We start from the raw sequence: 56,900 nt of genomic DNA, 5'->3' as shown, positions 1-56,900 counted from the left end.
TCTGGACTGTTATGGCAACAGAGCACTACTTCTCCTCCACACCGTCCGGGCCCGAGGTCCGCAAACCGCTGCGCGTCAGCCTCAACGGGGCCGAACGGACCCTGCAGACAGCGGGCGGGATCTTCAGCCCCGATGGGATCGACAAGGGCACGATGGTGCTGCTGGAGGAAGTTCCCGCGCCGCCGGAAACCGGCAACCTGCTGGACATCGGCTGCGGCTGGGGACCCATCGCCCTGACCCTGGCGCTGAAATCCCCGGCGGCCCGGGTCTACGCCGTCGACGTCAACGAACGCTGCATCGCGCTGACCCGGGATAACGCAGCGGCCTTGGGCTGTGGAAACGTCACGGCCTCCCTGCCGGAGGAGGTGGACCCGGAAGTACGCTTCGACACCATCTGGTCCAACCCGCCGATCCGGATCGGCAAAGAGGAGCTGCACGCCCTGTTGCTGCTCTGGCTGCCGCGCCTGGCGCCGGGAGGAACTGCCTGGCTGGTGGTGCAGAAAAACCTGGGCGCGGATTCCCTGCAGCGCTGGCTGGCGGAGACCCTGCCGTCCGGATTCACCGTCTCCCGCCACAGCACCGCGAAGTCCTTCCGGACCCTGAAGGTGGAACGCAGCGCCTAGAGCAGGGTTCCGCGTGCCACCAGTACGGCCGGTCCGCTGAGCTCCACATGTTCGCGGCCGTCGGGCCCGGTCAGGAAACGGACGCCGACGACGCCGCCCGGCACCGTCACGGCCCAGTCATCGGGTGCTTCGGCTCCGGCCCAGAACCGGGTGGCTACGGCGGCCGCACAGGCGCCGGTACCGCAGGAGAGGGTTTCGCCGACGCCGCGCTCGTGGACGCGCATGGTGAGCAGCCCTACCCCGTCTTCTACGAGCGGCTCGGCCGGGACCACGAACTCCACGTTGGTTCCGTGCTCCGGCTCCGGCTGCACTGACGGTGCTGCGGTCAGGTTGGTGGCTGCCAGTTCATCCAGTTCCGCGAGGGCCACGACGGTGTGCGGGTTGCCCATGCTGACGGACAGGCCCGGGCGGGGCACTTCCAGTCCGTCTGCGTTGACCACCGTGTCCATGGATTTGGCAGCCGCATGGTCGGGGTAAATGAACTCCCAGGGCCCCATGTCCACCGCATAGCCGCCGGCCATCCGGGTTACGGTCTTGATCCCCGCGCGGGTACCAATCACCAAAGATGCGCCTTCGGCCAGTTCCACCAGCCGCTCTTCCAGCAGGAAGTGCACGAAGACGCGCACCCCGTTCCCGCACATTTCGGAGATGCTGCCGTCCGAGTTCCGGTAGTCCATGAACCACTCGGCTTCCGGAGCCGTCTGCAGCAGGGCACGGCCTTCAGGCAGATGCTCGGACCGGACGGCCCGGATGAAACCGTCGCCGCCCACACCGCGGTGCCGGTCGCAGACAGCGGCTACCTCGTCGGCGGCAAGGTCATGCGCAGCGTCGGGATCGGCTACCAGCACAAAGTCGTTGCCGGTGCCGTGCCCCTTCGCGAAGGGCAGTCCCGCAAGGGAAGAGGGAAGGCCGGAGGCGGACAGGGATGCGGCGGAGGAGGCAGAAGTATTGGTCACTTACCAAGGATACTGGGCGGGTGCCCTTCCCGGACGGCCGCGGCCGCCCGGGCCACCAGCCGGGGGTCGTTATGCTCCAGCCAGGTGATCCGGGGATCCGCACGGAACCAGGTCAGCTGCCGGCGGGCGAACTGGCGGGTAGCCACCACTGTTGCCGCCGAGGCTTCCGCCACGGACGATTTCCCGTCCAGGACGGCCAGGAACTGTGCGTATCCCAGGGCGCGCGAGGCGGTCCGGCCGGTCCGCAGTCCGGCCGGCTCAAGCCGCCGGACTTCTTCGAGCAGCCCCTGTTCCACCATCTTGTCCACCCGGCGGGCCAGGCGCTCATGCAGCACCGGACGTTCCACGCTGAGGCCGATCTGCACGGCCGGCGAGACGTACTGGCGCACCGGCATGAAGGAACTGAAGGGGCGTCCGGTCAGCTCGACCACCTCCAGTGCGCGTACCACCCGGCGCGCATCGGAGATCCGTTCGGCCGAGACGGGGTCCACTTCCCGCAGCCTGTCCTGCAGCACGGACAGGCCCCGGGTTTCCAGTTCGGCTTCGATCCCGGCGCGGACCGCCGGGTCGGTGCCCGGAAATTCCAGGACGTCCAGTGCGGCCCGGACGTACAGGCCGGAACCTCCGACCAGGATGGGGTACCTGCCCCGAGCCCGGATTTCGGAAATCAGCTCCCGTGCCTGCGCCTGGAAGGCCGAGACGCTTGCCTCTTCGGTCACGTCCATGATGTCCAGCAGGTGGTGCGGCACGCCGCGGCGTTCGGCTACGGAAATCTTCGCGGTGCCGATGTCCATCCCCCGGTAGAACTGCATGGAATCTGCATTGATCACTTCCCCGCCGAGTTCCAGGGCCAGGGCAACGCCTAGGTCGGATTTTCCGGACCCGGTGGGCCCGACGACGGCGATCACCGGCCGTTCGTCGGCGGACGGCACGGAAGCGGACGGCACGGAAGCGGACGGCACGGAAGCGGACGGCACGGAAGCGGACGACACGGAAGCGGACGGTATGGAAGCACTCAAGGGGGTTACCGCCGGGGACTTGGGGAGACTTTGGGAAGGGTTCACGGGCACTCAGGAACGCGGCGGCAGCGCGGGCATGCCCAGGGACACACCGGTGCGCGTGCCTGCAGGTCCGGCCGGTACGCCGCAGGACTCGGCCTGCGAGCGGTCCCAGGCATCACCTGCGCGCGAACGCCGCAGCGAGTAGTCCGCAGGTCCGGCGGGGTCGGAGATCAGGTGGAACGCAGCGGCCCCGGTGACGGGCACGGTTACGAGGTCGCCCGGGCGGGGTGCCGGCGCGCCGTCGGGCACCGAGAAGTGCACCAGGCGCTGGTCCCGGGAACGTCCGGAGAGACGTCCGGTCTCGCCGGATTTGCGGCCCGAAGCGGCGGTGACCATGACCTCGACGGTGGTGCCCACCTGTTTGGCGTTTTCCTCGGCGGCAATCCGGTCCTGCAGCGCGGTGAGGCGTTCATAGCGCTCCTGCACCACGGCCTTGGGAAGCTGGTCGGCCAGTTCCGCCGCCGGGGTGCCCGGACGCTTCGAATACTGGAAGGTGAAGGCGGTGGCGAAGCGGGACCGCTCGACGACGTCGAGGGTGGCGGCGAAGTCCTCTTCCGTCTCCCCCGGGAAGCCGACAATGATGTCCGTGGAAATGGCCGCGTGCGGCATCCGCTCGCGGACCTTGTCCAGGATGCCCAGGAACTTCTTTGACCGGTAGGAGCGGCGCATGTCCTTGAGGACCTTGTCCGAGCCCGACTGCAGCGGCATGTGCAGCTGCGGCATCACGTTGGGCGTCTCGGCCATGGCCTCGATGACGTCGTCGGTGAAAGCCGCAGGGTGCGGGCTGGTGAACCGAACCCGTTCCAGGCCCTCGATGTCGCCGCAGGCACGCAGCAGCTTGGCGAAGGCCCCGCGGTCGCCGAACTCCACCCCGTAGGAGTTTACGTTTTGTCCGAGCAGCGTTACCTCGATGGCGCCGTCGTCCACCAGGGCCCGGATTTCCGCCAGGATCTCCCCCGGCCGCCGGTCGCGTTCCTTGCCGCGCAGCGACGGGACGATGCAGAAAGTGCAGGTGTTGTTGCAGCCCACGGAGATCGAGACCCATCCCGAATACACGGAATCGCGTTTGGTGGGCAGCGTGGAGGGAAAGACGTCCAGCGACTCCAGGATCTCCAGCTCGGCCTTGGCATTGTGCCGGGCCCGTTCCAGCAGTGCCGGCAGGGAACCGATGTTGTGTGTGCCGAAGACGGCGTCCACCCAGGGGGCCTTGCGCAGGATCGTATCCCGGTCCTTCTGGGCCAGGCAGCCGCCCACGGCAATCTGCATCCCGGGCCGCTTTTCCTTGACCGGCGCCAGCTGCCCGAGGTTGCCGTACAGCTTGTTGTCCGCGTTCTCCCGCACGGCACAGGTATTGAACACAACGATGTCCGCCAGTTCGCCGTCGGACGGCACATAACCCGCGCCTTCCAGCAATCCCGAAATCCGCTCGGAATCATGCACATTCATCTGGCAGCCGAAGGTACGCACCTCGTACGTGCGGGGCTGGGCCGCAGGGGCCTCGGGGGCGGGAGAAGAAACAGTCAAACTCACCCTCCTAGGGTACGTCCATCGGCGGTACCGTCCGGTATGCCCCGCGGCAGACTTTTTCCTAATACCAGTTGTTGGCGTAATGGAAATTGAGTGCGCTGCAGGGGCTGCCGTAGCGGGACGCAATGTAGTCCAGGCCCCAGTTGATCTGCGTGGAATAGCTGACTTTCCAGTCGGCTCCGGCCACTTGCATCTTTTCCGCCGGGAGGGACTGCGCAATTCCGTAGGCCCCGCTGCTGGGATTGAGGGCACTGGTCAGCCATTCCGATTCCTTGGTCCAGAGCGTGTCGAGGCAGGTCAACTGGCCCGCATCCCAGCCGCGGGCGGGCAGGGCCGCGGCAGCGTAGGCCTTGGCTCCGGCTGGATCGTCCAGCGGTACGGCGGCTCGGGCCGCTTCTTCCGCAGCCGATTGCGCGGCTGCCTCCACTGCAGTGCTCCGTGCGGCCTCGTCGGCTGCGGCCTTCGCTGCGGGCTCCCGGTGGTCCGGGTCCTCACCCTCTGTTCCCGTCCCTGCTCCGGCCGCCAGGGGTTTCTCCGCCGCCTGCCGATCGGGCACTTTGCCAGTGGCTGGGTGCTCGTCCGGTCCTGCTGCACTGTCCCTGCCGTCGTCGGCGTCATCTGCGTTGCCTGCGTCCTCGGCGGCGGCAAGGAGCGGCTCGGCCAGGTTCACCAGCTGGATACCGGCCGTGGCCCGGAGGTTTGCTCCGGCAGTGCCAAGGGCAGCGCCGGAGACACTCGCCACGGCCAGGGAACCCAGCGCGGTTGCGGCACCTAGGCGGAGCCGCCGACGGCGTCGCACGGCTCGTCGGATGCGGGTCTGGTCGCGTCGGGTGAAGTTAGTTGAAGTCACAAGCGCAGGACCGTATCGGAGTTTTCTGGGAAAAGTCTCAAAACGGTAACGGTGCTATTGACGTTGGCCAGGTAACCTACCTGCCCGCACAGGTACCCGGTCAGTACCAGTTATTGCGCTGCCAGAAGGCGTAGGCCGCACACGGTGTGCCATACCGGGACTTGATGTAGTCCAGTCCCCAATTGACCTGGGTCCGGTAGTTGGTCTGCCAGTCGGAACCGTGGCTCGACATATTGCTTCCCGGCAGGGACTGCGGGATGCCGTAGGCATCGCTGTAGGGATTGTCCGCGGTGGTTAGCCAGTTGGACTCGTGATTCCAGAGGATGACCAGGCAGCGGAACTCGTTCCCGTCCCAGCCGTAGTCGCCCATGCGCCCGGATGCGTAGTTCTGTGCACCCGCCGGATCGTTCACCGGCTGCCCCGGTGCGGGCGCGGGCGGAGGGGCAGGCTGGACCGGGGCAGGTGCGGGGGCGGGTGCGGGTGCGGGCTGAGGCGCAGGCACCGTGACTGCCGGGGGCCGGGTTCCCGGCGGGTTGGGTGCCGCCCCGACCGGCGGATTCGGCGGCTGCTGCCCCTTCGGCGCGGACTCTCCTGCAGCCGCCCGTTCCGCGGCGTCGTGCTGTTCCTGAAACACCTTCTCGGCGGCTATCCCGCGGAGCCGGGCCTCCTCCGCGGCGGCTGTGCTGCCGTGGAGATCTGCCAACTGTGCAAGCAGGACGGCTTTGCGGGCTTCTTCATCCTGTACTGCCTTGCCTGCGCCCGCAGCCGAGGCTCCTGCCTCTTGGAGTGCCTTTTCCGCTTCGGCGGCAAGCTCGGCCCGGGCATTCCTTGCTTCCTGTTCCTGCTCCCGGAATCCGTCAGCAACTTTTTCGGACGCCACTGCACCGGCATACAGGTTGCCCGCCCGAGACGAGACCCTGTCCATAAGGTCCGCGCCGTGCAGGGCATCTGCCGAGGCATCCGTGTCGAGCAGCATCAGCGTCATGCTGTCGGAAGCGGACCCGCCGGACTTGTAGGTTTCGGCCGCAAGCCCGGCGACTTGCCGCATCAAGTCAGCGGACTGCTGCGCGGCCGCTTCCCGCTGCGCGGCCAGGGCCGCAAGCTCCTTGTCGCTGGCGGCAAGGGCATCCTTGGCCTCGTTGTGGCGGTTCGCTGCCTCCACTGCCGCATCGCCCAGGGATCCGGCGTCCTCGCGCAGGTCCGTAAGCAGACCCTCCAGCTTCTCTGCTTCAGCGGCTTTGGCCGATTCAGAGGATTTTGCCTGCTGGATATCCTCCCAGGAAGGGTAGGGATCCGCCGCGGAACCGGGCGAGGCAGTGAGGACCGCCGAGGCAAGGACGCCCGTAAGGACCAGGGCATAGAACGGGGTTCTCCGGGCACGCAACGGAGAGAATCGACCTACTGGATGCAACATGGGCCCCGCCAACCTCATCTTTAACATGGTTGGCACAGCATACGATACGGCGCGTCGGATTGACACCACGACTAATGGCGCCGGTTATTTCCTGTTCGGCGCACTGCGCCCGGGTACATTCAGGCCCGCTTCGCCATGCGCCGCCGGCCGGCCGGGCTCCGGCCCGCAGTCCGCAGGTTAGACGGAGTCCCCCCTGGCATCCCGGCCTTCACCGATTACTTCGGCCGCTACCCGAAAGCCGAGCGACGGGGAATAACCCTTCCGGGCCAGCATCCCCACCAGTCGGCGGGTCTGTTTGTCGCGCACGCCGCGGTCGGAAAGATCGGCAGAGGCCTGGAGTTTTTTCCTCGCCAAGGCGCGCGCCGCTTCGAGTTCGTCGTCGGCGCTGACCTGTTCAAGCGCTTCGGCGGCGAGATCCGGTGCAATGCCCTTTTCCGTCAGTTCGCGCCGCAGGGCCCCGCGGGCAAGGGACTTGCTCTGGGAGCGGCTACGGACCCACAGCCGCGCAAACTCGGCATCATCCACGAGTTGCACTTCTTCGAAACGGTCAAGGACCGCAGCTGCGGCTTCCGGCGGGATTTCCTTTTCCGCAAGCTTGGTTTCAAGCTGTCTGCGGCTCTTGGGCGAGGCAGTCAGCTGGCGCAGGACGATGGCTTTCGCCTCGGCGTAAGCTTCCTCGGGCGTCAGCGGGACAGTTTCCTCCGGTTGGTCCGCCTCTGCATCCTGCTGCCCCCAGCCCTGCCGCCCGCGGCCGGACTTTTTCCCGCCCCGCTTCGACCCGGAGCCGCCTGTCCCGGGTTCCGCCCAGGGCTCGTCGGCGGGGGCTTCCTCGCCGAAACCGTCTTCCTTGAAGGCATCGGGGGTCTTTGCGGGCGGCTTCCGGCGGCGGGCAGGTTTGGAAGCGTCAGGTTTGGCGTCCACCGGCCCGGGTGCGGTGCGCGGTGTCTTCGCGCCGCCCGGAGCGGTCCCGCCGCCGGCGGGCGCGGTTGCCGACGCGGCCGCGCTGATTTCGGCAAGCCGCCGCTTCAGCTCTGACAGGGTCTCTTCCTGCGAGGTATCCATAGCCATCCGCTCCAGGGACTTTGCTCCCTTATTCCTCCCGGACTTCCACTCCCCCGGACCGCGGAGAGTAGCTGCGCCGTAGCGCGCCTTTCCGGGCCGACCTGGCTGACCAGACGGAAAGCCGCCCCCATGCGGGAGCGGCTTCCCTGATCCTGCTGTCCCGGGACCGGTGTCCCCGGGTCCGCGGGCCGCTGCTAGGAGTCCTTTCCGACTGCCTTCAGCTTGGGTGCTGCGGGCTCCTCAGCGGCAGGAACACCGATTCCGAGCTTTTCACGGATACGGCGCTCCAGCTCGTCCGCCAGATCGGGATTGTCCTTCAGGAAGTTGCGCGAGTTTTCCTTGCCCTGACCCAGCTGGTCACCGTCGTAGGTGAACCAGGCACCGGACTTCTTGACCAGACCGTGTTCCACGCCCATGTCAATCAGTCCGCCCTCGCGGGAAATGCCGACGCCGTACATGATGTCGAACTCGGCCTGCTTGAAGGGCGGAGCCATCTTGTTCTTGACGATCTTGGCACGCGTACGGTTACCAACCGGGTTGGTGCCTTCCTTCAGCGTCTCGATGCGGCGGACGTCGATGCGGACCGAAGCGTAGAATTTCAGCGCCTTGCCACCGGTGGTGGTTTCCGGGCTACCGAAGAAGACGCCGATCTTTTCACGCAGCTGGTTGATGAAGATTGCGGTGGTATTGGTGTGGCTCAGGCGGCCGGCGATCTTACGGAGCGCCTGGCTCATCAGGCGGGCCTGCAGGCCCACGTGGCTGTCGCCCATGTCGCCTTCGATTTCGGCACGCGGAACCAGTGCGGCAACGGAGTCAATGACCACGACGTCGACCGAGCCGGAGCCGATCAGCATGTCCATGATTTCCAGGGCCTGCTCGCCGGTGTCCGGCTGCGAAACGAGCAGCGAGTCCGTATCCACGCCCAGCTTGGCTGCATAGATGGGGTCCAGGGCGTGCTCGGCGTCAATGAACGCGGCAATGCCGCCGTTCTTCTGCGCGTTGGCGACAACGTGGAGCGCCAGGGTGGTCTTACCGGAAGATTCAGGTCCGTAGATCTCCACCACGCGGCCGCGCGGCAGGCCGCCGATACCCAGCGCAACATCCAACGCGACGGAGCTGGTGGAAATGGTTTCGGCAGGGGCGCGCACTTCGTCGCCCAGGCGCATGATCGAGCCCTTGCCGTATTGCTTGTCAATCTGGGCCAGCGCTGCCTCTAGGGCTTTTGCGCGGTCGGCTGGAGCAGCCATTCTTCACCTCGTGTTGTGGTTGTGGGCGGCCCGTAGGCCGGTCGTCATTTCTTATCTACGACCCTATCCGGCGGCACTGACAAAACGGCTGACCGGAACGTATAACTCGTTGTCTTGTGGATATTCCCGGGCCGCATCGGCTAGGACGGGCCCCTGTGTAGGAGCATATCTTTATCCGAACAAATATTCGAACAGCGGACCCGGCGTGTCCGTTCGCCGGGAGCGGCGGCTGCCCTAGTTTGCCTTGGGCTTGACGTCGCGGCCCAGCCGGCGTTCGGGCGGAACGTCCTGGATGTCGCATACGGCCAGCCATACGGATTTGGGTTCCATGCCCTTGTCCAAGGCCTGTGCAGCCGTGACCCCTCCGAGTTGCCCGAGCACCAGGTCCGCGGCGAGGACCCTGGAGTAGGCCGCACCGAACTCGTCATCCATAAGCCGCCAGAAATCGCTGATACGCATCAATTAATCCTCTCACGCACGAAACACGGCAGCGAACCGCACCGCGGCCCCAAAAGCCCGAGGTATTCCAGTGCCGTGGAAGGGCCGCGATCCTACAATGGAGGATGACCGAAACATCCGGTCCCGCCGATTTAACCGACGGCAACCCTCCCTCCGGCGCCGAACCGGACAAGGACACGGCAATAGAGGACCTTGAGCAGGAACTCAGCGTGCTGTGGCGCCGTGCCCGGGCCAGCTCCCACCGGATCGCCCGCGAAGTCCACCCGGATATGGAACCTTCGGCCTACGGCCTGATGGTCCTGCTCCACCAGCAGGGGCCCATGCGCTTGACGGATCTGGCAGCAGCGGTCGGCGTGGGCAAGCCCTCCCTGAGCCGGCAGGTAGCCATGCTGCAGGCGCTGGGGCTGGTGGAAAAGCATGCGGACCCGGAGGACGGACGGGCGCAGCCGATCAATCTCACCGAGGTTGGTGCTGCGCGCCTGGAAGGAACGGCCACTGCGCGCAAGGAGCACTTCCGACGTACCTGGACGGGGTGGGAGTCGGAGGAACTCCATACCCTGGTCCGGCTGCTGCACAAACTGAATGCTTCCGTCCGGCGCGCCGGGGATCAGGTGGAGGACACACCTCCCGGCCCGGACGGCCGCTAGGCCCCGGACAGAACAGGCCCCAGACAGAACAGGCCCCGGACAGAACAAACCCCCGCAGGCACCGCGCCTGCGGGGGTTTCCTCTGGAGATTTCTTCGCCTTGATGCAACAGCGTCAAGGAGTATGTCTATGGGGCAACACAGTCACTACGGCCGATTCCGTTCGGCCGGCGTGACGCGCTGCGGTGTGCGGTGTGCGGTTTCTAGGATGTGCGGGCCAGGTCCCGTGCCAGGTCTTCGGGGAATTCGCGGGCGAACTCCCGGGAAAACTCAGATGGCACGGTGTCTGGAATGGCAACGCCTTCGGCGTTTGCCACCCGGTCGCTGACCTCTCGGAGCATCAGGGACAGGGGCACATCGAGGGCACTGCAGATTGAAGACAGAAGTTCGGATGATGCTTCCTTCTGTCCGCGCTCAACCTCGCTGAGGTAGCCGAGAGAAACGCGGGCGCTATGCGACACCTCGCGCAGGGTCCGGCCCTGGCGCTGGCGCACGTCGCGGAGTACATCACCAATCTCGTGACGAAGAACTACCATCTTGCGCTCCTTAGGCTCCCGGTGTGCGTCTTCCGCCAACCCTACATCCCGCCAGCGGATCACGCCGTTCACGGATACGGGTTGCTTAACCATGTGTATCGTCCTGCTCCCTGTGAGTACGGACTGCGGCGGTACCGCAGACTGTCCAAAGATCGTAATAAAGGAACCTTGGCGGTTCCTGATACTAACAACTGACGCCCTGCCGGTTTTGTTCCCGCCTGCGCAGCTTCCTGATTTCCGCCCCGCTACCGGTCTTCCAGCACTGACGCCAGCATGGAGAGTGCTTCACTGCAGGCCGCTGTTCGGATGGCCGTACGGTCCCCCGCGAACAGAAACTCCCGGACGGAGGTCCCTTCGGAAGTAGCGATCCCCAGGAACACGGTACCAACCGGCTTGCCGTCGTGCGTTTCAGGTCCGGCGACGCCGGTGGTGGCGACCCCGACGTCGGCGCCAAGAACCCGCCGCGCTCCGGCGGCCATGTGCTCAGCCACCCTCCCGTCGACGGATCCGGCTTGGGCCAGGAGCTCGGCCGGAACCCCGAGGACGGACAGCTTGATTCCATTTTGATACGCAACCACGCCGCCCTGCAAAACCGCCGAAGCACCGGGAACTGACCCCAGCTCGGCACAGAGCATGCCTGCAGTGAGCGACTCGGCAGTGGCGATGGTCAGCCCGGCGTCCCGGGCCGCGGCCACAACCTCGCCCGCCAGGCCGGCGGCAGGCGCGTCATTCATGCGCGCTTGCCGGCGCGGCGCAGCTTGACGGCCTGCAGGACGTAGTCGACGCCGGTGACCACTGTGATGACGAGCGCGGCGGCCATGAAGACGGCGCCGATCCACCATGCCCAGGCACCCAGCCAAGCGGTCAGCGGAAGCAGGAACACGAAAATGGCGAAGGTCTGGACCACGGTCTTGAGCTTGCCGCCCCGGGAGGCGGCCATAACGCCGTACCGGATCACGACGAAGCGCATCAGCGTGATGCCCAGTTCACGGACGAGGATCACGATGGTGACCCACCACCACAGCTCGCCCAGCAGGGAAAGCATCACCAGCGCGGAGCCGATCAGCAGCTTGTCGGCAATCGGATCGGCAATCTTGCCGAAGTCGGTGATCAGCCCGCGGCTGCGGGCAATATCTCCGTCGAGCTTGTCGGTGTAGATGGCGACGGCGAAGGTTGCCACGGCGAGCCAACGGAACAGGCCGTCACGGCCGTCGTCGGACGCCAGGAACCAGATAAAGAGCGGAACCATCAGGATCCGCGCCACCGTCAGGGCATTGGCGATATTAAGGGTCGGAACCCTATCGGTAGGAGAATTGCTCACGCCTTCAGCGTAGCGAAGATTCACCGGCCGGTGAGGTTCCAGGCATCTTCGGAACCGTCCGGGTCGTCCGCGTCGTCGTGGTAGTCGCTCGCCTGCGGCCTGCCCTCCAGGTCCGCGGCAACCAGGTCCACCGGCCCGGCCGGGTCGAAGCCGTGGTTGGCATTGGCGTTGTCCGCCAGTGCCGCGGCTCCGGCTCCCCCGGACGGCGCCGGAGCCTCGCCGCCGCTGATGGCAGCGAGGGTGGCGGCCAGGTCATCCGGCTTCACGAGCACGTCGCGGGCCTTGGAACCTTCGGACGGTCCCACCACGCCGCGGGATTCCAGCAGGTCCATGAGCCGGCCGGCCTTCGCGAAGCCCACGCGCAGCTTGCGCTGGAGCATGGAGGTGGAACCGAACTGCGTGGTCACCACCAGTTCGGTCGCCTGCAGCAGGACGTCGAGGTCGTCTCCGATGTCGTCGTCGATCTGCTTCTTCGGTGCCGTGACGGCTACGTCTTCGCGGTAGACGGCCTGCAGCTGGCCCTTGACGTGCTCAACAACCCGGTGGATCTCGGACTCGGTAACCCAGGCACCCTGCACACGGATGGGTTTGTTGGATCCCATCGGCAGGAACAGCGCATCGCCCTGGCCCAGGAGTTTTTCCGCGCCGGGCTGGTCCAGCACCACGCGGGAGTCCGTGACCGAGGAGGTCGCGAACGCCATGCGGGAGGGTACGTTCGCCTTGATCAGGCCGGTCACAACGTCGACGGACGGCCGCTGGGTGGCCAGCACCAGGTGGATGCCGGCGGCACGGGCAAGCTGGGTGATGCGCACGATGGAGTCTTCGACGTCCCGCGGGGCGACCATCATGAGGTCGGCGAGCTCGTCCACGATCACCAGCAGGTACGGGTAGGCCCGGATGACCCGCTTGGATCCGGCCGGGGGCACCACCTTGCCGTTGCGGACGGCCTTGTTGAAATCGTCGATGTGCTTGAAGCCGAAGTTCGCGAGGTCGTCGTAGCGGGTGTCCATTTCGCGGACCACCCACTGCAGCGCTTCCGCGGCTTTCTTCGGGTTGGTGATGATCGGGGTGATCAGGTGCGGGACGCCTTCATAGGCGGTCAGTTCCACGCGCTTGGGGTCCACCATCACCATGCGGACTTCGTCCGGCGTGGAGCGCATCAGGATGGACGTGATCATCGAGTTCACGAAGGAGGACTTACCGGCACCGGTGGCTCCGGCCACCAGCAGGTGGGGCATCTTGGCCAGGTTGGCCACCACGAAGCCGCCTTCGACGTCCTTGCCGACGCCCATGACCATGGGGTGTTCGGTCTTCCGTGCGGAGTTGGACCGCAGGACATCGCCCAGGGCAACAACTTCCTTGTCCGCGTTGGGGATTTCGATGCCGATGGCGGATTTACCCGGAATGGGCGACAGGATGCGTACGTCGGAGCTCGCCACGGCGTAGGCAATGTTCTTGGACAGCGCGGTGACGCGTTCCACCTTGGTGCCTTCGCCGAGTTCGATCTCGTAGCGGGTGACCGTCGGGCCGCGGGAGAATCCCGTGACCTTCGCGTCCACGTTGAACTGCTCGAGCGTGTGCGTCAGTGCGGCGACGACGGCGTCGTTGGCTTCGGAGCGCTCCTTCGCCGGCGGTCCCGGGGGCAGGAAGTCCGACGGCGGCAGCGTATAGGTGATGTCGCCGGAGAGCTGCAGCTGCTCGGTGCGCTGCGGGATGGGCGTGTTCGGCGGGACCGGCTGGACCGGTCGGGACGGCACGGGCGCTACGGGCGGAACGGCGGCCAGCTTCAGGACCTCGGTGGCGCCGGGGACGGTGCTGATGGCCTCGGTGGGCGGCTCGGCGGTGTCCGTGCCCCCGTCAACGGGCAGGCCCTGGTTGCGGCGGATCTTCTGCGTGGCCAGTTCGGACTGCGTGGGACGCCGGACTCCCGGGGGTACTGCCGGCGCGGCCGCGGCAGCGGCTGCTGCTTCGTCTTCCTCGTCCTGCAGCAGCGCGCGTTCAAATGCTTCGTCGCCGGCGAAACCGTCCTGCGCGGCAGCGGCCTCCGCTTCCTTTTCGCGGCGGCTCTTGCGCGGCTTGCGGACCTTTTCCGGCTTATGCGTGCCGTAGAGGTAGCTCTGGTCGTGCGCTTCAGGATCATCGGGGTCCAGGTCCTGGCCCATGAGGTGTTCATACATGGCCCGCAGGCGCAGCGGAATATGGCGGAACGGCGTGGCCGTGATGATCAGGACACTCACGAACACCAGCAGCGAAAGGAGGACCAGCACCGGCCATTGAGTCAGTGCGGCGGACAACGGCCCGGCGACGAGGAAGCCGACGATGCCGCCGGAGGCCCAGAGCCGGTCGAAACCGTCGGACAATGCGGGTAGGCCGCCCGCAATGTGCGTTATGCCGGAGCCGGCGAGCAGCATGATCACGAGGCCGATGCTGATCCTGCTGTTGGCTCGGTGCCGCTCCGGGTACCGGAACAGGCGCACTGCGCCGGCGGTGAGCATAAAGGGCAGCACCACGGCCATCCAGCCGAATGTGCCGGCCGCGCCGGCGTGGATCACGTCGGCAACGGGACCGCGCAGGGCCCACCACTCAACGGTGGCGACCGCAAGGGCAAGCAGGATCAGGAAGAATCCGGTCCCGTCGCGGCGGATTTCGCGCTCGGGAGATACATCGGCGCCGAGCTTGCGGACGCCGGCCCCGGCGATGCGGGAGATGCCCATCCAGGCGCTCTCCACCGCGCGCAGAGGCAGCGGCAGCTGGTCCGGGGGCGCCTGGCGCGACACGGAGGTCCCCCGGCCTCCGGATCCACCGCGCGCGCTGGACTTGCCTGATGTCTTGCTTGAGCTGCCGCCGGCGCTCCGGGCCGTTGTCCGGCCGGAGGCACCGCTGCGTGCGGCAGGGGAAGTACGAGTCGCCATACCAGCCACGCTACCCGATGCCGCCCCCGATACCCTGAATTTACGCGGCCGGGAGGGGCTTTGGGACTACTTACCCACCGCGTAGCACGGCGGGAACTAGGCCTCGACCACCACCGGCACGATCATGGGACGGCGCCGCAGCCGGCGGTTGACCCAGGTACCCACGACCCGCCGGACCACCTGCTGCAGCTGGTAGGTGGTGTGGTCAGTGTTGGAGCGCACCGCTTCTTCCAGGGCCGCACTGATCTTGGGGATGATCTCGTCAAAGACCGCGTCGCCCTCGGCAAAGCCGCGGGCGTGGATCTCGGGGCCGGAGACGATGGTGCCGGTACTGCGGTTCACCACGGAGATGATGGAGATGAAGCCTTCCTCGCTGAGGATCCGCCGGTCCTTCAGGTCGGTGTCGGTGATCGCTCCGACGCTGGACCCGTCCACGTAGACGAAGCCGCATTCCACTTCCCCGACCACGCGGGCCTTGCCGTCGCGCAGGTCGACCACTGTGCCGTCGTCGGCCAGGATGATGTTCTGCTCCGGGACACCGGTGGCGGCGGCCAGGCGGCCGTTGGCGATGAGGTGCCGGGTCTCGCCGTGCACCGGCATGGCGTTCTTCGGCCGCAGGATGTTGTAGCAGTAGAGCAGTTCCCCGGCGGCTGCGTGCCCGGAGACGTGGATTTTCGCGTTGCCCTTGTGTACGACGTCGGCACCCAGGCGCATTAGTCCGTTGATCACGCGGAACACGGCGTTTTCGTTGCCCGGAATCAGGGACGAAGCCAGGATGACGGTGTCCCCCTTGCCGATCCGGATACGGTGGTCGCCGTTGGCCATCCGGGACAGGGCCGCCATGGGTTCGCCCTGCGACCCGGTGGACATCAGCACCACCTTGTTGTCCGGCAGCTCGTCGACGTTTTTCAGGTCCACAAGGATTCCCTCGGGCACGTGGAGGTAGCCGAGCTTTTCGGCGATGGCCATGTTGCGCACCATGGACCGGCCGACAAAGCAGACGAAGCGGTTGTGCGCGGCGGCGGCGTCGAGGACCTGCTGCACGCGGTGGATGTGGGAAGAGAAGGAAGCGACAATGATCCGCTTGTCCACCTTGCCGAACAGTTCCTGCAGCACCGGGCCGATTTCGCGTTCCGCGGTGGTGAACCCGGGGACGTCGGCGTTGGTCGAGTCGGCCATAAACAGGTCCACGCCCTCTTCGCCCAGCCGGGCGAAGGCGCGCAGGTCCGTGATCCGGCCGTCCAGGGGCAGTTGGTCCATCTTGAAGTCGCCGGTGTGCAGCACGGTGCCGGCCTCGGTGCGGATGAACACGGCCAGCGCATCGGGGATGGAGTGGTTGACCGCTACGAATTCGCACTCGAACGGGCCGAGCTGCTCGATCTGCCCCTCGGTGACAGTCAGGGAGAACGGCTTGATGCGGTGTTCCTGCAGCTTCGCTTCCACCAGCGCCAGCGTCAGCTGCGAGCCGATCAGCGGGATGTCGTTCTTCAGCCGCAGCAGGTACGGCACCGCGCCGATGTGGTCCTCATGTCCGTGGGTGAGCACGACGCCGACCACGTCGTCCAGGCGGTCCTCGATGTAGGAGAAGTCCGGCAGGATGAGGTCGACGCCGGGCTGGGTTTCCTCGGGGAAGAGGACGCCGCAGTCCACGATGAGCAGCTTGCCGTCGATTTCGAAGACGGCCATGTTCCGGCCGATTTCCCCGAGGCCGCCCAACGCGACGATCCTCAGGGTTCCTGCCTCCAGCGGCGGCGGGGTCAGCAGGCCGGGTCCGGCGGTTTCGGGGAATTCGCTCATGATTGCCTACGCCTCGGTCCGGGAGAAGTCCATGCCGGCTTCAGCCAGATCGGTCAGGATGGTTTCCATTTCGACGGCGTCGGGCGCCACCAGCGGCAGCCGGACGGTTGCGGTGGGAATGACCTTCTGCATCGCCAGGATCTGCTTGGTCGAAACGGTGCCGGGAATGTGGGTCATGACTGCACGGACCACCGGATCAAGTTCGAAGTGGATGCGGCGGGCGGTGGCGAAGTCCCCTGCTGCCGCGGCATCGACCAAGGCGCGGAACTGCGCGGTGGCTACGTGCGCGGACACGCTGACGACGCCGACGGCGCCGGCGGCCATCCACGGCAGGGTCAGCCCGTCATCACCGGCGTAGACATCCAGGGTGGTGTTGGCCAGCACGCGGGTGATGCCGGCGAAGTCCGCCTTCGCGTCCTTCAGCGCCAGGATCCGGGGGTTCTCGGCCAGCTTGAAGATAGTGGAGGTGCTCAGGGCGATGCCGGCGCGGCCGGGAATGTCGTACACCATGACCGGAAGGTCGGTGGCGGCGGTGACGGCGTCGAAGTGCGCGATCACGCCCGCCTGCGTCGGCTTGTTGTAATACGGGGTAACCACGAGCTGGCCGTCAACCCCGGCACGCTCTGCGCGGCGGGCCATCTCCACGGAGTGGGACGTGTGGTTGGTGCCGGTGCCGGCAATGACCTTGGCACGGCCGCCGACGGTCTGGGCAACCACCCGGAACAGGTCTTCCTTCTCGCTGTCTTCCAGCGTGGAGGTTTCACCGGTGGTGCCGGAAACCACCAGGCCGTCGCAGCCGTCTTCGACGAGCTTGTTCGCGAGGTAGGCAGTGGCATCGAAGTCCACTTCCCCGTCCTCGGTAAACGGGGTCACCATGGCGGTGACGAGGGTGCCGAAAGGAAGCGTGCTGTTTTGGAAATCCATGGGTAAAACGTTACCCGTTACGCAGCGCAATGGGACAACAAGGCGTAGGAAGTAGAAGCCGGCCGAGCTTCAGGGCGGCGACGGCCGCCTGCAGTGTCCTGTGAGACGATTCTGTGCATGAACCAACGCCGCCTGACCGGCATCGATGCTGCCCGCGGGATCGCCCTGCTGGGCATGATCGCGACGCACGTGCTGCCGCTCTACAACCAGGAAACCGGCGATCCCAGCCTGACCGGGCTTGTGTTCTCCGGTCGTTCCTCGGCCTTGTTCGCGGTGGTTGCCGGTGTCGGGCTGGCACTGCTGACCGGCGGCAGCGAACCCCATGAGGCGAAGGCAGTGAACCGGGACCGGCGCGGAATTGCGGTGCGCGCACTCATCATCGCCCTGGTGGGCCTGGTGCTGGGCGGACTGGAAACCACCATCGCCGTCATCCTCTTCCATTACGCCGTCCTGTTCCTGCTGGCGCTGCCGTTCCTGGGCATGCCGCTGCGCCGGCTGGCCGTCTGGGCCGGGGCCTGGCTGCTGCTGTCCCCGGTACTTGCCTACGTGGCGCGGGACTGGCTGCTGCGGAACCTCTCGCCGTCGGATGTCGATGGAAACATCACCTGGGACGCGTTCCTCTCCCCCGCCGCGCTGGCAGCCGATGTCTTCGTCACGGGGTTCTATCCAGTGCTGCAGTGGCTGAGCTATATCCTGCTGGGGCTGGTGATCGGGCGCCTGGCGCTGACCAGCCTGCCGGTTCAGGTGGGACTGCTCACGGGCGGGGTGTTTGCCGCCGTGACCGCCAAGTTGGTCTCCTATTACCTGCTTGGCGAGCTGGGCGGTTTTGATGTCCTCAGGGCCACGGAGTCCGGGCAGCGGTGGCCCCTGGCACGGATGTTGGAGGTCAATCTCAGTTCGGTGGAGCAGACCGGTTCCTGGTGGTGGCTCGCTTTGGCAGGACCGCATTCCAACACCAGCCTCGATATGCTGCACACCGCAGGCACCGCAGCCGCGGTGCTGGGCGTCTGCCTGCTGTTGACGCGTGCCCGGCCGAACCTCCTGCTGCCTCTGTCCGCGGCCGGAGCAATGACCCTCACCCTGTACAGCCTGCATGTATGGGTGATGACCATGGTGGACCAGCAGAGCCCGCCCCTGGAACCGTTGCCGGTGTACTGGATCCAAGTCGCTATCCTGGTGGTCCTGGCCGTACTGTTCCAGCGCATCGACGCACGCGGTCCGCTGGAACTGGTCACCTCGGGTGCCTCCCGGCTGGCCCGCGGCAAGAGCGGCCGGGCCACGCCCCCGGCCCGGCAGAAGCGCTAGGCTCCGGGCTGGTTCCGGGTTCCCGCGTAGAGCCTGCCGGCCTGCCGCATGGTGCGCCGGGCGCGCGTGCGGTCTCCGGCGGCGTCGTAGGCGCAGGACAACCGGAACCAGCTGCGCCAATCCTCGGGCGCGGCCTCGGTTTCTGCCTTGTACTGAGGGAACTGGGCGTCCGCGGCTTCGCGAACAATCCGTCCGGCAGGCGTCCGCGGGAGGTCATCCACCGGCAGCCGGCCTTCCTCGGCCAGGATCCGGGCCATCTGTTCCGTCCGGTTGCCGAACATCAGCTCGCGGATGAGCGCCCACGCGCCGACCACCGGCAGCACCAGGTAGGCAAGGCCCATCAGTTTGGCCGAAATCTCGTCAGAAGTGAGCAGCAGCCAGCCGCGCTGCGCCGAGACCCACAGATAGAAGAAGAGCAGCAGGGTCACCAGGGCCACGCCGAGCTTGGCGCGGTTGGAGAAAAGGCCCGTGAAGAAAGACAACGTGTTCCTTAGTCGTTCAGGTTGAGGTAGCCGTCAAGTCCGACGGTCAGTCCGGGATGGCCGGCGACCTGCCGCAGGCCCAGCAGGACACCGGGCATGAAGGAGGCGCGGTCGAAGGAATCATGCCGGATGGTCAGCTGCTCGCCCGGCCCGCCCAGAAGCACTTCCTGGTGGGCAACCAGCCCGCGCAGCCGCACTGAATGCACGTGCACTCCGTCCACCTCCGCGCCGCGCGCTCCCGGCAGTGCCTTGGCCGTGGCGTCCGGAGACGGAGCCACACCGGCCTCAGCGCGCGCGGCGGCGATCAGCTGGGCGGTGCGTACGGCCGTTCCCGAGGGGGCATCCACCTTGTCCGGGTGGTGCAGCTCAATCAGTTCCACCGATTCGAAGTAGCGGGCGGCCTTGGCTGCGAAGGCCGAGGCCAGCACCGAGCCGAGGGCGAAGTTCGGCGCGATGAGCACACCGGTGGCGGGGGACGTTTCCAGCAGCTCCGCCAGGCGGCCCAACCGCTCGGCGTCCCATCCGGTGGTGCCGACGACGGCGTGCATGCCGTGCTCGACGGCGAAGCGGACGTTGGCCTCGGTGCTGTCCGGCACGGTCAGGTCCACTACGTACCGGGCACCGGCCGAGACGAGGGTTTCCAGCGGGTCGGTACGGCCCAGCGCTGCAACGAGTTCCATGTCTTCGGCGGCCTCGACGGCGGCAACGGCCTCGGACCCCATGCGGCCTGCGGCACCGAGGACCGCTACGGCAAGTTTTTCGCTCATAGGCTCCAGATTACCGGTCAGGGCCGGTCGCTGACGCCCACCCACTCGGTGCTGCCGTCCGTGAAGCCCTGCTCCTTCCAGATGGGCACGTTCGCCTTGACCGTGTCCACGAGCTCGGAGCAGGCCGCAAACGCGGTGCCGCGGTGGGCCGAGGCGACGGCAGCCACGAGGGCCGCGTCGCCGATGTCCAGGTCTCCGGTGCGGTGGGCCACCCAGATCCGGACGCCGTCGTACTTCGCCGCGATTGCGGCGGCCACCTCGCCCAGCACGGACTGTGCCGTGGGGTGGGCGCTGTAGGCAAGTGCCGTGACGGACTTGCCGTCGTCGTGGTTGCGGACGATGCCGCTGAAGAGGACCACGGCGCCGCAGTCCGGCGACCATGCGTTCTGTTCGGCCTCGGTGCTGCTCAGCGGCTCGGCGGAGACGGTGGCACGGACCACTTCGCTAGTGTTCACGCTTTCCTTCCAACTGGCCGCAGATGTGGCCGATGATCGGTTCCAGTACGGCAAGTCCGTCAGCCACCGCGGCCGGGGAACCGGGCAGGTTGACCACGAAGGTGCGGCCGGCGGTGCCGGCGAACCCGCGGCTGATGGCGGCCATCGGCGTCGAGGCCAGCCCCTTGGCACGGATGGCTTCCATGACTCCGGGCACGTGGCGGTCCAGGAGGGGCTCGGTGGACTCGGGGGTGACGTCGTCCGGGCTGAGCCCGGTGCCTCCACTGGTGAGCAGCACCGAAGGTTCGAGGGCGAGGATGCGCTGCAGCGACGCGGCGACCTCAACGCCGTCGGGCACCACTTCGGCCAGCACGATGTCATAGCCCAGGGCATACAGCCAGTCGGCAATCAGCGGGCCGCATTCATCCTGGTAGGTGCCGGCCGCGGCGCGGGTGGACGCGATCAGGACCCCTGCGGTGCGGCGGGATGACGGAGTGCTCACAACGCCCAGTCTCCGCTTTTGCCGCCGGACTTGGCCCGAACCATGATGTCGGTGATGCGGGCATGTTTGTCGACGGCCTTGATCATGTCGTAGAGCGTCAGCGCGGCCACGGAGGCTGCGGTCAGCGCCTCCATTTCGACGCCGGTGAGTGCCTTGGTCTTCACGGTGGCTTCCACGACGACGTCGCCCTCCCGCGGGGTGAAGTCCACGGTGACCTTCGTCAGGGGCAGCGGATGGCACAGCGGGATGAGGTTGGACGTCTGCTTGGCGGCCATGATGCCGGCTACCCGGGCCACGGCGAGTGCGTCACCCTTCGGCAGCCCGCCGTCGGCGATCAGGCGTACCACCTCGGCGGTGCTGCGCAGCACGGCCTGTGCCGTGGCCTGGCGCGTGGTTTCGGTTTTGGCGGATACATCCACCATGTGCGCGGAGCCGTCCTCGCGGACGTGGGTCAGGCCGGCGGGGTGGAGGTCTTCGGGTTCGGCGCTCACGGCAGGGTCCTTTCGGGCACGGCGTCCGGGCGGGACACAGTTGCGGTTATTCCAGTAGCAATACTGTCACTTCTGCGCCGGCCTCGAGGTGCTCCGTCCCCACGGGGACGGAGATCAGGGCGTTGGAGGAGGCCAGGGCATGGACCAGGTGGGACCCGGGCCCGCCCACCGGCTCCACCGTTCCGGCCGTGTACCGGCCGCGGCGCACCTGGTGCTTGCCGGCGGGACTGCCGAGCGGGGCGGTGAGCCGGGCGGGCACTTCCGCCCGCGGCCGCGGCGCGCCGGTGACGGCCGTCAGGGCCGGGCGCAGGAACATCTCGAAGGACACCAGCGAGCTGACCGGGTTGCCCGGGAACCCGAGGAACGGGACGCCGTCGACCGTGCCGATGCCCTGCGGGCCGCCCGGCTGCATGGCCACGGACAGGAACGCCACGTCCTGCGAGGCGAGGCCCTGGCGCACCACCTCGTAGGCTCCCTTGCTGATGCCGCCCGAGGTGAGGACCAGGTCCGGGGCGTCAGCATTGACGTCGGCACGGAGCCGGTCGGTGAACTCCTGCGGGGAGTCGGCCAGGATCCGGGAGCGCAGCACCTCCGCGCCCGCCTCCTCGAGCGAACTCCGGAGCAGGGTGGTGTTCGCGTCATGGATCTGGCCCGGCCCGAGCGGCCGGCCCGGTTCAATGACTTCGTCTCCGGTGGTCAGCAGCAGCACCCGCGGCCGTGCCCGGACGGTGACGCGGTCCAGGCCGAGGGCCGCGAGCAGGCCCAGCTGCAGCGGACCCAGCACTGCTCCGGCGGGCAGTGCCGGGGTTCCCGCGCCGATATCGCTGCCTTCCCTGCGGACAAACTGCCCGGCGGGCACCTCCGCGGGGACGGCCACGGTGCTACGGGGCTCCCCGGGGGGCAGGAAGGTGTTGGGTGTGCAGGCCTCGATCGGGACGACGGCGTCGGCCCCCTCGGGCAGCATGGCACCGGTCATGACGGGTGCGGCCGTGCCGGGGAGCAGCGGCGGCGGTGCCGAACCGGCCGGAATGGGTGCGGCCGTGGCCAGGCGGACCCTGCCGGGGGCTGACGGCAGGTCCTCGGCTGCTGCGAGGTCGGCAACCCGGACCGCGTAACCGTCCATCTGCGAGTTCGTGAAGGGCGGCAGGTTCCCCGGTGCCCGCACCGCGGTGGCAAGGAGCCGCCCGGCTGCGGAGTTCAGTGCCACGGTCTCGTGGGCGGGCGGATGCGCCTGGAACCAGGTCCGCAGGAGGTCCTCCACGGCTTGCCGGTGCGCCGCTACCTGCCGGGGTCCGGCCGGAGCAGCGGGTGCCGGTGCCGGGACACTCTGTGGAGCCGGTTCTACCGACATGGTCCTCCTTGGGAGATGGGGCGGCGTCGAGGGCACGAAAAACCTCAGCGCACCGTCACCCGAATTGTATGCAGTCCGGTGGCTCCGTCGGGAAGCACTGGCCGTTTTTCTTCCGCCTGCCGGACGCCGTTTGCGTCCACGGCCCGGACCGCGATGTCGTGCCCGCCCGGTGCCAGCTCCACTGCGATCCGGTACTGCCGCCACGTATCTGCGGAGATCCCGGGAGCCAGCTCCGCGTCCTGCCAGCCGCCGTCGTCCACGCGCACCTGTACGGCACTGATGCCGGTGTGCTGCGCCCACGCCACGCCGGCCACGGTGACCGTGCCGGCGGAGACCGGTGTACGGCCGGGAACGTCGATGCGGGAGGAGAGCTTGACCGGGCCGCGCTCGCCCCAGCCCCGGTCCGTCCAGTAGGCCGTCTCGTCCGCGAAGCGGGTGACCCGCAGCTCGGTGACCCACTTGGTCGCAGACACGTATCCATACAGGCCGGGCACAACCAGCCGGACGGGAAAGCCGTGTTCCAGCGGCAGCGGTTCCCCGTTCATGCCTACGGCCAGCAGCGCATCCCGGTCATCGGTCAATGCCTCCAAAGGGGTGGAAGCGCTCCACCCGTCCCGGCTCGTGGAGAGCACCATGTCCGCACCCGGCTGCACCCCTGCCCTGGCCAGCAGGTCCCTGACGGGCATTCCCAGCCACCGGGCGTTGCCGATCAGGTTCCCGCCCACCTCGTTGGAAACACAGGCGAGGGTGACGTAACTTTCCTGCAGCGGCGCAGCGAGGAGTTCCGAGTAGTCCAGTTCCACTTCACGGTCCACCATGCCGGTGATCCGCAGCCGCCACTCCGCCGGGTCGATCAGCGGCACCCTCAGGGCCGTGTCGATCCGGTAAAAATCGGCAGCGGGTGTCACCAGCGGTGCCAGGCCGTCGACGGCGAGCTCGGCTCCGGCGGGTATCGCTGCCGCACGCCGGGACGGTACCGGCAGCCGGACCGTTTCGCGCAGGGCCGTGACGCCCACCTGTCCCCCTCGGGCTATGCCGGCCAGCGCGGCACCGAGCAGGGCCACCGCCGCTCCCCCGCCCACCGAGGTGAGCACCGTACGGCGCCGCACCGCGGCGTCGTCGTTCGTCTGCGCCGCGGCCAGGTCCCGGATCCGCGCCGTGAGTGCCCGCAGGACCAGGACGGCCACGCCGGCAGCGGCTAGCGGCGGCAGGAGGGCCAGCAGCGAGAACTGCTGCCGGGTAAGTACTGCCGCCAGCCCGGCTGCCCCGAAGAGTCCCAGCACCGCCGCGCCCGTCGGCGGACGGCGCAGTTCCAGGACGCCGGCAGCGGCGGCGGCAAGCGCGATGATCAGTCCCATCCCCACCAGCAGCGCGGCCTTGTCAGCCGTCCCGAAGAGGTTGATCGCGGCGTCCTTGACCGGGCCCGGAACGGCATCGATGACCACCGAACCGACGGCGGAAACCGGGGACAGTGACGGGCTGGCTATGGCGGCGAGCAACTCCCCGGCAGCCACGCCGAGTCCCGCGGCGACCAGCCCTGCAGCCGCCGCCCACCACCGGTTTGCCCGCTCCGGACCGCCGGCAGACCCCCGGGTGAGCCGTTCCCGGGTACTCATCGCGGCAGCAGCCGTCCGGTGGCGATGCGGGCCAGCAGCAGGACCAGCAGGTACAGGGCAATAAGCATCAGGCAGATGCCCAGGGCCGCCTGGGGCTGGTTGGAGTTCAGGCTCAGTTCGATCTGCAGCGGCAGGGTCCGGGTGCTCCCTTCAATGCTTCCCGCGAAGGTGATGGTGGCACCGTATTCGCCCAGCGAGCGGGCGAAGGCCAGCAACGTGCCCGCCACGATGCCCGGCAGCGCCAGCGGCAAGGTGATGTGGCGCAGGATCGCGGTGGGACCTGCCCCGGACGTGGCGGCGGCCATTTCCAGGTCCCGGTCCACGGCGGACAGGCTGTTCAGCGATGCGACCACGAAGAAGGGCAGGGAAACAAATACCTGGACAATAACGACGGCGGCCGGCGAGTACCCCACGTCCAGTCCCACGGCGCCGAGCAGCTTTCCAGCAATCCCCTGCCGGCCCCAGAAATACAGCAGGGCGATGCCGGAGACAACGGGTGAGAGCACCAGCGGGATCAGCAGGATTCCGCGCATCAGCTGGATCCATGGCCCCTCCAGTTTGCTGAGCAGCACGGCCAGCGGCAGCCCCAGCAGGACGCAGAGCAGCGTGGAGCACGCCGAGGTGGCCAGGGAGAGGCCCAGCGCAGTGCGGGCCGCGTCGGAGCTGAGCAGTTCCGGCAGCGACGTCCAGGGGACGTTGAGCAGCAGCGCCGCGACGGGTCCGGTGCACAGGAGCAGGGCGATGCCGGCCGGCAGCCACAGCCAGGCGGGCGTCGTGGCGCGTGCCTCCCGGCTCATGGCAGACGCCGAGCCGGACGCCGCTTCGAATTCCTGCGTCCTAAGGGGCATCGTTGCTCCCCGGGTCCGCCGGACCGAACCCTGCCTCGGCGAGGATTGCTGCCGCTTCCGGGCCCGTAAGCCACTCGTAGAATGCTGCCGCCTCGGCGTTGGCGGCCCCTTCCGCGGTCAGTCCCGCCGGATACCGGTTAGGGGCAGGATCCTCCAGCGCCAGGTAGGTCACGCCGGACCCGGCTGCGGCCAGGGCATCGGTCCGGTAGACAAAGCCGGCGTCGGCCTGGCCGGTGGCGACCTTGGTCAGCACCGAGCGGACGCTGTCCTCCAGGCTCGGGGCGGGAACGGCTACGCCGGCTGCCTCAAGGACGCGTGATGTTGCCCGCCCGCACGGAACGGAGGGTGCGCACAGGGCGGCCCGGACGCCGTCGCCCGCAACATCGCGTAACACTTGGATCCCGGCGGGGTTGTCCGCGGCCAGGGCCAGCACCAGGTTGTTGCTGGCCAGCACTGTCTCCCGGTCCAGCCCGGTCCGCAGGGGTTCGAGTGCCTCGAGATCGGCTGTAATCACCACGTCTGCTTCCGCGCCGGACTGCAGCTGCGCCACGAGCTGGCTGCTGGAGCCGATGTTGACGCGCAGGCGCCCGCCGCCGTCGTAAGCCGAATTCAGCTGCCCGACCACGTCCGTGAGCGAGGAAGCCGCAAAGACCGTGATGCCGGTTCCGCCGCGGCCGGCAGCGCCGGTGGTGTCCGCGGAGGTGCACGCGGCTGTGGAAGCGGCAAGAACCGTCACGGCGCACGCTGCCAGGGTCCGGCGGCCCCGGGGAACAAAGCGCATTTATAGAGCCTAACTGTCAAAGGGCGTAACCTCGAGGGATGGGAACACAGCTGGGAATGCCTGCAGTACGCCCTTCCCCCAGTACACCAGAAATCAGCACGGCGGAAGCCGCGGCACCGGGCAGCGGTTCTCCCGCTGCCGCCTCGGCACTGCCTTCCCCCGCGTCTGCCCTGGCGCTTTCCCCGGCAGACGGCCTGCTGGACCGGCACGGCCGCCGGGCCACGGACATGCGGCTGTCGCTGACGGACAAGTGCAACCTGCGCTGCACGTACTGCATGCCTGCCGAAGGGCTCGACTGGCTGGCCCGGGACAAGGTACTTGGCCGGGACGAAATCGTCCGCCTGGTCCGGCTCGGCGTCGACCGGCTGGGTGTGCGCGAGCTGCGGCTGACCGGCGGTGAACCGCTGGTGCGTGCGGATCTGGTGGACATTGTTGCCGGTATCCGTGCCAACCACCCGGAGCTGCCGATTTCCCTGACCACCAACGGGCTCGGCCTGGACAAGAAAGCCCAGGCGCTCAAGGACGCCGGCCTGACCCGCATCAACGTGTCCCTGGATTCCCTCCACCCGGATACCTTTGCCCAGCTCACCCGCCGCCCGTTCCTGGACCGGGTGCTGCGCGGGGTGGAGGAAGCCGCCCGGGTGGGCCTGGGCCTGGTCAAGATCAATGCCGTGCTGATGCGGGGAATCAACGACGCCGAGGCGCCGGACCTGCTGGAGTGGGCGGTCAGCCGCGGCTTCGAACTGCGGTTCATTGAGCAGATGCCCCTGGACGCGGACCACGGCTGGACGCGGGACGGCATGATCACCGCCGCCGAGATGCGGTCCCTGCTGGAACGGGACTTCGTCCTGACGCCCGATCCCCGGGAGCGCAACGGCGCACCGGCCCAGCGCTGGGAGGTCCGCCGGCACGCGGACCCGGCAACGGTTGTCGGAACCGTCGGCATTATTGCCTCCGTCACCGAACCCTTCTGCGCCGAGTGTGTCCGCACCCGGATTACCGCCGAAGGTAAGGTCCGCAGCTGCCTGTTTTCCCACGAAGAGACGGACCTGCTGGCACTGCTGCGCAGCGGTGTGGACGACGACGCGGTCGTCCGCCGCTGGCAGGAAGCCATGTGGGGCAAGCCCAAGGCACACGGCATGGGCCATGCCGGGCTCGGCGACTCCGACTATGTCCAGCCCGAACGAACCATGAGTGCGATAGGCGGCTAAGTGCTGATCAGATACTTCGGCGCTGCGAAGGCAGCAGCCGGCACGGAAGAAGAACACTTGGATGAAGGGCCGCTGACGCTGGCCGAGCTGGCAGAAAAGCTTGCCGCCCGGTACCCCTCACCGGGTGCAGGCATCCCCGCTCTCGGGACGGTGATTGCGCGCAGCACGTTCCTGGTCAATGAAACGGCTGCCCGGAACCCGGACCTGCTGCTGCAGCCGGGGGACGTCGTGGACATCCTCCCGCCCTTCGCGGGCGGATAAAGGCAGAGCCGGCGGTTAACCGGCAAAGGCACACCCGATCCGCTTGGCGCGGTTCGGGTGTGCCTTTCGCAAAGAGGTTAGAAGCCCAGTTCCGCCGCTGATTCGAACGGACCCACCACGGTGATGGTGCGGGGTGCGGCGGCCAGTTCGGCGGCCAGCTCCTGGACCTGTTCCGCGGTGACGGAATGGATCCGGCGCAGGGACTCATCGATGTCGATGAACTCGCCGCTGACCAGCTCGGCCCGGCCCAGGCGGGACATCCGCGAGCCGGAGTCCTCCAGGCCGAGCACCATGCCGCCGGAGATCTGGCCCAGGGCCTTCGCCAGTTCGGCCGGCTCGACGCCGTCGGCGGCCAGCCGCTCGAGCTCGCTGCCGAGCAGGTCGATGACCTGGCGGGTCTTGGCGGGCGAGCAGCCCGCATACATGCCGAAGTATCCGGCGTCGGCGTACGACGCCGAGAAGGAGTAGGTGGAGTACACCAGTCCGCGCTTCTCGCGGATCTCCTGGAACAGGCGGGAGGACATGCCGCCGCCGAGGATCGTGTTCAGCACGCTCATGGCAAAGCGGCGGTCATCCGTTGCGGTCAGCGAGGGGCAGCCCATCACGATGTTGGCCTGCTCCACCGGACGGTTGATGACGTGGACTCCGGCGGTGCCGGAGATCGACGCCGGCGCAGTCTCGCGACGCGGCGCAGGCGTTGCCGCCGGGTCCAGTTCCCAGCCGGCGGTCTGCAGCGCCTGCAGCACAAGTGCGCAGACCTGCTCGTGGTCCAGTCCCCCTGCGGCGGTGACCACCAGTTCCTCCGGACGGTAGTACCGCCGGTAGTGGTCAAGGACCGCTTCGCGGGACACGCTCCGGATGGCGTCGGGAGTGCCGCCGATGGGACGGCCGAGGGCGTGGTCGCCGAGGACCGCCTCGGAAAACTTTTCGTGGCAGAGATCGGCCGGATCGTCATTGTCCATGGCGATCTCTTCGAGGATGACGTCGCGTTCCTGTTCCAGTTCCTCAGGATCCAGGACGGCGGACGTGACCATGTCGGTGATGACGTCAATGGCCATCGGAAGATCGGTATCCAGCACCCGTGCGTAGTAGCAGGTGCTTTCCTTGGCGGTGGCCGCATTGGACTCGCCGCCTACCTCGTCAAACGCCGAGGCGATATCCAGCGCCGAGCGGCGGCTGGTGCCCTTGAACAGCAGGTGCTCAAGGAAGTGTGTGGAGCCATGCCGGCCCGCGGCTTCATCCCGCGAGCCGACACCAACCCAGAATCCGATGGCCGTGCTGCGCTGGCCCGGCATTTCCTCCGTCAGGACCCGGACGCCGCCGGGCAATACCGAACGGCGCACGACGGCGCCTCCCGGAGTGCCGACGACAAGGGTCGGGTCGGAGGAAAGAGTGGTCAGCGGAAGCTGGACAACCGTCCCGTGCCCCTTCGGTGAGGAAGGGGACACGGGACGGTTTCCATCGGAGTAGTCCGGCATCTACTCTGCAGACTCGGTTTCTGCTGCTTCTTCGCCTTCGGCGTCTTCGGCAACCACCGGGGAGAGCGAAAGCTTTCCGCGGTCATCGATCTTGGTGATTTCCACCTGGACCTTCTGGCCCACGGAGACGACGTCGTCGACGTTGTCCACGCGCTTGCCGCCGGCGAGCTTACGCAGCTCGGAGATGTGCAGCAGGCCGTCCTTGCCCGGGGTCAGGGAGACAAAAGCACCGAAGGTGGTGGTCTTGACTACCGTGCCGAGGTAACGCTCGCCGATCTCGGGGACCTGCGGGTTGGCGATCGCGTTGATCGCCGAGCGGGCAGCCTCGGCGGAGCCGCCGTCGGTTGCGCCGATGAGGACGGTGCCGTCATCTTCGATGGAGATGTCAGCGCCGGTGTCCTCCTGGATCTGGTTGATCATCTTGCCCTTCGGGCCGATGACCTCGCCGATCTTGTCCACGGGGATCTTGACCGAGATGATGCGCGGCGCGAACTCGGAGAGCTCGTCCGGTGCGTCGATCGCAGCCTGCATCACGTCGAGGATGTGGAGGCGGGCTTCGCGGGCCTGCTTCAGTGCTGCTGCCAGCACGGAGGCGGGGATACCGTCGAGCTTGGTGTCCAGCTGGATGGCCGTGACGAACTCGGAGGTACCGGCAACCTTGAAGTCCATGTCGCCGAAGGCATCTTCGGCGCCGAGGATATCGGTCAGGGCTGCGTAGCGGGTTTCGCCGTCAACCTGGTCGGAGACCAGGCCCATGGCGATGCCTGCCACCGGAGCGCGCAGCGGCACACCGGCATTGAGCATGGACAGCGTCGAGGCGCAGACCGAACCCATGGAGGTGGAACCGTTGGAGCTCAGGGCTTCGGAGACCTGGCGGATGGCGTACGGGAATTCTTCACGCGTGGGCAGCACCGGCATCAGGGCGCGCTCTGCAAGTGCGCCGTGGCCGATTTCGCGGCGCTTGGGCGAACCCACGCGGCCGGTCTCACCGGTGGAGTACGGCGGGAAGTTGTAGTTGTGCATGTAGCGCTTGCGCGTTACCGGCGACAGCGAGTCGATCTGCTGTTCCATCTTCAGCATGTTCAGCGTGGTGACACCCATGATCTGGGTTTCGCCGCGCTCGAAGATGGCCGAACCGTGCACGCGGGGCAGGACCTCTACCTCGGCGGTGAGCTGGCGGATGTCCGTCAGGCCGCGGCCGTCGATGCGGACCTGCTCCTTGAGGATGCGCTGGCGCACAACCTGCTTGGTGACGGAACGGAATGCGGCGGAGACTTCGCCTTCGCGGCCTTCGAACTTCTCGGCCAGTGCGGCCTTGACTTCGTTCTTCAACTCGTCGGCAGCGGCGTCGCGCTCCTGCTTGTCGGCGATGGAGAAGACCTTGGCCAGCTTCTCGCCGGCAGCGGCTTCAACGGCCTCGTACACGTCGTCCTGGTAGTCCAGGAAAATCGGGAACTCGACGGTGGGCTTGGCGGCACGGGCAGCCAGGTCCGACTGGGCGTCGCACAGGACCTTGATGAACGGCTTCGCCGCTTCCAGGCCTTCTGCAACAACCTCTTCGGTCGGGGCGGTGGCGCCCTCTTCCTTGATGAGGTTCCAGGCGTTGTCGGTGGCTTCGGCTTCCACCATCATGATGGCGACGTCGTCACCGGCAATGCGGCCGGCAACCACCATGGAGAACACGGCGCGCTCCAGCTCGGAGTGCTTCGGGAAGGCAACCCACTGGCCGTCGACCAGGGCAACGCGGACGCCGCCGATCGGGCCGGAGAACGGCAGGCCGCTCAGCTGGGTGGACATGGAGGAAGCGTTGATCGCAACCACGTCGTAGAGAACGTCCGGGTTGATCGCCAGGACAGTGACGACAATCTGGACCTCGTTGCGCAGGCCCTTGACGAACGCGGGGCGCAGCGGGCGGTCCATCAGGCGGCAGGCCAGGATGGCTTCGGTGGACGGGCGGCCTTCGCGGCGGAAGAACGAGCCCGGGATGCGGCCGGCAGCGTACATACGCTCCTCGACGTCCACGGTCAGCGGGAAGAAGTCGAAACCTTCACGCGGGGACTTGCCGGCGGACGTGGCCGAGAGCAGGGCGGTGTCTTCGTCAATGTAGACCATCGCCGAACCGGCTGCCTGCTGGGCAAGGCGGCCGGTTTCGAACCGGATAACGCGCTTGCCGTACTTGCCGTTGTCAATAACGGCTTCTGAGAACTGAATTTCGGGACCCTCCATATGAGAGTCACCTCCGTTTCTTCTGTGGCGGAGGCACCCAGCACCGTATCGAACTTCTTTCCGTGCGGCACGGGCAGCACGTTCAACACCCGGTCTTCGATCGAGGTCCTCGGGCAGATACTCCCGGAGACCACTACCGAGGACCGCGAATGCTGCGATGCTGGCTGACTCCTGTGATGTTTGCTGTGCTTCTTTACTGCTGTGCTTCTTTACTGCTGTGCTTCTTTACTGCTGTGCTTCTTTACTGCATAACTACCTTCGCCGGTCCCCTTCGAGGGAGACCGAAATCAGACAGGTGCGCTTCCGGCTTTCCCGGTGTCCATGCCTGCCTGCGCAAAAGGCGGCTCCCCGTGCAGTGCACAGGTGCCGCCTTCCACAAAGACTATCGACGCAGGCCGAGACGCTCAATGAGCGCACGGTAGCGGGCGATGTCGGTCTCGCGCAGGTAGGTAAGCATGCGACGACGACGACCAACCAGGGCCATCAGGCCGCGGCGGGTGTGGTGGTCATGCTTGTGGGTCTTCAGGTGCTCGGTCAGGTCGAGGATGCGCCGTGAAAGCACAGCAACCTGAACTTCGGGGGAACCGGTGTCCCCTTCAGCGCGAGCGAATTCCCGAATGATTTCCTGCTTGACGGCGGGATCGAGTGCCAATGTAACTCCTAGAGTTGTGCCGTGAGGCCCGAGTCAGCACTTCGCTGCCGGGAATCTTTCTGTCCTGGGGCGCCAGCCCCGGAACATAAAGAAATTCAGCCGCCACGGACCGCAGCCGAATTTGAAACCAGTTTACCTGCCCGTGCCGCTTTCTGTCGAAAGGACCTCGCGGGTGCGTTCGACGTCGAGGCGCATCTGGGCGACCAGCGCGTCCGGGCCGGTGTACGCCACCATGCCCCGGAGCCGGTCCACGAATTCCACCACAACGTGCTGGCCGTAGAGGTTGAAGTCCTCGACCTCTTCGGCCGGGCGGTCGATGACATGGGCTTCCACCTGGCGGCTCACACCTTCGAAGGTGGGATTGGATCCCACCGACACGGCGGCGGGCCACCGGACGCCGGCCTCGTCCACCAGCCACCCGGCGTAGATGCCGTCGGCGGGGATAAGACCTGAGGATTCCGGGGCGAGGTTGGCGGTGGGGAAACCCAGTTCGCGGCCGCGTGCCGCCCCGTGCACCACTTCGCCGCGCATCCGGTGGGTGCGTCCCAGCAGGCGGGCGGCGGTGCGGACATCGCCTTCCCGCAGTGCCTCGCGGATCCAGGTGGAGGAACAGCGCCGGCCGGAGTCCGGGCCGTCGGGCAGGGCGCCGAAATCCTCCACCGCTTCCACGTCGAACCCGAGCTCGCGGCCGAGTCCGCGCATGGTGTCCAGGTCTCCTGCATTGCCCCGTCCGAAGCGGACGTCGTGGCCGATGACGACCGTCTTGACGTGGAGCGCCTCAACCAGGACCGTGCGGACAAATTCCTCGGCGGTCAGGGAAGCCAGATCCAGCGTGTAATGCATCATCAGCAGGCCGTCCAGCCCGGTATCCGCCAGCGCCTGCACCCGATCCACGAGGCCCATGATCAGTTCCGGTGCGCTCTCGGGCCGGTGCACCTGCGCCGGATGGGGATCAAAGGAGATGGCCACGGCGGCGGCATCCTGGGCGCGGGCCACCTTGACCAGGCGGTTGAGCACATGCTGGTGGCCCAGATGCACCCCGTCGAAGTTGCCGATGGTGATTACTGTCGGACCAATATCGGCGGGTATTTCCGCCAGGTCATTCCAGTAGTACACACAGGCTCCTTAACAGCATTTTCCAGCGCCGGTCGAACGGCTGGTCCAGGTTTCCGGGCGGCTTTCGCCGCGCCGGGACCTATCCATTATGTCCGATCTGCGCCGCTTACCGGGAACCGCCCGCAATCCCGGTATCTCCTCCGGCCTGCTGGCTGTATTCGCGGCGCAGGTCGGAGGTCTTGGCAATGAACCGGTGCCAGACCAGCAGTGCCGGCGGGAAGGCCAGCTCAACGATCATCAACACAATGAAGGTGAAGTGCGGTGTTCCGGAGAAGGCCCAGGAAAGCACCCGGCCGATGCCGCCCAGGAACACCATCAGGCAGACGAGCCAGAGCATGTTCGCCCACTGGAATTTCACGGCAATGGCCACGAACGCCGCACCCACTCCCACCATCATGGCGGCGAAGAACCGGTACTGGCTCTCCAGGGTCGGATCGACCTCTCCCCCGGAGCTGTCCGGCAGGCCGGCCGTGCCGGTGATGAGGTTATAGAGGCCGAAACCGGCCACCAGAATGCCCACCCCGATGACGACGGCGCGGAAGACGCCCCAGTCGTCACTGCTCTTGTAGGGCTTGGCCGCCCTGGGCTGCTTTCCCGCCCTGCCGGGCTTGCCGGTGGACGGCTTGCCGGACCGCTCACGGCGGGTCGAGGCGTCAGACGCGGGCACGCCCGGTGTTGATGTCCCCGGCGTCGATGCCCCCGGCGCCTTTGGTGCCTGGTTTCCCGGCCCGTCCGTGCCCATGGGGCTGTTCCTGTCGCCCGGTGTCGGCGCTGCGTTGCTCATGACTCCCCTTTGACGGAGTTGGAACTGAAGTTGTTCCTGCCATCGTCTCACGCACTCGCGCGAAACAGGTAAGCATACTTATTTCATCGGCGCGCGTCTGCGCGGTGCCGGTAAAGCCACCACAACCCGATTATCGGCAGGATCAACGGCACATACCCGTAACCGCTGCCGAAGCCGGACCAGACGGTGTCCTCGGGCAGTGCGGCGGGATCAATCAGGCCGAAAACGCCGACAGCCAGCACACCGACCATTTCCACTCCCACGGCCGCCACGGAGATCCGGTAGGCGGTGGCGCCGGAGCGGGCCAGGCCGACGGTCGCCACGATGTAGACCACGGCTGCAAAAGCGGACAGCAGGTAGGCCAGCGGCGCATGCTCGAACTTGGTGAGGATCTGGAAGGCAGCGCGGGCCGACGCCGCCAGCGCGAAAATCGCGTAAACGGCTACCAGCAGGCGGCCGGGGCCTGCGTTGCGGGCCGCCGGAGCGGACCTGTCCGCCGACTCGGCGTCGTCGGGATTTATGCTGCGGTTCATAGAAGTGTTGCTCCGTCCCAGATCTGTTCCATCCGGAACAGCATGACAAATACGGTGATTCCCACGGCGGAAAGCACGATGTTGCTCCAGCGGCTGCGGTCCAGGAGCGACCACCAGACCGCACCGACCGGGATGACCAGCGCGGTCAGCAGGTAGCCCCAGAACTCCCAGGCTTCGCCGGCGATCCCCTCCCCTCCGGCGAGGCGGATCAGCGAGGCGGCGCCGTAGACCAGCAGGAAGAGCTCGACGGCGGCCGCGGACAGGATGGTGAGGTCGTTCGGTCCCTGCTTGAGGACGGCGGCACCGATGCACAGCACCACGGACACCAGGCAGACGAGGGAACCGACTAGGAACAGCGGGTCCATTTACGCCTTCTCGTTTCCGGGTGTGAAGACCAGCAGTGCCTTCGCCTGCTCGCCCTTGTCCTCGAGCAGTCCCACCACCCGGCCGTCCGGATCAATGGCTGCAACCGGTCCCGGCTGTCCGGTGCCGGTGGCGGTGATCCGGCGGCCGTGCGAAAGGTCCTCGGCTTCGGCCGCGGACAGGCTGCGAACCGGGAAGAGGTCCGCGGCGGCGTCGTCGAGGTCCAGGACCCGCAGGTCCTCGGCCAGTTCCTCGAGGGTGGAGGCCTGCTCCAGGCTGAACGGTCCCACGCACGTGCGGCGCAGCGCGGTCAGGTGCCCGCCGACGCCGAGCGCGGCACCGAGGTCACGGGCCAGGGCGCGGATGTAGGTGCCGGAGGAGCAGTCAACGGTGACGTCAACGTCGCGCAGCCGCCCGCCGTTTTCGCGCCGGATGGCGTGGACCTCGAACCGGGAGACGGTAACCGGCCGCGCGGGCAGGTTCACTTCGCCGCCGGCACGGACCTTCGCGTAGGAACGTTCGCCGTTGACCTTGATCGCGCTGACGCTGCTGGGGACCTGCTGGATGTCGCCGGTCAGGTTCGCCACCGCAGCCCGGATTTCCTCGTCCGTTACGGCGGCGGCAATGGTTTCGGCCGTGACTTCACCCTCGGCGTCGTCCGTGACGGTCGACTGGCCGAGCCGGATGGTGGCTTCGTAGGTCTTGGTGGTGCCGACAATGTACGTCAGCAGGCGCGTGGCCTTGTTGATGCCGACCACCAGCACGCCGGTGGCCATCGGGTCCAGGGTGCCTGCGTGTCCGACCTTCCGGGTGCCTGCCAGCCTCCGCAGGCGTCCGACCACGTCATGGCTCGTCCATCCCTGCGGCTTGTCCACAATAATCAGTCCTGAACGGACCTGCCCTGAATTCACGCCTTTCAGTATATGTTGCGGCGCGCGGCGTCCGTTCCGCACCGCTGCCGTCCGCAGGCGGCGATAGCATTCGGATATGGCACAGCTCTCACCGCACGTCCGGAAAGTCCCGGCAAACCAGATCCGCCAAATCACCCAGGCCGCCTGGGCGAAGCCGGATGCGATTGTCCTGAGCATCGGCGAGCCCGGTTTCCCCACCCCGGGGCATATCCTCGACGCCGCCCGGGCCACGCTGGACCGGGACGAAACCGGTTACACCCCCAATGCGGGCATCGCTCCCCTGCGCTCCGCCTTCGCGCGGCATGCGGGTGCGGCCTGCGGCAAAGAGATCAGCCCTGAGCGGGTCTTCGTTACGTCGGGGGCGCAGCAGGGCCTGCATTTGGCCATGAGCCTGCTCCTGGACGCCGGAGACGAGATCCTGGTGCCGAACCCGGGATATCCGACGTTCGCGATGACGGCCGAGCTCCTGCACGCGGTGCCGGTGGAGTACCCCCTGTATCCGGAGCATGGGTTCCAGCCGAGGATCGAAGACATCGAAGCCCTGCTGACGCCGCGTACGCGGGTGCTGCTGCTGAATTCCCCGTCCAATCCGCTGGGGGCCGTGTTCAGCGGGGAACTGACCCGTGCGCTGGTGGAGCTGGCGCGGCGGCACGACCTGTGGATTCTTTCGGACGAGTGTTACGAGGCCTTCACGTTCGATGTGCCCCATGTGAGTCCCCTGGCGTTCGACGGCGACGCCGGGGAACGCGTGATCAGTTCGCTCACCTTGTCCAAGACCTACGGCCTGACCGGCCTGCGCATCGGTGCGCTGGTGCTGCCCGAAGGGCTGGAACCGGTCCTCAGCACGGTCATGGAGTCCATCGTGTCCTGCGTGGCCTCTCCCTCGCAGTATGCGGCCCTGGCCGCACTCACCGGGCCGCAGGACTACGTAGACATGGCCTCCGCGCATTACCGGGCTAACCGGGATGCTGCCTGCTCCGTCCTGGCCGGTAAGGGAATCCGGTATCTCGAGGCCCGCGGCGCGTTCTACCTCTGGGCGGATGTCTCCCATGCGACGGGAGGAAACGTCCGGGACTGGACTCTCCGCTTTCTGGAGGAGGACGGCGTCGCCGTTGCGCCGGGCACTGCGTTCGGATCCATCGGTGAGGGCTGGATCAGGATTGCGCTGTGCGGGGACCGCGAGGAGCTGCTGGAAGGCGTGAGCCGGCTCCCGGCGCCCTGAGCCTGCGTGAAGTTGAGGCTGCCCGTGCCGGGGCAGCAAAAAGGGAGCGGCTCCGTAAAACGGAACCGCTCCCTTTTCGACGGTCTAGGACCTACTTCGCGTCCGAGTCGACCGGAGCATCGGATTCGAGGTCTTCGTCGAAGTCCTCTTCGTCCTTGCGGTACGGATCGGCGTCGCCTGCGTAGCTGGCACCTTCCTTGAGCGCTGCCAGTTCGGCATCGCGCTGCTTGGCTGCCCGGATCAGTTCCTCGAGGTGACCGGCGTTGACCGGGATCTCGTCGGGAACGAATTCAAGCGTTGGTGTCAGGCGGACAGTGATGTTCTTGCCCACCTCGGCGCGCAGGATTCCGCGTGCGGATTCCAGGGCTGCCTTGGTATCTGCCTGCTGCTCTTCGTCGCCGAAGACCGTGTAGTACAAAGTGGCGTGCTGCAGGTCATTGGTGACCCGTGCATCGGTGATGGTCACGAATCCCAGCCGGGGATCCTTGATCCGCCGCTCAAGCGCCTGGGCAACTACTACCTTGATACGGTCAGCGAGTTTCGCAGCGCGTGCTGGATCTGCCATTACCTCTCCTTACTAAGACTGGAAAACAAAGTACCCGCAGGCCGCCGGGAGACCCGGCGGCCTGCGGCCACAGATTAGACGCGCGGCTTCTCGCGCATCTCGAAGGTCTCGATGATGTCGCCCTGGTTGACATCGTTGAACGAGCCCAGGCCGATACCACACTCGAAGTCCGTGCGGACCTCGGTGGCGTCGTCCTTGAACCGCTTGAGCGATTCAACGGTGAGGTTGTCACCGATGACCTTGCCGTCGCGGGTGACCCGCGCCTTGGCGTTGCGCCGGATGACACCGGAGCGGACGATCGAGCCGGCAATGTTTCCGAACTTGGAGGAACGGAAGACTTCGCGGACCTCGGCGGTGCCGAGCTGGACCTCTTCGTACTCGGGCTTGAGCATGCCCTTCAGTGCAAGCTCAATGTCATCAATTGCTGCGTAGATGACGGAGTAGAAGCGCATGTCGACGCCTTCGCGCTCTGCCAGGTCGGCAACGCGCTCGGCCGGCTTGACGTTGAAGCCGATGATGACGGCGTTGTCCACCGTCGCCAGGTTGACGTCGTTCTGCGTGATGGCACCGACGCCGCGGTGGATGACGCGCAGCTGCTCGCCTTCGCCGACGTCGATCTTGAGCAGCGAGTCTTCCAGGGCTTCGACTGCACCGGAAACGTCACCCTTGAGGATGAGGTTGAGGGTGTCGACCTTTCCGTCAGCAACGGCCTGGTCGAAGTCCTCGAGGCTGATGCGCTTGCGGCGCTTGGCCAGTGCGGCGTTGCGGTCCGCAGCCTCACGCTTTTCAGCGATCTGGCGGGCAGTGCGCTCGTCGTCGGTAACGAAGAACGTGTCGCCGGCGCGGGGAACGTTGGACAGGCCGAGCACCTGGACCGGACGCGAGGGCCCGGCTTCGGTGACGTTGTCGCCATTCTCGTCGAACATGGCACGGACACGGCCGTGGGCCGTACCCGCCACGATGGTGTCGCCGACCTTCAGCGTTCCGGACTGGACCAGCACAGTTGCTACTGCACCGCGGCCCTTGTCCAGGTTGGCTTCGATCGCGATACCGCGGGCGTCCTTGTTCGGGTTGGCGCGCATGTCCAAGGCAGCATCTGCGGTAAGCAGAACGGCCTCGAGCAGGGCGTCGATGTTGAGGTTCTGGCGGGCAGAGACCTCCACGAACATGGTGTCGCCACCGTATTCTTCAGGAACCAGTCCGTATTCGGTCAGCTGGCCGCGGACCTTCTCCGGGTTGGCGCCTTCCTTGTCGATCTTGTTCACTGCGACCACGATCGGCACGTTGGCTGCCTGTGCGTGGTTGAGTGCTTCCACCGTCTGCGGCATAACGCCGTCGTCGGCTGCAACAACCAGGACCGCAATGTCGGTGACCTTGGCACCACGGGCACGCATGGCGGTAAACGCCTCGTGGCCCGGAGTATCAATGAAGGTGACGGCCCGCTCGATGCCCTCGTGATCGAAGGCGATCTGGTAGGCACCGATGTGCTGGGTGATACCGCCGTGTTCGCCTTCCACAACGTTCGAGTTGCGGATGGCGTCCAGCAGGCGGGTCTTACCGTGGTCAACGTGACCCATGACGGTGACTACCGGAGGACGTGCCTCAAGCTGGTCGTCGCCTTCGGCTTCCAGTTCTGCCTCGAAGTCGATGTCGAACGTGCTCAGCAGTTCGCGCTCTTCGTCTTCGGGCGAGACAACCTGGATCTTGTAGCCCAGCTCCGTACCCAGTACACCGAACGTCTCTTCGTCCAGGGACTGCGTGGCCGTTGCCATTTCACCGAGGTGGAACAGTACGGTCACCAGTGCTGCGGGGTTGGCCTCAATCTTGTCGGCGAAGTCCGTGATGGACGCGCCGCGGCGCAGCCGGACAACAGTGTTGCCGTCGCCGCGGGGTACCGAAACGCCACCCAGCGACGGAGCAGACATCTGCTCCAGTTCCTGCCGCTTCGCGCGCTTCGACTTGCGCTGCTTGCCGCGGCCTGCGCCGCCCTTGCCGAAAGCACCGGCAGTGCCGCCGCGTCCGCGGCCGCCCTTACCGAAGCCGCCGCCAACCGGGGCGCCGCCGCCGCCGGTACCCGGGGCTCCGCCCGGTCCGCGGCGCGGTCCTGCTGCGCCCGGACGTCCCGGAGCTGCCGGACGTTCAGTGCGGTTGGGCATCATGCCCGGTGTGGGGCGTGCGCCGCCGGCGCCTGCTCCTGCCGGACGGGGAGTGCCCGGACGCGGTGCGCCGGGACGGGGAGCGCCGGGGCGCGGAGCACCCGGACGCGGTGCGCCGGGACGGGGTCCACCTGCACCGGCTGCGGGACGGGGGCCTGCGGCACCCGGCGTACCGGGACGTTCGGCCTCATCGCGGCGTCCACCCGGACGCGGCATGCCCTGCGAGGTAGCGAAGGGGTTGTTGCCCGGACGCGGTGCGCCGGCACCCCGTTCGCCGTCGCCGCGGCCACGCGGACGCGGCATGCCCTGGGAAGGTGCAAACGGGTTGTTGCCGGGGCGGGGTCCGCCACCGCCCGGGCGCGGTGCGCCGGGACGAGGTGCCGAAGAGGCGGATGCCTTGGCGGCGTCTTCCTTGCCGGCTTCGGGTGCAGCGGGTTCCGCGGCCGGAGCCGGTGCTGCCGGTGCCTCGGCTGCGGGTGCAGCCGGCGCTGCCGGTGCCGGAGCGGCCTCAGCGGGAGCTGCCGGCGCCTCAGCGGCGGGCTGCTCTGCTGCGGGAGCTGCCGGGGCAGGCTTCGCGGAGCCGGGCTTGGGGGACGGGGCCGAAGGCTTGGACGCGGAAGCGTCAGCCTTGGCGGGGGCTGCCGGGGAAGCAGCCTTGTTTTCAGACGCCGGGAAGGCGCCTCGAAGTTTCTTGACTACCGGGGCCTCAATAGTTGATGAGGCGGAACGGACGAATTCGCCCAGTTCCTGCAGTTTTGCAACTGCATCCTTCGAGGTAATGCCGAGCTCTTTAGCAAGCTCGTGTACGCGGACCTTGGCCACATTTCTCCTGTCTCGGTCCGCACCGAGGCAGGTACGAACCGTCTATTTACTGCGGGCTTCCACTGCAGTTGCAGCGGGGCCCATCACAGAGCACAACAAAGTACTCATCGCTGGGTACTCATCGGGTTTCCATCAGATTTCTGACCCGCTTTCAGGTTGGACGGTTTTGAGTCCGTTCCCGGTCGGAACGTCCTCAAGGGCCTTGAACCAACGTTCAACGTCCGATATTTCCACGGAACCCCTAAAGGCCCGCGGAAAGCCCGAACGTTTCACTGCCAATCTCAGGCATGCCGTGTCGGGGTGCAACCAGGCACCCCTTCCAGGCATTCGGTGGTCCTCATCGACACGGACGGCGTTGCCGCCTTCCATGCTGACACGGACCAACCGCAGCAGAACAGCTTGGTCATCCTTTTTCCTGCACCCTATGCACGTTCGCAACGGAACGTGCCTGGATACCCGATTTCCCGCGGCAGCGCCGGAAGCGGCTGCCGATGAATGGGACGCGGAGGGTGACCCGGCCTTATACATTCTAGCGCCTTTCTTGTCCGGCGCTGCATCCGCTTCCGGCACCGGAGCCTAGGAGGCCTTCGCGTCGGAAACGATATCGATCCGCCAGCCGGTCAGCTTGGCCGCGAGGCGGGCATTCTGGCCTTCCTTGCCGATCGCCAGGGAGAGCTGGTAGTCGGGAACCACGACGCGTGCGGACCTCAGGTCCTCGTCCGTGATGGTCACGGAGTTCACGCGCGACGGCGAGAGGGAGTTGGCGATGAACGTCGCCGGATCCTCGCTGAAGTCGACAATGTCGATCTTCTCGTCATGCAGTTCGTTCATGACCGCACGCACACGGGAGCCCATCTCGCCGATGCAGGCACCCTTGGCATTGATGCCCGGGACATTGGCCTTGACGGCAATCTTGGAACGGTGTCCTGCTTCGCGTGCCAGTGCCACGATTTCCACGCTGCCGTCGGCGATTTCCGGAACTTCCAGTTCGAAAAGCTTGCGGACCAGGCCGGGGTGGGAGCGGGAGAGCGTGATGGACGGACCCTTGAAGCCGCGGCGCACGTCCACAACGAACGCGCGCAGGCGGGAACCGTGGAGGTACTTCTCCCCCGGAACCTGCTCGGGCGGGGGCAGCAGTGCCTCCACCGAGCCGAGGTTCACCTGGATCATGTGCGGGTTGTTGCCCTGCTGGATCTGGCCGGAGACCAGTTCGCCTTCACGGCCCTTGAACTCGCCCAGGATGTTGTCGTCCTCGACATCGCGCAGCCGCTGCAGGATGATCTGCCGGGCCGTGCTGGCGGCGATCCGACCGAAGCCGGCCGGGGTGTCGTCGAACTCCCCCACCGTGGATCCGTCGTCGTCGAGCTCAGCAGCCCAGATGGTTACGTGACCGGTCTTCCGGTCCAGTTCCGCCCGTGCCTGCTCCTGGGCGCCGTTGGTCTTGTGGTAGGCAACCAGCAGAGCCTGCTCAATGGTCGGCACCAGCAGATCCAGGGGGATCTCCCGTTCGCGTTCCAGCAGCCTCAGCGCACTCATATCTATTTCCATCTAGGCCTCCTCAGCTGTGGTTTCATCATCCGGGGCGTCCTCGCCGGCCGGGTCGTCTTCAAGGTGGGCGAATTCGACTTCAACGCGCCCCTTGCGGATGTCGGCGAATGCCAGGCGGACCGGGTCCCCCTGTTTGGCCTTCATCCCTTTCTTGACCGGAAGTTCCGGTATCAACGTAATGCCGTCGTCTTCGACGGAGACGATCCGCCCCATCACGTCGTCTCCGCGCTCAACGGAAACGGACACCATCCGGCCTGCGTTGCGGCGCCAGTGGCGCGGCTCGGTGAGGGGACGGGAAACCCCGGGGGACGAAACCTCGAGGTTGTAGGGGCGTCCGTCATCGCCCGGATCGTTGTCCATGGCTTCGGAAATCACTTGGGCTGCGGACGAAATCCTGTCCAGGCTGACGCCTCCGGGCTGGTCCTCGGGAAGGTCCACGATGACGTGGACAGTGCGGTGGGCACCTGCCAGCTTGATCTCGATGTCCTCGAGGAACAAATCCTGCATCTCTACCGTGGGGGCCAGATAATTCTTGAGCCGCTGCGTCTCCGCGGCTACTTCTGCACGCATCGCATTCCTGCGGTAATCCGACGACGTGTCTTTTTTGGGGTTGGGCCGAACCGCCATAGCTGCCTCCCACTAGATGTTGTTGTAGTCCTAGACTACCGACATTCCTGTGTCCTTGAGGCATCGATGCAGATGAGAGCGCGTTCGTGACATCATCGACTGTTGTGGATGCGCCCTTGGAAAACCCCGGCCCCGAGCCCGCGCCTGCCCGCTGGCCACGCCGTTTGGGTGCCGGTGCGCGGCGTCTTGTGTTGTTCCTCGCACTGGGAGCGGTGATCCTCAGCCTCGGCCTGGTCGCCGGTACCGGGGACGCAACGGAGCGCAGCCGTTCCTTTTCGCAAATTGCCCTGGCCGAGGCCCGGAACAGCGCGCGGGCCCTTTCCGCCGAGGCGGGGGTGCTGGCCGCTGAAGGGAAAAATCCCGAAGCAGTCGAACTCCTGGCTCAGGCCGAGGGACTGCGCAGTCAGGCTGCCCTGCTGACCAGCACCGGACGGGAACCGGCAGCTGCCCGGCACACTTTCGTGGAACCGCTCGATGTTTCCGGCACTGCCGGAAAGGGCCGGGCAGGCTCCCCCGGAGCTCCCGAGGCACCGGATGCCAAGGACCTCGAGCCCTATGTGCGGGCGCTGGCGGCGTCGGCAAAGGCCAACCTGCAGGCCGCGTGGCGGGCGGACGCCGGCACGGCGCGCCTGCTTGCGGCGACCGGTGCCGCCCAGCAGGTCTGGGCCGCTCGTGCCGCGGGCCTTTACGGCCTGACCTTGCCGGAGACCAACGGCCCGCGCACCGGAGATCCGGTGGCCGCAAGCGACGCGACCGACGAGCCGGCAAAGGAAAAGAAGTTGTCGAACTGTCCGGATGCCGGCGCCGGAGGAAAGGCCGTGGAAACGGCAGCGGGAACTCCATCCGGAGGTGCCTCAGCCGGTTCCGCGGCCCCCGATGCAGCCGCTGCCCTGAAGGCTGCCATTGACGCGGAATTCGGTGCCGCCTATGCCTATGAGGTCGCCCTGGCGCAGGATCCTTCCGCAGTAACCCTCGGCGAGCAGTGGCAGACGCGCATGTCCGCACACGAATCCCGTGGCACGGACGCGGTGGCCTATCTGCCCGATCTGTGCCGGCCGGCGGTTGCTCCGGTGGCCGCCTACCGCCTGGATGCGGGTTTCCTGCGCAACCCCGCCGGCGCACTGCCCGCACTGGAACAGCAGTTCCCGGCGGTCTACGCTGACCTCGTGGCATTGAGCGAAGGAGACCTCCGAGGCTGGGCGATCGGCCGGCTCGCCGCCGTCTCAGCGGAACTGTATCTGCAGGCGGATACCGTCCCCGCAACGCCCGGCCTGGACGCCGTCCCGGAGGATCTGCCGTGGAACTGATCCTTCGGCACGCACTCCCCCGTTCCGGCGGCCGCCACCCCGCCGCAACCGTAGCTGCAACCTGCTAGGAGAACTGCATGGCACCCGCCGTCGTCGTACCTGAGGCCCTGCGCCGACGCTACCTGGGCACCCGGGACGGCCGTACCTGGCTGGCGGACCTGCCCGGACTGGTGGAGACCAGCCTGGCCGCTTTCCGGCTCGTTCCGGATCCGCCCGGGGCCGCACCCTGGCACGGGCACGGAGCACTGGTGCTGCCCGTGCGTTCCACCGACGGCAGCCCCGCTGTGTTGAAGTTCCCGTTTCCGCATCCGGAAGCAGCCACCGAGACGGCTGCCCTGGCCCTGTGGGACGGCAGAGGGGCCGTACGGCTGCTGGACCGGGACGCGGCCGGAACCTGCCTGGTCCTGGAACGCCTCGACCCTGACCGCACACTGCTGTCCGTGGACATGGACACTGCCGTGCGGGTCTGGGGTGCGCTCGTGCGCCGGCTGAGCCTGCCGGAATCCGATTCACCCCACTGGGCCGCTGTCCCCTCCCTCGCCCAGCACGCCGAGCAGCTCTCGGACGAGCTGCCCGCGGAGTGGGACGCCCTGGGGCGTCCGTTTGAACGCTGGCTGCTGGAGGCCGCGCTGGAGGTCTGCCAGACCCGCGGCGCGGTGGGAAGGCGGTCCGGCCGGGACGTCCTGGTCCACGCGGACCTGCACTATGCCAACGTCCTGGCCCGTCCCGGACAATCCGGTGACTACGCCGCCATCGACCCGCAGGCGGTCTTCGGCGAGGCCGAGTACGCCGTGGCTCCGATGCTGTGGAACCGCCTGCATGATCTGGATGCCTCGGCACCGGAGGAGGCGCTGCTGGCACGGCTGGACGGGCTGTGCACCGCCGCGGGCCTGGACCGGGACGCGGCCCTGGACTGGAGCGTCCTGCGTGAGGTGACCAATGCTCTGGATTACGTGCGCGAAGGCCAGCACGGGGACGCCCAGCGGTCCGTCTGGGTGGCATCGGCACTGACCGGCCGGCGGCATCCGGGCATTCCGCCGGTGCAGGAGCTGCCGGCCGCCTAGGCGCGGATGTTCTCCACCCAGACGTCGTGGCCAAGCTTGACGATCAGGGCGGCAACGACCACCAGGAAAACTATCCGGATGAATTTGCTGCCCTGCTTTACCGCCATCCGGGCACCGAGATAGCCGCCGATCATATTCGCGAAGCCGAGCACCAGGCCCAGCCCCCAGAGCAGCGATCCGTTCGGAAGGAAAAATGCCAGGGCCCCGAGGTTGGTCGCCATGTTCACGATCTTGGCCTTGGCGCTGGCGGCGAGGAAGTTGTACCCGAGCAGGGTGACCATGGCAATGATCAGGAAGGAACCGGTCCCCGGGCCGATCAGTCCGTCGTAGAAGCCGATCACCAGGCCGATACCGGCGGCGGTGCCGTAGTGGCGGCGCCCGGTGTGGCGCAGTTTCGTCAGCTCGCCGACGGTGGGCTTGGTTGCAGTGAACACCGCGACCGCCACAAGCGCCACCACGATGATGGGTTTGAAGACCGACGACGGGAGCGAGGCGGCCAGGATGGCCCCGCCGAAGCTCCCGGCCAAGGCGATGCCCGCCATCGGCAGCGCCGTCCGCAGGTCCGGATGGGCTCGCCGATAATAGGTCACGGCACTGGTGGTAGTGCCGAAAATGGAGCCCATCTTATTGGTGGCCAAGGCCTGGACCGGGCTGATCCCCGGTACGAGGAGGAGCGCGGGAAGCTGGATCAGCCCGCCGCCGCCCACCACTGCATCCACCCAGCCGGCGGCCAGGCCTGCCACCACCACAAGAGCGATGGTGGCAAGCGTGACCTCCTCGAGACCGGAGACCACGAAGGGCTACTGCGCTGCGGCGCGGCGCACGTACTCCACCGCTTCAGCAACAGGAACGTTTTCGGCGTTCCCGGTGGCACGGTCCTTGATTTCCACAACGCCGTCCGCCAGCCCGCGCCCGACCACCAGGATGGTCGGGACGCCGATGAGTTCCGCGTCGCCGAACTTCACGCCCGGGGACACCTTGGGACGGTCGTCATAGATGACTTCCAGTCCCGCAGCCTCGAGCTCTTCGGACAGCTGGGCGGCGGCGTCGAAAATCTCGGAGCCGCGGCCCGTGGCCACCACGTGTACATCGGCCGGTGCCACCGCGCGGGGCCAGATGATCCCCTTGTCGTCGTGGTGGGATTCGGCAAGGGCAGCGACGGCGCGGGTCACGCCGACGCCGTAGGAACCCATGGTGACCGTGGCCAGCTTGCCGTTGCGGTCCAGGACCTTCAGGCCCAGGGCATCGGCGTACTTGCGGCCGAGCTGGAAGATGTGGCCCATTTCGATGCCGCGGGCTGCTTCGAGCGGGCCGGAGCCGTCCGGAGCCTCGTCGCCTTCGCGGACCTCAACGGCCTCAATGGTGCCGTCCCAGGTGAAATCGCGCCCTGCGACCAGGCCGATGACGTGCTTGCCGGACTCGTTGGCGCCGGTGATCCAGCTGGTGCCGGTGACCACGCGGGGATCCACGAGGTACAGCAGGCCGGTGGCGGATTCGGTGCCCAGGACAGGCTCGTCGGTGCTCAGGCCCGGGCCGATGTACCCCTTGACCAGACCCGGGTGCTTCTTGAGGTCTTCGTCCGTGGCGGCGTCGACGGCCAGCTCGCCGCCCATTCCTACGTGGGAGCTGATGTTGGCTTCAATGCGCTTGAGGTCGACGGCGCGGTCGCCCGGAACGCCGACAACCACAATGCGGCGTTCCCCGGTGGGCAGGGTGACGGCCAGGACCACGTTCTTCAGGGTGTCCGCAGCAGACCATTCGCCTGCTTCGCACGGGAACCGGGCGTTGACGTCGTTCACGAGGGTTTCAATGGTGGGGGTGTCGGGAGTGTCCACCACGCGGGCTGCCGGCGCGCCGGTGTAATCGATGTCCGCGGGAACCACGGTGGTGACGGCTTCGACGTTGGCAGCGTAGCCGCCGGCCGAGCGCACGTAGGTGTCTTCACCCACGGCCATCGGGTGCAGGAACTCCTCGCTCTTGGACCCGCCCATGGCACCGGAGACAGCCGAAACGACGACGATTTCCAAGCCCAGGCGCTCGAAGATGCGCAGGTAGGCCTCGCGGTGCGCCTGGTAGCTGGCGTCCAGCCCTTCGTCATCCATGTCGAAGGAGTAGGAGTCCTTCATGATGAACTCGCGGCCGCGGAGCAGGCCGGCGCGCGGCCGTGCCTCGTCGCGGTACTTGGTCTGGATCTGGAACAGGGACACCGGGAGGTCCTTGTAGGAGTTGTAGAGGTCCTTGACCAGGAGGGTGAACATTTCCTCATGGGTCGGTGCCAGCAGGTAGTCGGCACCCTTGCGGTCCTGCAGGCGGAACAGGTTCTCGCCGTATTCCGTCCAGCGGTTGGAGGTTTCGTACGGCTCACGCGGCAGCAGCGCCGGGAAGTGCACTTCCTGGGCGCCGATGGCGGCCATTTCCTCACGGATGATGTTCTCCACCTTGCCCAGCACCCGCAGGCCCAGCGGCAGCCAGGAGTAGATGCCCGGCGCGGCCCGGCGGATGTAGCCGGCACGGACCAGGAGCCGGTGGCTGGCGACGTCGGCGTCGGCCGGGTCTTCGCGCAGGGTGCGCAGGAAAAGGGTGGAAAGTCGAAGGACCACGCTGGGAATCCGTTTCTGCAGCCAGTCGGCTGCATCTGCTCAAGAATGTATGCCCTACTAATCTAACGCGCCCGGCTGTCGATACCTGACAGGCGTACGACGACGGCGGGGCCGGACCTGCAGTGCAGGTCCGGCCCCGCCGGAATCGTGTCACGCGGGGTGAAGCGCCGGCTACTTCTTTTCCAGCTCGGCGTACACCGCGTTGATGATCTCCTCGGCCTCGGCTACGGAAGCCTCGGGATCGGAAGCATTCACGAACCGGGCTGCGATATTCGTGGTGCCGCTGGCGGCTGCAACCTGGGTGATGCCTTCCTCGATGGTTCCGTTGGTCGTGATCGAGTGGAAGGCCTGGGTGGTATCCGCGTCAGTCGACGCGTCAATGCCTTCATTGACCACCGTCGCCTGTCCTCCCGGACCTTCCATGGTGTACTGGGCGCATTCGCCCAACAGCTTGTCGTTGTCCACGACCTGCTTCTCCAGGACGGCCGGGTCCGAGTGGCTGACGACTGTCAGTGAATCGGTCTCGTTGAGCAGCAGGATTGCAATATAGGCGTTGTCCAGCACCTTGTTGATGTTCGTCGAGGCCAGCACGTCACAGGCTGCCGGCGCGATGGTGATGCCTTCCAGGGGATCGACGGCGCTCATCATGTCCGGACGCACCGTCTCATCGTTGCCGATTGCTGCCGACATTGGTGCCATGGCTTCCGGATAGGAAGTCCACTGAGAATCCTAACCACGTGATCCCGCTCACCCTAAATCGGCGCTAGCCCTCCACACGGTCCAATACCTCTTCGAGGATCCGAGCAACGTAGCGAATGCTGTCCTGGGGGTCGGCCTCGTGGAGGGTGATCTGGACTGAACTCGTGCCGGACCAAGCAGTCAGTACCACCGAGGTCTGCGCGACGCCGTCGATGCTCTGGCGGGTGACGTATGCCTGCGACGCGTCGCCGACGGTAGGCATGTCAAGCGCTTCACCAGCCAGGGAAACTGTCCGCCCGTTGGCGGTCAGGCTGTACTCGGGGCAGGACGCGAACTGCCGCTTACTCATCTTGGATTCTTCCGCAACGGCCTCCTCACTGGACCAGCTGATGACGGAGATGGTGTCCGGCATGCCCGGGGCGTTGCCCTCGATAGCCAAGGCACCCATACTGGCCTCGCGGAGAGCCTTAGTCGGATCTATGCCTTCGGTCGGGTTGCAGGGGCTGTACTCGACACCCTTCAGGGCCTCCACGCCCTGGGCCGTGTTCTGCTTCAGCTGTGCCTCTTCCAGCACAGTGCCGCCGATGTCCAGATCGGTGTTCACCTCGCTCAGGACGGCGGCCAGCTCCGCGCCGCTGAGTGCACCCGCACCGGTTCCAGCGGCACCCTTGGTCGTGGCGGACGGGGACGGCTTCGCTGATTTGGCTGACTTCGCGGGCTTCGACGGCGACGGCTTCCCGCTTTCGGTGGCGGCTCCGCCGTCCCGGGCAGCAGGCTCATCGCCTCCTCCACAGCCGGTGAGGACCAAGGCCAGCACCAGACCCGCACCTGCGGCTCCTGCCCGCCGGGATCCGGCCCGGAATGCGGATCTTGTTGTTTTTGTGGTGAAAGCAGCCATCTTGTTGATCCCCCAACGTCGTTGTCGGCGGACAGGGTGCCTGGCCGCGCCTGCACCTCGGGACGGGGCTGCGGGGGTGCCGCCAGGCGCACTGCACCTGCTCCCCCGTGCCGAGTGCGTGCCGAGTGCGTGCCCCAGAGCCTACGGCATTCCGGACACTGCGCCGACCAGACCGGGCAGGGCAGGCTAGAACAGGATGGTCGCGAAGGTACCCACCTGATTGAAGCCGACGGCCTCATACGTGGCACGGGCCGGAGCGTTATAGGAGTTCACGTACAGGCTGACAACCGGGGCAACGTCCAGGGCGGCGCCAACGACGGCGGACATGTAGGACCGGCTCAGCCCCTGTCCCCGGTATTCCGGATTCATCCAGACACCCTGTACCTGCACGGCCTGACTGGAGACCGTACCGAGCTCGGCCTTGAACACCACCCGGCCGGCGGCGTCGAAGTCCACCAGCGACTGACGCCGTTCGATCAGGCCCTTGACCCGCTGCCGATAGTGCCGGTCTCCGTTGGAGACCGGCGAGTAGCCTACTTCTTCCTCGAACATCGCCGTGCAGGCGGGCAGGAGCACATCGAGCTCTTCAAGGCGGGCGGGACGCAGTCCCGGCGCCGCAACGACGGCGGAGGGCTCGGCAATCTGCAGGAGCGGCTGCTCCGGACGGACGTCGAACGGTTGCGGGGAAACGTTCCGGAGTTCGGACCAGAGGGAGAGCACCGCCTCTGAGGGACCGAAAATGGACGAGAACCGGTTCCGCGACTTGGCCAGATACTGTCCGACCTCGGGGCCGGTATCGGCATCGAGACCAACTGGCACCACATTGACACCGGACCAGCACGCACCGATCAGCGTGCCGCCGTCGAACACTCCCACAATCCGTCCACCCGCCGAGGTGGGTGCTGCCGTCCGGGCCGTCTCCAAGTGGGAAAGCATGAAGATGTTGGCGACCGGGTCAGCGGCGGCCAGATCCCACAGTGCAACAGTGTCGTCGTCGCGCAGGATCCGCAGCGCCGCACTCGAGGAGGCGCTGCGGATATCGGACTTAGCTGACGGTAACCATGGGGCCACCCGTCCCAGCATCCTCGCCATCGGGTTCTCCCATATCTTCTGCGATCCTCATCGCTTCTTCGATGAGGGTCTCCACAATCTGGTCTTCGGGGACGGTCTTGATGACTTCACCCTTGACAAAGATCTGGCCCTTGCCGTTACCGGAGGCTACACCCAGGTCCGCTTCGCGCGCTTCACCGGGTCCATTTACTACGCAGCCCATCACGGCAACACGCAGCGGGATGGTCATGCCTTCGAGGCCTGCGGTGACCTGCTCGGCCAGCGTGTAGACGTCCACCTGGGCGCGGCCGCAGGACGGGCAGGAGACGATTTCGAGCTTGCGGGGCCGCAGGTTGAGCGACTGCAGGATCTGGTTTCCGACCTTAATCTCCTCCACGGGAGGAGCGGAGAGGGAAACGCGGATGGTGTCGCCGATGCCCTTGGACAGCAACGCACCGAAAGCGGTGGCGGACTTGATGGTGCCCTGGAAAGCGGGACCGGCTTCGGTCACGCCCAGGTGCAGCGGCCAGTCGCCGCGTTCGGCCAGCAGCTCGTAGGCGCGCACCATGATCACAGGGTCATTGTGCTTCACGGAGATCTTGAAGTCGTGGAAGTCGTGTTCCTCGAAGAGGGATGCTTCCCAGACGGCGGATTCAACCAGCGCCTCCGGCGTTGCCTTGCCGTACTTGGCCAGCAGCCGCGGGTCGAGGGACCCGGCGTTGACGCCGATGCGGATGGAGACGCCCGCGTCCTTCGCGGCATTGGCGATCTGCTTGACCTGGTCGTCAAACTTTCGGATGTTTCCGGGGTTCACACGTACCGCCGCGCAGCCGGCGTCGATCGCTGCGAAGACATACTTCGGCTGGAAGTGGATGTCAGCGATCACGGGGATCTGGGACTTCTTCGCAATGATCGGCAGCGCGGCCGCATCATCGGCGCTGGGGCAGGCAACGCGGACGATATCGCAGCCGGACGCCGTCAGTTCGGCGATCTGCTGCAGGGTCGCGTTGATGTCCGTGGTGGGGGTGGTGGTCATGGACTGAACGCTGATCGGCGAGTCCGAGCCGACTCCAACGGAGCCCACTTTGATCTGGCGGGTCTTGCGGCGGGGCGCAAGCGTGGGCGGCGGTGCAGCTGGCATTCCAAGGTTGACCGAGGTCAAAACGTCCTCCATGTGCCGAAACGGCAGGTATTAGGCTGTGAAGCGCGCGCTATTCAAACGCGCACTTCCTATTATCACCCCGCCCCGGACAGAGACTGCTGGGGGCGGGCGAATATCACTGTGGGCTTAGAACGCCAGGGCTACGCGAGGTCGGAGAACGCGCCGAGGGCAGGTTTCCAGGCAGTGGTCTTCATGCCGGAAATAGCGCCGACAACGGCGAACGGATCCTGCTTCAGCAGGGCAAGCAGGCCGGTTTCGTCCTCTGCAACAACCAAAAGCAGCGCTCCGGCGCCGTCCACGAACGCGCCCGCAGACAGGACATGTCCCTCATCCACAAGCTGCTGCAGCCACTGGCGGTGTGCAGGACGGTGCTGGTCGCGGAGTTCGGCCGAATCGGCGTCGTAGACATACTCAACTGCAAAAATACTCATGTCCTCAAGCCTACGGGATGCCCGGACTGCTGCAGTAAGGCGGTCCGGGCTCCCTTGATTAGAGCAGGAGCAGCCGGATGGGAACGGCTACCGCCACCGCCCACAGCATCGAGGCCAGGGTGCCGATGATGAAGCGCTCTGCCGCCGCCGGGGTCTCCTTGAGCTCGGCGTACCGTCCGAGTCCCTTGACTGCGACGACGTAGGCGATCGCCACCGGCTCGTCGGCAAGGACCGCTGCGGCCACCGCGAGGCGTTCCAGCACGCCGATCGCCAGCCCGCCGCGGAGGATGGCAGCCGGTGGCGGAGGCGGCGGGTTCTGGACCGCGCTGGCCAGGCGCAGCACGCCGGCGGTCACGGGCCAGCCGAGCAGCGCGGCGGCCAGGAGTCCGGTCACGACCCACACAATCGTCATTTATCCGTCCTTCGTTGAGCTGATCCCGTTCCGCCGGCGAGGTCATCGGCACGCTCCAGCAATACTGCCGCTGCGGGCCGTGCAGCCCATTCCTCCTGCCAGCCGCCCCGCCTAGCCGCCTTGCTCACCGCTTGGGAACTGATGCCGAGCTTACGGGCAGCAGCAGTCTGCGAACCCCATTTGCCGGGGTCCACGTGCTGCAGGATCCGCCATTCCGCGTCCGTGCGTTCGGCGATCAGGCGGCCGAGCAGGACCAGGACCGCCTCCGCCTCGGGAGCACCCGGCGATCCCTCCACCGCGACGGGCGGCCGGTCACCGCTTTTCTTGGCCCGGTCTACCGCCCGACGGGCTGCCACGAAAGCCGGTCCTCCAGCTTCGCGGGGACTGGGCGGCAGGGGTTCAAGGACCCCTCCGACGCCGACACCCACGTACCAGTCACCGTCCCGCAGGACCCGGAGAACGGCGTCGGTAGCGGTCTGGGCCGAGTCGCAGACGCCTTGGATTTCATCGCCTACCGACCGTTCGAAGGCCAGCAGCATCGGCAGGTCTGCGAGGGCAGCCAGGAGCTGCGGCACCTTGTCGCCGCTGCCTTGACTGTTGCGCTGGTCGATCGTGAGGACGAACATGTTGCAACCGTAAGCGTATGTAAATCAGATTGCAACCGTTTACGGGTTCATTCTCATTTGCAACTGGGGCTGGGCTGCGGTGGCCCAACCTGGCGGACACAGCGTCCCACCGGGTGGTGATGCTGTGGCGGATGTGTCCCCAGGAGTACTCACCCGTCCCAGACCGTGGGACCCTCTGCGGTTCCCCTGCCTGAGTGCATCTCCCCCCGGACACAGGGTCCCACCCGGTGGTGCTGCTGTGGCGGATGTGCCCCCAGGAGCGCTCACCCGTCCCCGACCGTGGGACCCTCTGCGGTTCCCCTGCCTGAGTGCATCTCCCCCGGACACAGCGTCCCACCGGATGGTACTGGTGTGACGGATGCGACCCCAGGAGTACTCACCCGTCACAGACCGTGGGACCCTCTGCGGTTCCCCCGCCTGAGTGCACCTCCCCCGGACACAGCGTCCCACCCGGTGGTGATGCTGTGGCGGATGTGACCCCAGGAGCACTCACCCGTCACAGACCGTGGGACCCTCTGCGGTTCCCCCGCCTGAGTGCACCTCCCCCGGACACAGCGTCCCACCCGGTGGTGATGCTGTGGCGGATGTGACCCCAGAAGCGCTCACCCGTCCCAGACCGTGGGACCCTCTGCGGGAGCCGGACCCGGGTTGGAAGCTCGAAGTCCTAGGCCGTAGGCACGTTCTGACTGGCCAGGCAGGACAGGAGGCGTTCCGGTTCACGACAGGACACCAGCACGGCGCCCTGCCCGCATTCGATCCGAGCTGACGGTCCGCCAACCAGGTAGCCTGTGGCATCCGGCAGGATCCGGAGCCCCATACCCTCCGCCAGCCCGGTGACCGGTCCTACTGAAGCCCGAGTGATGTCCCGATACGGAATCTCGGTAGCGAATACCACCGCCACCCGGATCTGCACACTTTCCAGGCCTACCCGGATCGGTACCGGCAGACGCGCGCCGGTGACCCCGGATAAGGCGGCCACCCGGGACAGGGGTCCGCGCAGGCGCCCGGAGTAGGCGGGCACCCCCGGGTCATCACCGGGGTCGGTGCAAGCGCCCGGATAAGGCGGGCACCCGGGGTCACCGGGTCAGCGCCCGCGCAGGTGCCCGGATAAGGCGGCTTTAATATCCCGGCGAGCTCTGCGAGCGAGGGATTTCGTTGCCGCCGTTCCGGGCACCGGAGCAGGCCCGCGCCGGGCCCGCGCCGGACCCCGGACCCGGGAACACACGGAAACAAGGAAACCTAGTTGAACAGGCTGACCGGCTTCACGATGTCCGCGTAGATCAGCAGCGCGCCCATTCCCATCAGCAGCACCGCCACGGCGTACGTCAGCGGAAGCAGCTTCGCCATATCGAAGGGCCCCGGGTCCGGACGGCGGAACAGCTTCGCCATGCGGCGCCACAGTCCCTCCCACAGCGCCCCGGCAACGTGGCCGCCGTCCAGAGGCAGCAGCGGAATGAGGTTGAAGACGAACAGCGCCAGGTTCACGCTGGCAACGAGTCCAATGAGTGTTGCCACCCGATCCGTTAGCGGAATGGCTTCCTCCGCGGAAATCTCCCCGGCAATGCGGCCGACGCCCACCACGCTCATGGGTCCGTTCGGGTCCCGCGGTTCGGAGGAGAACGCTGCCTGGGCAACGTCCACCAGGCGCTGGGGAAGGTTGACCACGACGCCGGCAATGTTGACCAGGTTGTCCCCCACCGCAGGCAGCACAGCGGTCGCCGGCTGGTTCACCAGTTCCTGCTCTGCGCCGACTCCGATGAAGCCCACTTCCTCCGTGAGGTAGTTGCCGGCGTCGTCGGTCTTGGCGGCGCCGTCGTCGCCCACCACCGGGCGTTCGGTGAGCAGCGGCGTGATGCTCGTCTGGGCTTCGACACCGTCCCGCTCATAGGTCAGCGGAACCGTGCGTCCGGCAGCCTCGCGGATCCAGCCCGTCAGCTCTTCCCAGGACGTAACGTCCCGGCCGTCGAACTTCGTGATGGTGTCCCCGGGAAGCAGGCCGGCCTCATGCGCGGGGGCGGCAGGATCGGCTTCCGTGCAGTCGGTCTGGCCGGTGGCCGCCTGCTGCTCGGCAGTGATCACGCACTTGTTGACTTCCGCCAGCGTGGTGGTGGTCTGCGCGGTACCGAAGCCCATCAGCAGGACCGCAAAAAGCACGACGCCGATCAGCAGGTTCATGAACGGCCCGCCGAGCATGATGATGATCCGCTTGTACACGGGAAGCTTATAGAAGACCCGGTTTTCGTCGCCCTCGACCAGGCGGTCGGTCTCGGCCTGCCGCGCTTCGGTGGCGAGCTGCTGGAACATGCCGGTGCTGGAACGCCGCACCTCGCCGTCGTGCTCCTTGTTGGGCGGGAACATGCCGACCATGGAAACGTAGCCGCCCAGGGGCAGTGCCTTGACACCGTATTCGGTTTCGCCGCGGGTCCGGGAGAAGACCGTGGGTCCGAACCCGATCATGTACTGGGTGACCCGCACCTTGAAGGCCTTGGCCGGCAGGAGGTGGCCTACCTCGTGCAGGGCGATGGAGGCAGCAATGCCGACCGCCACGAACAGCACGCCAAGGATGAAAAGCAGAATGGTCAACGGGCTTCCTTCAGTTCAACTGCGGCTCTTGTCATCTTCCACAACGCTTCCGCGCAGCGGCACGTGCCCACTCCTCCGCCGCCAGCAGCGATTGAAGGGTGAGCGGCCCCGAGTCCGGGGCTTCCTCAAGTACGGCGGCGATCGTATCAACGATGTCTGTGAAACCGATCAACCCGTCATGGAACGCGTCCACGGCTTCCTCGTTGGCGGCGTTGTAGACGGCCATGCGCGTGCCCCCGGCAGCGGCCGCCTGCTTGGCCAGCGCGACGGCGGGGAAGGCTTCCTCGTCCAGGGGTTCGAAGGTCCATTCGGTGGCCCGGGTCCAGTCGCAGGGCTGTGCGGCGCCGGGCACCCGGTGCGGCCAGCCCATGCCCAGCGCGATCGGCAGCCGCATGTCCGGCGGTGAGACCTGGGCAATGGTGGAGCCGTCCACGAACTGCACCATGGAATGCACCATGGACTGCGGATGGACGACGACGTCGATCCGGTCCAGCGGGATGTCGAACAGCAGGTGCGCCTCGATGACTTCCAGGGCCTTGTTGACCATGCTGGCCGAGTTGGTGGTGATCACCCGGCCCATGTTCCAGGTCGGGTGCGCCAGTGCCTGTTCCGGCGTGACGTCCGCCAGTTCGGAGCGCTTGCGCCCGCGGAACGGACCGCCCGAGGCCGTCACCACCAGCCGGTCCACTTCGCCGTGGGTGCCTGAGCGGAGGGCCTGGGCGAGTGCCGAATGCTCGGAGTCCACCGGAACCAGCTGCCCGGGAGCAGCGGCACGCTTGACCAGTTCTCCGCCCACGATCAGGGATTCCTTGTTTGCCAGGGCCAGCAGGTGCCCCGCAGCCAGGGCGGCCAGCGTGGGTTCCAGTCCGATCGACCCGGTGATGCCGTTGAGCACGACGTCGGCTTCGGTCCAGGCGGCGATTGCGGTGGCCGCGGACTTTCCGACAAACAGTTCAGGTGTATATCCGGTGATGCCGGCAGCGGCTGCGGCGTCCGAAATATGCCGGTGCAGGGTGGGCAGGTCGACGGCGGCGCAGCCTACCGCCTCCGCCCGGGTGTGCACGGCTTGCCGGGCCAGGAGCTCCAGGTTGGACCCGCCGGCTGCCAGTGCCACAATGCGGAACCGCTCCGGTGCGCCGTCGGCCACGTCGATGGCCTGCGTTCCAATCGACCCGGTGGAACCGAGCAAAACTATCCGCCGGGGAAGATGGTCCGAACCGGGTCGGCGGGAACGGACGTAGTCGTGGTCGGAGGACATCGAGTCGGAAGGCTGCATGCCTCCAGTATCCCGCAGCCCGGCGACCTTCGGCATTGCTGCGCGTCGGGGAACCAGGGAAGCGGGAAGCAGGGAAGCAGGGAAGCCGGGAGGCCGGAACTAGCGGGCCGGCTGCAGTGCCTGCACGGCGTCGGGAACAGGCGTGGTCCCGGAGACCAGGCCCAGCGCCTGGTGGACGCCGTTGCCGGTCCTGAGCAGCTCGGCAAGGACGGCGGCGACGTCGGCGCGAGGGATGGACTCCCGGTCCACCTCGGGGGCGAGTTCCACCAGGCCGATGGGTGCGTCGTTGGTCAGGATGCCCGGCCGGACAATTGTCCAGTCCAGCTGGCTGCGTGCCATCAGGTCTTCTTCGGCGGCGAGCTTGGCCACCAGGTAGGCGTACATCACCTCGTCCATCGACTCCGGG

At 66.9% G+C, this 56,900-nt stretch carries 56 protein-coding genes (1 of these 56 cut by a window edge); 8 read left to right on the top strand and 48 right to left on the bottom strand.

What is annotated here, in order from left to right; all coding sequences use genetic code 11:
- The first annotated feature begins 11 nt into the window (after positions 1-11).
- Complete coding sequence (locus tag N2K99_RS05800; RefSeq protein WP_227934583.1) at positions 12-623, top strand: class I SAM-dependent methyltransferase; 612 nt, start codon at positions 12-14, stop codon at positions 621-623.
- Here N2K99_RS05800 and dapF read toward each other — a convergent pair.
- The 8 genes from dapF to N2K99_RS05760 form a co-directional block, all read right to left on the bottom strand.
- Positions 620-1,579 (bottom strand): diaminopimelate epimerase, encoded by a 960-nt coding sequence (gene dapF, locus N2K99_RS05795; RefSeq protein WP_227924512.1) that lies wholly within the window; start codon positions 1,577-1,579, stop codon positions 620-622. The genes N2K99_RS05800 and dapF overlap by 4 nt on opposite strands.
- Positions 1,576-2,511: a tRNA (adenosine(37)-N6)-dimethylallyltransferase MiaA gene (miaA, locus tag N2K99_RS05790; protein ID WP_227934605.1), complete on the bottom strand. Its 936-nt coding sequence runs from the start codon at positions 2,509-2,511 to the stop codon at positions 1,576-1,578. The genes dapF and miaA overlap by 4 nt, the downstream gene beginning before the upstream one ends.
- 138 nt (positions 2,512-2,649) lie before the next feature.
- The gene (gene miaB, locus N2K99_RS05785; protein ID WP_227924510.1) at positions 2,650-4,170 is read right to left on the bottom strand and encodes a tRNA (N6-isopentenyl adenosine(37)-C2)-methylthiotransferase MiaB; all 1,521 of its coding nucleotides are present in this window, start codon (positions 4,168-4,170) and stop codon (positions 2,650-2,652) included.
- 58 nt (positions 4,171-4,228) lie between these two features.
- Positions 4,229-5,017 (bottom strand): hypothetical protein, encoded by a 789-nt coding sequence (locus N2K99_RS05780; protein ID WP_227934582.1) that lies wholly within the window; start codon positions 5,015-5,017, stop codon positions 4,229-4,231.
- Between the two features lie 100 nt (positions 5,018-5,117).
- Positions 5,118-6,431 (bottom strand): lytic transglycosylase domain-containing protein, encoded by a 1,314-nt coding sequence (locus N2K99_RS05775; protein WP_260554878.1) that lies wholly within the window; start codon positions 6,429-6,431, stop codon positions 5,118-5,120.
- Between the two features lie 177 nt (positions 6,432-6,608).
- Positions 6,609-7,493: a regulatory protein RecX gene (locus N2K99_RS19075; RefSeq protein ID WP_308036469.1), complete on the bottom strand. Its 885-nt coding sequence runs from the start codon at positions 7,491-7,493 to the stop codon at positions 6,609-6,611.
- A 194-nt stretch (positions 7,494-7,687) separates the two neighbouring features.
- A complete protein-coding gene (recA, locus tag N2K99_RS05765; RefSeq protein WP_227924507.1) occupies positions 7,688-8,740 on the bottom strand; it encodes a recombinase RecA in 1,053 nt (350 codons plus the stop codon).
- Between the two features lie 234 nt (positions 8,741-8,974).
- On the bottom strand, positions 8,975-9,199 hold the full coding sequence (locus N2K99_RS05760; RefSeq protein WP_227924506.1) for a DUF3046 domain-containing protein: 225 nt from the start codon (positions 9,197-9,199) through the stop codon (positions 8,975-8,977).
- A 104-nt stretch (positions 9,200-9,303) separates the two neighbouring features.
- Between N2K99_RS05760 and N2K99_RS05755 the strand changes: the two genes are divergently transcribed.
- Entirely contained in the window at positions 9,304-9,846 is a 543-nt protein-coding gene (locus N2K99_RS05755; protein WP_227924505.1) for a MarR family winged helix-turn-helix transcriptional regulator, read from the top strand.
- Between the two features lie 201 nt (positions 9,847-10,047).
- On the opposite strand, the gene N2K99_RS05750 is transcribed toward N2K99_RS05755, so the two are convergent.
- From N2K99_RS05750 to dapA, 6 genes are all read right to left on the bottom strand, one after another.
- Positions 10,048-10,473 carry a helix-turn-helix domain-containing protein gene (locus N2K99_RS05750; RefSeq protein WP_269436632.1) on the bottom strand — a complete coding sequence of 142 codons (426 nt, stop codon included), beginning with the start codon at positions 10,471-10,473 and terminating at the stop codon, positions 10,048-10,050.
- A gap of 152 nt (positions 10,474-10,625) precedes the next feature.
- The gene (locus N2K99_RS05745) at positions 10,626-11,114 is read right to left on the bottom strand and encodes a CinA family protein (protein ID WP_227934580.1); all 489 of its coding nucleotides are present in this window, start codon (positions 11,112-11,114) and stop codon (positions 10,626-10,628) included.
- Positions 11,111-11,629, bottom strand: a complete 519-nt coding sequence (locus N2K99_RS05740) for a CDP-alcohol phosphatidyltransferase family protein (protein ID WP_231711989.1) — start codon at positions 11,627-11,629, stop codon at positions 11,111-11,113. Before N2K99_RS05740 ends, N2K99_RS05745 begins: the two co-directional genes overlap by 4 nt.
- Positions 11,630-11,721: 92 nt before the next feature.
- A complete protein-coding gene (locus N2K99_RS05735) occupies positions 11,722-14,613 on the bottom strand; it encodes a DNA translocase FtsK (protein ID WP_227934578.1) in 2,892 nt (963 codons plus the stop codon).
- A gap of 96 nt (positions 14,614-14,709) precedes the next feature.
- Positions 14,710-16,410 carry a ribonuclease J gene (locus tag N2K99_RS05730; RefSeq protein ID WP_227934577.1) on the bottom strand — a complete coding sequence of 567 codons (1,701 nt, stop codon included), beginning with the start codon at positions 16,408-16,410 and terminating at the stop codon, positions 14,710-14,712.
- A 6-nt stretch (positions 16,411-16,416) separates the two neighbouring features.
- Positions 16,417-17,334, bottom strand: coding sequence for a 4-hydroxy-tetrahydrodipicolinate synthase (gene dapA / locus N2K99_RS05725; protein WP_227934576.1), 918 nt, complete (start codon positions 17,332-17,334; stop codon positions 16,417-16,419).
- A gap of 117 nt (positions 17,335-17,451) precedes the next feature.
- On the opposite strand from dapA, the gene N2K99_RS05720 reads away from it, so the two are divergent.
- Entirely contained in the window at positions 17,452-18,639 is a 1,188-nt protein-coding gene (locus tag N2K99_RS05720) for a heparan-alpha-glucosaminide N-acetyltransferase domain-containing protein (RefSeq protein WP_227924498.1), read from the top strand.
- Here N2K99_RS05720 and N2K99_RS05715 read toward each other — a convergent pair.
- From N2K99_RS05715 to modA, 9 genes are all read right to left on the bottom strand, one after another.
- Positions 18,636-19,121 (bottom strand): hypothetical protein, encoded by a 486-nt coding sequence (locus N2K99_RS05715; protein WP_227934575.1) that lies wholly within the window; start codon positions 19,119-19,121, stop codon positions 18,636-18,638. The two genes, N2K99_RS05720 and N2K99_RS05715, sit on opposite strands and share 4 nt — an antisense overlap.
- A gap of 8 nt (positions 19,122-19,129) precedes the next feature.
- Positions 19,130-19,888, bottom strand: coding sequence for a 4-hydroxy-tetrahydrodipicolinate reductase (gene dapB / locus N2K99_RS05710; RefSeq protein WP_227924496.1), 759 nt, complete (start codon positions 19,886-19,888; stop codon positions 19,130-19,132).
- A gap of 17 nt (positions 19,889-19,905) precedes the next feature.
- A complete protein-coding gene (locus N2K99_RS05705; RefSeq protein ID WP_227934574.1) occupies positions 19,906-20,343 on the bottom strand; it encodes a molybdenum cofactor biosynthesis protein MoaE in 438 nt (145 codons plus the stop codon).
- The gene (locus N2K99_RS05700) at positions 20,333-20,824 is read right to left on the bottom strand and encodes a molybdenum cofactor biosynthesis protein B (protein ID WP_227924494.1); all 492 of its coding nucleotides are present in this window, start codon (positions 20,822-20,824) and stop codon (positions 20,333-20,335) included. Before N2K99_RS05700 ends, N2K99_RS05705 begins: the two co-directional genes overlap by 11 nt.
- Complete coding sequence (moaC, locus tag N2K99_RS05695; RefSeq protein ID WP_231709637.1) at positions 20,821-21,246, bottom strand: cyclic pyranopterin monophosphate synthase MoaC; 426 nt, start codon at positions 21,244-21,246, stop codon at positions 20,821-20,823. Before moaC ends, N2K99_RS05700 begins: the two co-directional genes overlap by 4 nt.
- Before the next feature lie 115 nt (positions 21,247-21,361).
- Entirely contained in the window at positions 21,362-22,666 is a 1,305-nt protein-coding gene (glp, locus tag N2K99_RS05690; RefSeq protein WP_227934573.1) for a gephyrin-like molybdotransferase Glp, read from the bottom strand.
- 44 nt (positions 22,667-22,710) lie between these two features.
- On the bottom strand, positions 22,711-24,282 hold the full coding sequence (locus tag N2K99_RS05685) for a molybdopterin-dependent oxidoreductase (RefSeq protein ID WP_227934572.1): 1,572 nt from the start codon (positions 24,280-24,282) through the stop codon (positions 22,711-22,713).
- Positions 24,279-25,130 (bottom strand): molybdate ABC transporter permease subunit, encoded by an 852-nt coding sequence (gene modB / locus N2K99_RS05680; RefSeq protein ID WP_227934571.1) that lies wholly within the window; start codon positions 25,128-25,130, stop codon positions 24,279-24,281. Before modB ends, N2K99_RS05685 begins: the two co-directional genes overlap by 4 nt.
- Positions 25,120-25,911 (bottom strand): molybdate ABC transporter substrate-binding protein, encoded by a 792-nt coding sequence (gene modA, locus N2K99_RS05675; protein WP_227934570.1) that lies wholly within the window; start codon positions 25,909-25,911, stop codon positions 25,120-25,122. The genes modB and modA overlap by 11 nt, the downstream gene beginning before the upstream one ends.
- A gap of 38 nt (positions 25,912-25,949) precedes the next feature.
- On the opposite strand from modA, the gene moaA reads away from it, so the two are divergent.
- Both moaA and N2K99_RS05665 read left to right on the top strand, forming a co-directional pair.
- Positions 25,950-27,122: a GTP 3',8-cyclase MoaA gene (gene moaA, locus N2K99_RS05670; RefSeq protein ID WP_227924488.1), complete on the top strand. Its 1,173-nt coding sequence runs from the start codon at positions 25,950-25,952 to the stop codon at positions 27,120-27,122.
- Complete coding sequence (locus tag N2K99_RS05665; RefSeq protein WP_227924487.1) at positions 27,123-27,383, top strand: MoaD/ThiS family protein; 261 nt, start codon at positions 27,123-27,125, stop codon at positions 27,381-27,383.
- Positions 27,384-27,460: 77 nt separating this feature from the next.
- Here the strand turns inward: N2K99_RS05665 and N2K99_RS05660 are convergent, their stop codons facing one another.
- The 8 genes from N2K99_RS05660 to truB form a co-directional block, all read right to left on the bottom strand.
- Entirely contained in the window at positions 27,461-28,861 is a 1,401-nt protein-coding gene (locus N2K99_RS05660; protein WP_374200080.1) for a M16 family metallopeptidase, read from the bottom strand.
- Complete coding sequence (locus N2K99_RS05655) at positions 28,862-31,087, bottom strand: polyribonucleotide nucleotidyltransferase (protein WP_227924486.1); 2,226 nt, start codon at positions 31,085-31,087, stop codon at positions 28,862-28,864.
- A 382-nt stretch (positions 31,088-31,469) separates the two neighbouring features.
- Positions 31,470-31,739 carry a 30S ribosomal protein S15 gene (gene rpsO / locus N2K99_RS05650; RefSeq protein ID WP_227913993.1) on the bottom strand — a complete coding sequence of 90 codons (270 nt, stop codon included), beginning with the start codon at positions 31,737-31,739 and terminating at the stop codon, positions 31,470-31,472.
- A 132-nt stretch (positions 31,740-31,871) separates the two neighbouring features.
- Positions 31,872-32,855, bottom strand: coding sequence for a bifunctional riboflavin kinase/FAD synthetase (locus N2K99_RS05645; protein ID WP_227934569.1), 984 nt, complete (start codon positions 32,853-32,855; stop codon positions 31,872-31,874).
- A gap of 106 nt (positions 32,856-32,961) precedes the next feature.
- Positions 32,962-33,639, bottom strand: coding sequence for a DUF4345 domain-containing protein (locus N2K99_RS05640; protein WP_227924484.1), 678 nt, complete (start codon positions 33,637-33,639; stop codon positions 32,962-32,964).
- 83 nt (positions 33,640-33,722) lie between these two features.
- Positions 33,723-34,172, bottom strand: coding sequence for a hypothetical protein (locus N2K99_RS05635; protein WP_227924483.1), 450 nt, complete (start codon positions 34,170-34,172; stop codon positions 33,723-33,725).
- Complete coding sequence (locus tag N2K99_RS05630) at positions 34,169-34,537, bottom strand: hypothetical protein (protein ID WP_227924482.1); 369 nt, start codon at positions 34,535-34,537, stop codon at positions 34,169-34,171. The genes N2K99_RS05635 and N2K99_RS05630 overlap by 4 nt, the downstream gene beginning before the upstream one ends.
- Positions 34,538-35,446, bottom strand: coding sequence for a tRNA pseudouridine(55) synthase TruB (gene truB / locus N2K99_RS05625; RefSeq protein WP_227924481.1), 909 nt, complete (start codon positions 35,444-35,446; stop codon positions 34,538-34,540).
- Between the two features lie 76 nt (positions 35,447-35,522).
- Between truB and N2K99_RS05620 the strand changes: the two genes are divergently transcribed.
- Entirely contained in the window at positions 35,523-36,668 is a 1,146-nt protein-coding gene (locus N2K99_RS05620; protein WP_227934568.1) for a pyridoxal phosphate-dependent aminotransferase, read from the top strand.
- A 91-nt stretch (positions 36,669-36,759) separates the two neighbouring features.
- Here the strand turns inward: N2K99_RS05620 and rbfA are convergent, their stop codons facing one another.
- The 5 genes from rbfA to rimP form a co-directional block, all read right to left on the bottom strand.
- The gene (gene rbfA / locus N2K99_RS05615; protein ID WP_227924479.1) at positions 36,760-37,233 is read right to left on the bottom strand and encodes a 30S ribosome-binding factor RbfA; all 474 of its coding nucleotides are present in this window, start codon (positions 37,231-37,233) and stop codon (positions 36,760-36,762) included.
- Between the two features lie 74 nt (positions 37,234-37,307).
- Positions 37,308-40,211, bottom strand: a complete 2,904-nt coding sequence (infB, locus tag N2K99_RS05610; RefSeq protein WP_260554877.1) for a translation initiation factor IF-2 — start codon at positions 40,209-40,211, stop codon at positions 37,308-37,310.
- Between the two features lie 132 nt (positions 40,212-40,343).
- Positions 40,344-40,739, bottom strand: a complete 396-nt coding sequence (locus tag N2K99_RS05605; protein ID WP_227924581.1) for a YlxR family protein — start codon at positions 40,737-40,739, stop codon at positions 40,344-40,346.
- A 48-nt stretch (positions 40,740-40,787) separates the two neighbouring features.
- Positions 40,788-41,759 (bottom strand): transcription termination factor NusA, encoded by a 972-nt coding sequence (gene nusA, locus N2K99_RS05600; RefSeq protein ID WP_227924477.1) that lies wholly within the window; start codon positions 41,757-41,759, stop codon positions 40,788-40,790.
- Positions 41,760-42,386: a ribosome maturation factor RimP gene (gene rimP, locus N2K99_RS05595; RefSeq protein WP_374200079.1), complete on the bottom strand. Its 627-nt coding sequence runs from the start codon at positions 42,384-42,386 to the stop codon at positions 41,760-41,762.
- 86 nt (positions 42,387-42,472) lie between these two features.
- On the opposite strand from rimP, the gene N2K99_RS05590 reads away from it, so the two are divergent.
- On the top strand, positions 42,473-43,693 hold the full coding sequence (locus tag N2K99_RS05590; RefSeq protein WP_227934565.1) for a DUF4439 domain-containing protein: 1,221 nt from the start codon (positions 42,473-42,475) through the stop codon (positions 43,691-43,693).
- A gap of 77 nt (positions 43,694-43,770) precedes the next feature.
- Positions 43,771-44,757 (top strand): aminoglycoside phosphotransferase family protein, encoded by a 987-nt coding sequence (locus N2K99_RS05585; RefSeq protein WP_227934564.1) that lies wholly within the window; start codon positions 43,771-43,773, stop codon positions 44,755-44,757.
- Here N2K99_RS05585 and N2K99_RS05580 read toward each other — a convergent pair.
- From N2K99_RS05580 to N2K99_RS05525, 12 genes are all read right to left on the bottom strand, one after another.
- Positions 44,754-45,551 (bottom strand): TSUP family transporter, encoded by a 798-nt coding sequence (locus N2K99_RS05580; RefSeq protein WP_227924473.1) that lies wholly within the window; start codon positions 45,549-45,551, stop codon positions 44,754-44,756. The genes N2K99_RS05585 and N2K99_RS05580 overlap by 4 nt on opposite strands.
- A gap of 6 nt (positions 45,552-45,557) precedes the next feature.
- Positions 45,558-47,357, bottom strand: a complete 1,800-nt coding sequence (locus tag N2K99_RS05575) for a proline--tRNA ligase (protein ID WP_227924472.1) — start codon at positions 47,355-47,357, stop codon at positions 45,558-45,560.
- Between the two features lie 171 nt (positions 47,358-47,528).
- Positions 47,529-48,047, bottom strand: a complete 519-nt coding sequence (locus tag N2K99_RS05570) for a hypothetical protein (RefSeq protein ID WP_227934559.1) — start codon at positions 48,045-48,047, stop codon at positions 47,529-47,531.
- A 73-nt stretch (positions 48,048-48,120) separates the two neighbouring features.
- Positions 48,121-48,954, bottom strand: coding sequence for a hypothetical protein (locus tag N2K99_RS05565; protein WP_227934558.1), 834 nt, complete (start codon positions 48,952-48,954; stop codon positions 48,121-48,123).
- A 186-nt stretch (positions 48,955-49,140) separates the two neighbouring features.
- A complete protein-coding gene (locus tag N2K99_RS05560; RefSeq protein WP_308036467.1) occupies positions 49,141-50,025 on the bottom strand; it encodes a GNAT family N-acetyltransferase in 885 nt (294 codons plus the stop codon).
- A complete protein-coding gene (gene ispG / locus N2K99_RS05555; RefSeq protein WP_227924460.1) occupies positions 50,000-51,166 on the bottom strand; it encodes a flavodoxin-dependent (E)-4-hydroxy-3-methylbut-2-enyl-diphosphate synthase in 1,167 nt (388 codons plus the stop codon). Before ispG ends, N2K99_RS05560 begins: the two co-directional genes overlap by 26 nt.
- Positions 51,167-51,306: 140 nt before the next feature.
- A complete protein-coding gene (locus N2K99_RS05550; protein ID WP_227924459.1) occupies positions 51,307-51,597 on the bottom strand; it encodes a YciI family protein in 291 nt (96 codons plus the stop codon).
- A 58-nt stretch (positions 51,598-51,655) separates the two neighbouring features.
- Complete coding sequence (locus N2K99_RS05545) at positions 51,656-52,009, bottom strand: hypothetical protein (RefSeq protein WP_227924458.1); 354 nt, start codon at positions 52,007-52,009, stop codon at positions 51,656-51,658.
- Positions 52,006-52,635 carry a helix-turn-helix domain-containing protein gene (locus N2K99_RS05540; RefSeq protein WP_227924457.1) on the bottom strand — a complete coding sequence of 210 codons (630 nt, stop codon included), beginning with the start codon at positions 52,633-52,635 and terminating at the stop codon, positions 52,006-52,008. The genes N2K99_RS05545 and N2K99_RS05540 overlap by 4 nt, the downstream gene beginning before the upstream one ends.
- Positions 52,636-53,874: 1,239 nt before the next feature.
- Complete coding sequence (locus N2K99_RS05535; RefSeq protein WP_227934557.1) at positions 53,875-55,218, bottom strand: RIP metalloprotease; 1,344 nt, start codon at positions 55,216-55,218, stop codon at positions 53,875-53,877.
- A 31-nt stretch (positions 55,219-55,249) separates the two neighbouring features.
- Complete coding sequence (gene dxr / locus N2K99_RS05530; RefSeq protein ID WP_227934562.1) at positions 55,250-56,476, bottom strand: 1-deoxy-D-xylulose-5-phosphate reductoisomerase; 1,227 nt, start codon at positions 56,474-56,476, stop codon at positions 55,250-55,252.
- 117 nt (positions 56,477-56,593) lie between these two features.
- Positions 56,594-56,900: the final stretch of an NAD(P)-binding oxidoreductase gene (locus N2K99_RS05525; RefSeq protein ID WP_227924455.1), read on the bottom strand. 371 nt of this gene lie beyond the right edge of the window; only the last 307 of its 678 coding nucleotides appear in the window; its start codon lies off the right edge, out of view; the stop codon is at positions 56,594-56,596.

Source organism: Arthrobacter sp. zg-Y1110 (genome assembly GCF_025244865.1).
Classification (GTDB): Bacteria; Actinomycetota; Actinomycetes; order Actinomycetales; family Micrococcaceae; genus Arthrobacter_B.
Note: the sequence above shows the minus strand (reverse complement) of the source record. Positions and strands in the feature narration are given on the sequence as shown.

Coding starts and splice junctions, on each gene's coding strand:
- N2K99_RS05800 (WP_227934583.1), top strand. CDS start 12: ATGGCAACAGAGCACTACTTCTCCTCCACACCGTCCGGGCCCGAGGTC.
- N2K99_RS05775 (WP_260554878.1), bottom strand. CDS start 6,431: ATGTTGCATCCAGTAGGTCGATTCTCTCCGTTGCGTGCCCGGAGAACC.
- N2K99_RS19075 (WP_308036469.1), bottom strand. CDS start 7,493: ATGGATACCTCGCAGGAAGAGACCCTGTCAGAGCTGAAGCGGCGGCTT.
- recA (WP_227924507.1), bottom strand. CDS start 8,740: ATGGCTGCTCCAGCCGACCGCGCAAAAGCCCTAGAGGCAGCGCTGGCC.
- N2K99_RS05760 (WP_227924506.1), bottom strand. CDS start 9,199: ATGCGTATCAGCGATTTCTGGCGGCTTATGGATGACGAGTTCGGTGCG.
- N2K99_RS05755 (WP_227924505.1), top strand. CDS start 9,304: ATGACCGAAACATCCGGTCCCGCCGATTTAACCGACGGCAACCCTCCC.
- N2K99_RS05750 (WP_269436632.1), bottom strand. CDS start 10,473: ATGGTTAAGCAACCCGTATCCGTGAACGGCGTGATCCGCTGGCGGGAT.
- N2K99_RS05745 (WP_227934580.1), bottom strand. CDS start 11,114: ATGAATGACGCGCCTGCCGCCGGCCTGGCGGGCGAGGTTGTGGCCGCG.
- N2K99_RS05740 (WP_231711989.1), bottom strand. CDS start 11,629: ATGGTTCCGCTCTTTATCTGGTTCCTGGCGTCCGACGACGGCCGTGAC.
- N2K99_RS05735 (WP_227934578.1), bottom strand. CDS start 14,613: ATGGCGACTCGTACTTCCCCTGCCGCACGCAGCGGTGCCTCCGGCCGG.
- N2K99_RS05730 (WP_227934577.1), bottom strand. CDS start 16,410: ATGAGCGAATTCCCCGAAACCGCCGGACCCGGCCTGCTGACCCCGCCG.
- dapA (WP_227934576.1), bottom strand. CDS start 17,334: ATGGATTTCCAAAACAGCACGCTTCCTTTCGGCACCCTCGTCACCGCC.
- N2K99_RS05720 (WP_227924498.1), top strand. CDS start 17,452: ATGAACCAACGCCGCCTGACCGGCATCGATGCTGCCCGCGGGATCGCC.
- dapB (WP_227924496.1), bottom strand. CDS start 19,888: ATGAGCGAAAAACTTGCCGTAGCGGTCCTCGGTGCCGCAGGCCGCATG.
- moaC (WP_231709637.1), bottom strand. CDS start 21,246: ATGGTGGATGTATCCGCCAAAACCGAAACCACGCGCCAGGCCACGGCA.
- glp (WP_227934573.1), bottom strand. CDS start 22,666: ATGTCGGTAGAACCGGCTCCACAGAGTGTCCCGGCACCGGCACCCGCT.
- N2K99_RS05685 (WP_227934572.1), bottom strand. CDS start 24,282: ATGAGTACCCGGGAACGGCTCACCCGGGGGTCTGCCGGCGGTCCGGAG.
- modB (WP_227934571.1), bottom strand. CDS start 25,130: ATGCCCCTTAGGACGCAGGAATTCGAAGCGGCGTCCGGCTCGGCGTCT.
- modA (WP_227934570.1), bottom strand. CDS start 25,911: ATGCGCTTTGTTCCCCGGGGCCGCCGGACCCTGGCAGCGTGCGCCGTG.
- moaA (WP_227924488.1), top strand. CDS start 25,950: ATGGGAACACAGCTGGGAATGCCTGCAGTACGCCCTTCCCCCAGTACA.
- N2K99_RS05660 (WP_374200080.1), bottom strand. CDS start 28,861: ATGCCGGACTACTCCGATGGAAACCGTCCCGTGTCCCCTTCCTCACCG.
- N2K99_RS05655 (WP_227924486.1), bottom strand. CDS start 31,087: ATGGAGGGTCCCGAAATTCAGTTCTCAGAAGCCGTTATTGACAACGGC.
- N2K99_RS05640 (WP_227924484.1), bottom strand. CDS start 33,639: ATGAGCAACGCAGCGCCGACACCGGGCGACAGGAACAGCCCCATGGGC.
- N2K99_RS05635 (WP_227924483.1), bottom strand. CDS start 34,172: ATGAACCGCAGCATAAATCCCGACGACGCCGAGTCGGCGGACAGGTCC.
- N2K99_RS05630 (WP_227924482.1), bottom strand. CDS start 34,537: ATGGACCCGCTGTTCCTAGTCGGTTCCCTCGTCTGCCTGGTGTCCGTG.
- N2K99_RS05620 (WP_227934568.1), top strand. CDS start 35,523: ATGGCACAGCTCTCACCGCACGTCCGGAAAGTCCCGGCAAACCAGATC.
- rbfA (WP_227924479.1), bottom strand. CDS start 37,233: ATGGCAGATCCAGCACGCGCTGCGAAACTCGCTGACCGTATCAAGGTA.
- N2K99_RS05605 (WP_227924581.1), bottom strand. CDS start 40,739: ATGTATAAGGCCGGGTCACCCTCCGCGTCCCATTCATCGGCAGCCGCT.
- nusA (WP_227924477.1), bottom strand. CDS start 41,759: ATGGAAATAGATATGAGTGCGCTGAGGCTGCTGGAACGCGAACGGGAG.
- rimP (WP_374200079.1), bottom strand. CDS start 42,386: ATGGCGGTTCGGCCCAACCCCAAAAAAGACACGTCGTCGGATTACCGC.
- N2K99_RS05585 (WP_227934564.1), top strand. CDS start 43,771: ATGGCACCCGCCGTCGTCGTACCTGAGGCCCTGCGCCGACGCTACCTG.
- N2K99_RS05570 (WP_227934559.1), bottom strand. CDS start 48,047: ATGTCGGCAGCAATCGGCAACGATGAGACGGTGCGTCCGGACATGATG.
- N2K99_RS05565 (WP_227934558.1), bottom strand. CDS start 48,954: ATGGCTGCTTTCACCACAAAAACAACAAGATCCGCATTCCGGGCCGGA.
- N2K99_RS05550 (WP_227924459.1), bottom strand. CDS start 51,597: ATGAGTATTTTTGCAGTTGAGTATGTCTACGACGCCGATTCGGCCGAA.
- N2K99_RS05545 (WP_227924458.1), bottom strand. CDS start 52,009: ATGACGATTGTGTGGGTCGTGACCGGACTCCTGGCCGCCGCGCTGCTC.
- N2K99_RS05540 (WP_227924457.1), bottom strand. CDS start 52,635: ATGTTCGTCCTCACGATCGACCAGCGCAACAGTCAAGGCAGCGGCGAC.
- dxr (WP_227934562.1), bottom strand. CDS start 56,476: ATGTCCTCCGACCACGACTACGTCCGTTCCCGCCGACCCGGTTCGGAC.